This window comes from Pseudomonas sp. Irchel 3A5 (assembly GCF_900187575.1).
In the GTDB taxonomy this organism is placed as follows: domain Bacteria; phylum Pseudomonadota; class Gammaproteobacteria; order Pseudomonadales; family Pseudomonadaceae; genus Aquipseudomonas; species Aquipseudomonas folii.
The window spans coordinates 57672-103261 of record NZ_FYDU01000021.1 but is presented as its reverse complement, the minus strand read 5'-3'; the positions used below and the strand labels follow the sequence as shown (position 1 = coordinate 103261).

The window sequence follows — 45590 nt, the reverse complement described above, 5'->3', positions numbered from 1 at the left end:
CGGTCCTTATGGCCCTCAAAACACGCATGAAGGCGAACGGGAAGGCCCCGAAGGAAATCATATGTGCGGCCATGCGCAAGCTGTTGCATCTGGTGTACGGAGTGCTCAAGTCGGGGAAACCCTATGACCCTGACATCGCGCTTGCTCGATGAGGGTCAAGACGGTATCTACAGGATTGGGGCAGCCAAAAGATGCGATTTTCCGCAGTAGCTCATATCCTCCACTAACCTCAATTGGTGCGTCCCGTAGCGCAAACGCACCGACGGTGTGCAGATCGGTGACGCATGCTGTTACAGCAGGGTTGTACGTGGCGTGATGCGTAGGTTGCTACGTATTTCGCCAGCGGTTGCACCTTTTTATTTTCAGGTTGTACTTCGCTCCGTATAGAGGGTTGCATGCCCTGTGGTCAAAGGCTCTAGCCGGGCTGAACGCAACAATTCCGTGAGTTTCATCAGAATAAAAAACGAATGGCACGCCACTTGCTCAGAGCAACTCCGTAGTTGCAGTGCTAATCAAAAAAATCTCAGGAGCACCACTCATGTCGCAGACGTTTTACAGAAAGGGCTTTCTTGCACTTGCAGTCGCTACTGCATTAGGCGTGTCTTCGTTTGCTCAGGCTGATCTGAAGATCGGTGTCGCGGGGCCAATGACTGGCGCCAACGCATCGTTTGGTCAGCAATACATGAAAGGCGCTCAAGCAGCTGCCGACGCGATCAACAAGGCTGGTGGCGTTAACGGGGAAAAGATCGTATTGACCGCTTATGACGATGCTTGCGAGCCTAAGCAAGCCGTTGCGGTCGCTAACAAAGCGGCTTCAGACAAAGTCGCTGGCGTTGTTGGTCACTTCTGCTCCTCGTCAACGATTCCAGCCTCGGAAGTTTATGACGAAGCCGGCATCATCGCGATTACCCCTGGCTCTACCAACCCGACAGTGACCGAGCGCGGCCTGACCGCCATGTTCCGCATGTGCGGTCGTGACGACCAGCAAGGTATCGTCGCGGGCGACTACATTGTCGATGTTCTGAAAGGCAAGAAAATCGCCGTCATCAATGACAAGGACACCTATGGCAAAGGCCTGGCGGATGCGACCGCCAAGCAGCTCACTGCCCGCGGCGTGAAACCGGTTCTGGAAGAAGGCCTGACCCGTGGCGAGAAAGACTTCAGCGCCCTTGTGACCAAGATTCGTTCTGTCGGCGCGGACGTTGTCTACTTCGGCGGTCTGCACCCGGAAGCCGGTCCTCTGGTTCGTCAGATGCGTGAACAAGGCCTGAAAGACGTCAAGTTCATGTCCGATGACGGTATCGTAACGGATGAGTTGGTGACTACCGCTGGCGGCGCGCAATACGTTGATGGCGTGTACATGACGTTCGGCGCTGATCCACGCGTACTGCCAGACAGCAAAGCCGTTGTGGATGAGTTCCGCAAATCCGGCTACGAGCCTGAAGGCTACACCCTGTATGCCTACGCTTCGGTCCAGGCCTTGGCCGCTGGCTTCAATGGTGCCAAATCCAACAAGGGCGAAGATGCCAGCAAGTGGCTCAAAGCTCACCCTGTTAAAACCGTCATGGGCGAGAAAGCCTGGGACACCAAAGGCGACCTGAAAGTCTCCGACTATGTGGTTTACCAGTGGGACAAAGACGGTAAATACCATCAGCTCGAAAAACAGAAGTAAGCAAAGCGCATAGTCGCGCGAGTACCTCAAAGGTGCTCGCGCGTCTTGTTAGTGGGGGCGCAAGGTCGCGACCCCGAAGTTCTTCTGTCAGCTACTGAATGACGGTCCGCTGTTCCTCACAAGGGAACTTCGGACTGCATCGTTAGCCTTTCAAGTTCGTGAGCGTGCGTGATGGACGGTATTTTCCTGCAGCAAATGATCAACGGTCTGACCCTCGGGTCGGTCTACGGTTTGATCGCCATCGGTTACACGATGGTCTACGGCATCATCGGCATGATCAACTTCGCCCACGGCGATGTGTACATGATCTCCGCGTACCTGGCCGCCATCGGCCTGGCCGTCCTTTCATTTTTTGGTCTGGAGTCTTTCCCTTTCCTCATTCTCGGCACGCTGATCTTCACCATTGTGGTGACCGGCGTTTATGGCTTCGTGATCGAGCGTGTGGCTTACAAACCACTGCGTAACTCGACACGCCTCGCTCCCCTGATCAGCGCCATCGGCATTTCGTTTGTGCTGCAGAACTATGCGCAAATCAGTCAGGGAGCGAAACAGCAAGGTGTGCCCACACTACTCGAAGGCGCTTGGCGCTTTGAGGTCGGCAGCGGCTTTGTGCAGATCACCTACACCAAGTTATTCATCCTGATTGCTGCGTTTGTCGGCATGGGCGTACTGACCTACATCATCAAGTACACCAAGCTGGGCCGGATGTGCCGCGCGACCCAACAGGATCGCAAAATGGCATCCATTCTGGGCATCAATACCGATCGGGTGATTTCCTACGTGTTCATCATCGGCGCAGCCATGGCCGCATTGGCCGGTGTGCTGATCACCATGAACTACGGCACTTTCGACTTTTATGCGGGCTTCGTCATTGGTATCAAGGCGTTCACGGCGGCGGTGCTGGGCGGCATCGGTTCGCTGCCGGGGGCGATGCTGGGCGGGTTGATCCTGGGAGTTGCGGAGTCGCAGTTCTCCGGTTTGATCAACTCTGATTACAAAGACGTGTTCAGCTTCGGCCTGTTGGTACTGATCCTGATTTTCCGTCCTCAAGGCCTGCTGGGTCGCCCACTCGTGGCGAAGGTATAAATATGTCTGCTCCTACTAAACCCGTCAGTTTCAAACAAAGCCTGATCGATGCCGTGATTGCGGGTCTATTGGCGCTGATTGTCTTCGGTCCGATTGTTGGCGTGGTGCTCGATGGTTACAGCTTTAACCTTGAGCCTGCCCGTGTTGCCGTTCTGGTCAGTGTGGTTATGGTCGGTCGTCTGCTGTTAAGCCTGTTCATGCAGACGCCTAAGGGCTTGAGCATCGCCCAGAGCTTCGAGAGCTCCGGTTCTGGTGTTCATGTGCTGCCTCCGGATTACAAATCGCGTCTGCGTTTCATCATCCCGGCGATGATCGTCATCGCGATGGTGTTCCCGGTATTTGCCGACAAATACGTGCTGACGGTCGTCATTCTTGGCCTGATTTACGTACTGCTCGGCCTGGGGCTGAATATCGTGGTGGGCCTGGCCGGTCTTTTGGACTTGGGGTACGTGGCGTTCTATGCCATTGGTGCCTATGGTCTGGCGCTGGGGTATCAATACCTCGGCCTGGGCTTCTGGTCGGCGTTGCCGTTGGCAGCCATCGCTGCGGCGTTGGCCGGTTGCATACTGGGCTTCCCGGTGTTGCGCATGCACGGTGATTATCTGGCCATCGTCACGCTGGGCTTTGGTGAAATCATCCGGCTGGTTCTGAACAACTGGCTGTCTTTCACCGGTGGACCAAACGGCGTTGCAGTTCCTTCGCCGACTTTCTTCGGTCTGGAGTTCGGACGTCGCGCCAAAGACGGCGGGGTGCCCATCCATGAGTATTTCGGTTTCGATTACAACCCCGACCTCAAATTCATCTTCATCTACGCGGTGCTGTTCCTGGTCGTCCTAGCGGTGCTTTACATCAAGCATCGTCTGACCCGCATGCCGATTGGCCGTGCCTGGGAAGCGCTGCGTGAAGACGAGATTGCCTGCCGGTCCATGGGCCTGAACCATGTGCTGGTGAAACTCTCGGCCTTCACCATCGGCGCATCGACTGCGGGCCTGGCAGGGGTGTTTTTCGCCAGCTATCAGGGCTTCATCAACCCGACCTCGTTCACCTTCTTCGAGTCGGCATTGATCCTTGCCATTGTGGTACTGGGCGGGATGGGGTCGACCATGGGCATGGTCATTGCCGCGTTTGTGTTGACGGTCGCCCCTGAGTTACTGCGCAGCTTTGCGGAATACCGTGTGTTGCTGTTCGGGATACTCATGGTGTTGATGATGATCTGGCGGCCGCGCGGCCTGATTCGTGTTTCACGTACCGGGGTTACTCCACGCAAGGGGGTTGCGCCATGAGCAACGACATCGTTCTTTCGGTTGAGCACCTGATGATGCACTTTGGCGGTATCAAGGCGCTCAGCGACGTCAGCATTCAAGTACGACGCAATTCTATTTTTGCCCTGATCGGCCCTAACGGCGCAGGCAAAACCACGGTCTTCAACTGCCTGACCGGGTTCTACAAAGCCACTGGCGGGCGCATCGAATTGCACACCCGTGGCCAGACCACCAACGTGATCAAACTGCTGGGTGAACCGTTCAAAGGCACAGACTTTGTCTCACCGAAAAGCTTCCTCAGTCGCGTCTATTACAAGATGTTCGGCGGTACGCATCTGGTGAACCGGGCAGGGCTGGCGCGGACTTTCCAGAACATTCGCCTGTTCAAGGAAATGTCCGTACTGGAAAACCTGCTGGTCGCTCAGCACATGTGGGTCAACCGTAATCTGCTGGCAGGCATCCTTAATACCAAGGGTTATCGCGAGGCTGAAGAAGTCGCTATCAACACCGCGTTCTACTGGCTCGAAGTGGTGGACCTGGTGGACTGTGCTAACCGTCTGGCGGGCGAGCTTTCCTATGGTCAGCAGCGTCGTCTGGAGATCGCCCGCGCCATGTGCACACGGCCGCAGGTGATTTGCCTGGACGAACCGGCGGCGGGCCTCAACCCGCAGGAAACCGAAGCACTGAGCGGCATGATCCGCCTGCTGCGCGATGAACACGACATGACCATTGTGCTGATCGAGCACGACATGGGCATGGTCATGGGTATTTCCGACGATATTGTGGTGCTCGACCATGGCAACGTGATTGCCACCGGTGGGCCTGAACAGATTCGCAACGATCCGAAGGTGATTGCGGCGTATCTGGGCGCAGATGAAGAGGAACTGGTATGAGTACGCCGATCCTCGAAATGAAAGAGATCGATGTGTTTTACGGGCCGATTCAGGCCCTGAAAAAAGTCTCGTTGCACATCAATGAAGGCGAAACCGTCAGCCTGATCGGCTCCAACGGCGCGGGCAAATCCACGCTGCTGATGTCGATCTTCGGCCAGCCACGGGCGGCGAGTGGGCAGATTATTTATCAGGGCACCGATATCACCCAGAAATCGTCGCACTACATCGCGTCGAACGGCATTGCGCAGTCGCCGGAAGGGCGGCGGGTGTTCCCCGACATGTCAGTCGAGGAGAACCTGATGATGGGCACCATCCCGATTGGCGACAAACATTCGTCTGAAGACATGCAACGCATGTTCGAACTGTTTCCGCGTCTCAAGGAGCGACGTAATCAGCGGGCCATGACCATGTCCGGTGGTGAGCAGCAAATGCTCGCCATCGCACGGGCCTTGATGAGTCGTCCAAAGCTGCTGCTGCTCGATGAGCCGAGCCTGGGTCTGGCACCCATCATCGTCAAACAGATCTTCGCCACCCTGCGCGAACTGGCAGCTACCGGCATGACCATCTTCCTCGTCGAGCAAAACGCCAACCACGCGCTGAAGCTGTCGGACCGGGCGTATGTGATGGTCAACGGCGAGATCCGCCTGAGCGGCACGGGGCAGGAGTTGCTGGTGAATGAAGAGGTACGTAACGCTTATTTAGGTGGGCATTGATAGGCCGGCGTGACGCCTGCGACAACGCAATGCCTGGTAGGAGCGAACTTGTTCGCGAGGCAGCGTGGCCTGGAGAACCGCGTCAGCCTTTCTCGCCAACAAGTTGCCTCCTACCTTTGAGCGCGGTGCGCAATGCGTGGGTAGGAGCGAACTTGTTCGCGAGGCGGCATGCCTGAAGAACCGCGTCAGCCTTTCTCGCCAACAAGTCGCCTCCTACCTTTAAGCGCGGTAAGCCTGCGACTGCGCAATGCCTGGGTAGGAGCGAACTTGTTCGCGAGGCGGCATGTCTGGAGAACCCGTCAGCCTTTCTCGCCAACAAGTTGCCTCCTACCTTTGAGCGCGGTGAGCCTGAGACTGCGCAATGCCTGGTAGGAGCGAACTTGTTCGCGAGGCGGCATGCCTGAAGAACCGCGTCAGCCTCTCTCGTCAACAAGTTGCCTCCTACCTTTGAGCGCGGTGAGCCTGAGACTGCGCAATGCCTGGGTAGGCGCGAACTTGTTCGCGAGGCGGCATGTCTGGAGAACCGCGCCAGCCTTTCTCGCCAACAAGTTGCCTCCTACCTTTGAAGGCGGTGCGATGCCTGAGAGATCGCATTTAATCCCTTCGGCTTTGCACCGTCTCAACTCACAACGGAATCATCGTCGTCGACAACACTGAACGCAGCCCCATGAATGAGCGGATCTGGCGCACGCCTGGCAGGTACAGCAACTGCTCGGCGTGCAGTCGGTTGAAGCTCTGGCTGTCTCGGGTACGCAGCATCATCAGGTAGTCGAATTCCCCCGTCACCACATGCAGCTCCATGCAGCCCGAGATTTTCTGCGCAGCGGTCTCGAACGCCGAGAATGACTCCGGGGTCGAGCGATCCAGCACTACCCCAATGATCACCACCATCCCCGCATCCAGCGCTTCGTAATCCAGCACCGCCACAATCTTCTTGATCAGCCCTGCCTGCTTCAGCCGTTCAACCCGTCGCAAGCACGCAGGAGCGCTGAGCTTGACCTTTTCCGCCAGCGCGACGTTAGAAATCGAGGCATCTTTTTGCAGGGCTTTGAGAATGGCCCGGTCAATTCGGTCGGTAGTGCTGGCGTCTGCGCTGGTAGTCATTTCGGTAGTGATCTTTTATTGCGTGATTAGAATAATCCTAACAATTTAATTAGGCTAAATCTTTAATGGATTAATAAAGAGCCGAAAATAGCCTTCAGTTTGCAACCCGTTTTTTTGCTCGTTTCCTTAACATTAAGTCCATCGCAAGCACTGCAGAACGTGCCTGGATACTCTTAATATCAAGGAGCCCTGTTATGAATCTGAGCAAATTCAAGCGCTACCCTTTGACGTTTGGCCCTTCGCCCATCACGCCTCTCAAACGACTCAGTGCGCATTTGGGTGGCAAGGTCGATCTGTATGCCAAGCGTGAAGACTGCAACAGCGGTCTGGCCTTTGGCGGTAACAAGACCCGCAAGCTTGAGTACCTCATTCCAGAAGCGCTGGAGCAGGGCTGCGACACGCTGGTGTCCATTGGCGGCATTCAATCCAACCAGACGCGTCAGGTGGCTGCCGTGGCTGCTCACCTGGGCATGAAGTGCGTGCTGGTTCAGGAGAACTGGGTCAACTATTCCGATGCGGTGTATGACCGGGTCGGCAACATCGAGATGTCGCGAATCATGGGCGCTGATGTGCGCCTGGACGCAGCCGGATTCGACATCGGCATTCGTCCGAGTTGGGAAAAAGCCATGTCGGACGTTGAGGAAAGCGGCGGGAAGCCTTTCCCGATTCCTGCTGGTTGTTCCGAACATCCTTACGGCGGACTGGGCTTTGTTGGCTTTGCCGAAGAAGTCCGCGAGCAGGAAAAAGAGCTGGGCTTCAAGTTCGATTACATCGTGGTCTGCTCGGTAACCGGCAGCACCCATGCGGGCATGCTGGTGGGATTTGCCGCCGACGGTCGCGCCCGCCGGGTGATCGGTATCGATGCGTCGGCCAAGCCGGAAAAGACCAAGGCGCAGGTTCTGCGTATTGCACAGAACACCGCGAAGCTCGTGGAGCTGGGGCAGGACATCACCGAGGACGACGTCATCCTCGATACGCGTTTCGCTTATCCGGAATATGGTCTGCCGAACGAAGGCACCCTTGAAGCAATCCGCCTGTGCGCTCGAACCGAAGGCGTACTGACTGACCCTGTGTATGAAGGCAAGTCGATGCACGGCATGATCGAAATGGTCCGCAACGGCGAATTCCCGGAAGGCTCGAAAGTGCTCTACGCCCACCTGGGTGGTGTGCCTGCGTTGAGTGCTTACAGCTTCATCTTCCGTAATGGTTGATAGTTTGGCTTCATAGCTTGAATTGGAATGCTGCTTCTTTTGTGGGAGTAGAGCTTGCTCGCGATAAGAGCACCGCGCATTGCAGGTCGATCGCGCCTAGCCTTATCGCGGGCAAGCACCGCTCCCACATGAATAATCCCCTCATCAAACCCCAATAAACCGCTCCTCCAGAATGTTCTTCGCCAACGCGCTGACCTTCGCCAGTATCTCTTCAACCTGCTGATCCATGGCTTCTGTTGAAAAATCTGATTCCCCCAGCCTGACCACATGCAACTTGTGGCCGCACACCGAGCCTAGCCAGGTGAGTTGGGGCGATGGGCTTTCTTCGATATCAAGCAAGTAACAGCCTTTGGACACCGAGCGCAGAAGTTGGCTGGCATGGCAGCGGGTGTCCAGGTTGGGTGCGGCTTGACTCGATTCCGCCTTCAGCCAGTCGTCGAGAAACTCGTTGGGCTCTCTGACGTGCAGATAAGCGACCTGATCCCAATCATCTACCTCACTGCGCAGACGCTCGCTGATGTAACTGGGCAATCCGGCACGCGTAACGATGACGACTCCAACTTCCGGGGAGGGCGCTTTAACCCACACTGCAGATTCCGATATCCCAAGCATGACGGCGCTCCTGGCGGCTTGAAGGTGCACGTTTTTCTGGGTTCTAAACTACTGAAAGTCCGCTGGGGTTTCCTACCTATTAAGGCCCTTGAACCGGAAGGTCTTACCTGTGGAGATAGCCGTACGGATGAACATTCACTCTGAGGTGTTTTTTGCGGGTAGTTGTTCATGTACCGGCACGATTTGCGCATGAATGCCGGTCTGCCCCATTCATTCAAGGAGGTCCCGGACGATGAAAGAGCAGCCTCAAACGCCTGAAGTGACGGTGCAGGAGCGCAAGATCCTGCGGGCGCTGCAGGCCGATGGCCGTATCAGCAATGCAGACCTCGCCAAAAAGGTTGGTTTGAGTACCACTGCGTGCTGGAACCACACGCGGCGGCTTTACGAGAACGGCATCATTAAAAGCGTGCGCGCCCAGATTGACCCCAATGCAGTGCAGCAAGGCACGGTGGTGCTTATCGGTGTGGTGCTGGACCGGTCGACACCCGAAAGCTTTGCCACCTTCGAAGCGGCCGCCCGTGAACTGCAACAAGTGCTGGAATGCTGGCTGGTGGCGGGGGATGTGGATTACTTCATGAAAATCCGGGTTCGGGATCTACCGGCGTTCAACCAGCTACACAATACGAAGATTATTGCGCTGCCAGGCGTGCGGCAGGTGCGGACTTTTTTCGTGCTGAATGAAGTGAAGTCCGATGGTTTGCTGTTGATCTGATGAGTGCCCTCAAACATCACTCGGCGAATTGTGGAAAACAATTTTGAAGAGTCGCCAAACCGCGACATAAAGCCGCTGCAAATGCTTGTTTTGTCACGCTTTTGACTTGTTCAGGATTACTGTGGAACTGCCTGTGAATAACGTGGGAGCATCTGGCTGCAGGCCTCGTAGAACGTGGTCTGTAGGCTTTTGGTTAAAATATGTACAGTGCTTTTTGGGTGTGCTTTGAGGCCATTTGTCAACGTTGCCAGGGCTGGTTTTTCATACAGGTATTTTGCGTCCTCTGCCTGTGGATAAGTCTGTGGGCAAGCGTTGGAAATAGTTCGCAAACCGGCAGCGGATATAGCCTTAAGCTGTTACGAGAGAATTTCGTCTTTGCTGATGTTTCATTGGAGTTACACGGGAAGGAAATGACGTCAAGGGAAAAACCGCTCTGGCGCTCCTTCAGCCCCCGCAATCCGCGGGCTGTGCAGGAGAGAGTTGCCCACGGATATTGTGGGCCTGGCTGTGGATAACGTGGGTAAAACCCCGTTTGACCCCAGCTACGACTGGTCCGGCGGTCTCTGGTTGTTTTTTGTACAAAAAGTACATTGTTTTATCCACAGACTTGCTCCAGACCTCTTTGGGCGGGCATTCTGCTGGGCTTGTTTATTTATCGTTATTAACCGGTCTGCACTCAGGTGCGGCACATCAGGAGAATGAAATGACTTCCACTGTGTTCATTACTGGCGCTACTTCCGGGTTTGGCGAAGCCTGTGCCCGTCGCTTCGCACAAGCGGGCTGGTCGCTGGTGCTGACCGGTCGCCGTGAAGAGCGTCTCAATGCCCTCAGCGCTGAACTGTCCAAGCAGACCAAAGTGCACACGCTGGTGCTGGACGTACGTGATCGCGCCGCCATGGAAGCGGCCATTGAAAGCCTGCCTGCCGAGTTCGCGACCATTCAGGGGTTGATCAACAACGCCGGCCTTGCTCTGGGTATCGATCCTGCGCCCAAGTGCAGCCTGGATGACTGGGACACCATGATCGACACCAACATCAAAGGCCTGGTCTACAGCACTCGTCTGCTGCTCTCGCGCCTGATTGCTCATGGTCGCGGTGCAAGCATCGTGAACGTGGGTTCGGTGGCGGGTAACTATCCGTACCCGGGCGGCAATGTTTACGGCGGCACCAAAGCTTTCGTCGGGCAGTTCTCGCTCAACCTGCGCAACGATTTGATCGGTACGGGTGTGCGCGTTACCAACCTTGAACCAGGCCTGTGCGAAAGTGAGTTCTCACTGGTGCGCTTCGGTGGGGATCAAAGCAAATACGACGCGACTTACGCCGGTGCAGAAGCGATCCAGCCGCAGGACATCGCGGAGACCATCTTCTGGATCATGAACACCCCGGCCCACGTGAATATCAACAGCCTGGAATTGATGCCAGTCAGCCAGACCTGGGCAGGCTTTGCGGTTGATCGTAATCGCGGTTGATTTGAGCGATGCAATGACGTGGGACCGGCTTTAGCCGGGAAGGGGCCAGTGCAGGCAACACATTTGCATTGTCAGCAATGACGCCTTTCCCGGCTAAAGCCGGTCCCACGTCGGGATTTGCATGCTCGTGAGCTTGGGGGCAGACATGAATTCCCGCACCGTGGCCAACCGAGTTGTGGATCAGCCCCCGAAATACTCCGCCAACCCGATGTAACACGTCGCCAGGTGATAAGGCGTAGTCGATGGCATGTCGCTGCGGCTGATCTGACCATTGGCGTCCAGACACTCGTTCCAGCCGCTGGCGTGCAGGAATCGCTTCTGCAATGCCAGTAACTGTTTACCCAGCATCACTTCGCTATCGGGCCGTAACGTCAGCGCCCGCAAATACTCGGCCTGTGCCCAGATACGCTGGGTGCCGTCCTGAATACGCCCATCGCTGGTCAAGGCAGCCGCCACGGCACCGGTCTGCGCGTCGACCCCTTGGGCTTCGGCATGAATGAACGCCGTGCTCAGCGACTGATGCAGCGCGCTACCGCGTAAGTGCGGTGACGACTCCAGCAGGAAGTACCATTCAAACTGATGACCGGGCTCGTACCAGTTATCCACAGCCTCCAGCGGTTTCTCCAGCATCACCCCGTGTTCGCTATCCACGAAGCGCCGTTGCATGGCGGCTGCCAGTTCGTTCAGTGTCGCCAGTGTCGCCTCGTCCTCACGCACCTCAACGGTAGCCAGGAGCGCTTCGGCCAGGTGCATCAATGGATTCTGCAACGGTCCGCTGCCGAGCGCTGTCCAGTCCTCACCAAGCACGGCTTCATAAAGCCCGTCATCATCGGCAAATTGCTCTGCGACGACATCCAGAGCTGCATTGAGCACTGACTCGACCAAGGGTTCGCGAACCCTGGCCCAGTAATGTGCGCACGCAAAAATGATAAAGGCGTGGGTGTAGAGATCCTTGCGACGGTCCAGCGGCACGCCTTGCGGGTCGATGCTGTAGAACCAGCCGCCGTGCTCGGCATCATGGAAGTGCCGTTGCAGTGAGCGAAACAGTGCGGCGGCACGAGTGGCCGCTTCAGGCACTGCGGGGTGATCGATCAGGCTGGAAAACAGAAATAACTGCCGCGCACAGGCCATGGCCCGATAGCGCTGAGGTGGCAGTGGTTGGTGTGCCGCATCGACCGCTTCATAGGGCAGCGCCAGATGTGCATTCCAGCCAGGGCCAAGCCATACCGGCACGATGGTTTGCAGGAAGTGCGCCTGAACGCTGGCGAAAACGGCGTTCAAGTCAGGGTGAAGGGCGGAGCTGGAAACATCTGGCATCGGCAGGCGTCACGGCAGGGGCGAATTGCGCGACATGGTAGCAGCTAGTGCCAGACTGTAGGAGCGCGCTTGTAGCGAGAGGGTTTGACGCGGTGAATCATGTTTGCCATCTCGCGAACAAGTTCGCTCCTACCTTTTGGCGCGATGGCTCAGCCTGGCGCTTTCAAGGTAGGAGGCAACTTGTTGACGAGAGGGTTTGACGCGGTGAATCGGGTTTGCCCTCTCGCGAACAAGTTCGCTCCTACCTTTTGGCGAGGTGGCTCAGCCTGGCGCTTTCAAGGTAGGAGGCAACTTGTTGGCGAAAGGGTTTGACGCGGTGAATCGGGTTTGCCGCCTCGCGAACAAGTTCGCTCCTACCTTTTGGCGCGGTGGCTCAGCCTGGCCCTTTCAAGGTAGGAGGCAACTTGTTGGCGAGAGGGTTGACGCGGTGAATCGGGTTTGCCGTCTCGCGAACAAGTTCGCTCCTACCTTTTGGCGCGGTGGCTCAGCCTGGCGCTTTCAAGGCAGGAGGCAACTTGTTGGCGAGAGGGTTTGACGCGGTGAATCGGGTTTGCCGTCTCGCGAACAAGTTCGCTCCTACCTTTTGGCGCGGTGGCTCAGCCTGGCGCTTTCAAGGTAGGAGGCAACTTGTTGGCGAAAGGGTTTGACGCGGTGAATCGGGTTTGCCATCTCGCGAACAAGTTCGCTCCTACCTTTTGCGCGATGGCTCAGCCTGGCGCTTTCAAGGTAGGAGGCAACTTGTTGACGAGAGAATCTCACGCGGTTCTTCAGGCATGCCGTCTCGCGAACAAGTTCGCTCCTACCTTTTGGCGCGGTGGCTCAGCCTGGTGCTTTCAAGGTAGGAGGCAACTTGTTGGCGAGAGGGTTTGACGCGGTGAATCATGTTTGCCGTCTCGCGAACAAGTTCGCTCCTACCTTTTGGCGCGATGGCTCAGCCTGGCGCTTTCAAGGTAGGAGGCAACTTGTTGGCGAGAGGGTTTGACTCGGTGAATCAAGCAGCCAGCAACCACACACCCGCAGCCGCCGAGGCAGCACCGGCAATCCGCACCAACGGCGCAGCCGCAGTGGGCAGGTAGCGTACGACGGCATAGCCGGCAGCGTGCAGGGCGGCAGTGGCGACTACGAAGCCGATGGCGTAGGCGACCGGGCTGGACATGTCTGGCAGCTCAAGACCGTGTGCAACACCGTGGAACAGCGCGAACAGCGCAGTCGCCCCTACGGCCATGAACAGCGGTGGACGAATCGCCAGTGCCACGGCCAGACCCAAGGCCAGCACCGAAGCCGCGATGCCGCTTTCCAGCGCTGGCAGGTTCAGGCCTTCGAAACCCAGCAAACCACCGATCAGCATGGTGCCGACGAAGGTGCAAGGCAGTGCCCAGCGAGCCGCGCCTTTCTGTTGAGCGGCCCACAGGCCGACGGCCAACATGGCCAACAAGTGATCCAGACCACCAATCGGGTGGCTGATACCGGCGACGAGGCCATTATCGCCATGTCCGGGGTGAGCGAAGGCCAGTGCTGGAACCAGCAGCAGAGCAAGGGTGCCGAGGGCTTGTTTGTAGTTCATGCAAAGCTTCCTTGAGGGAGTGAAAATCAGGCCGCGTTGGTCAACAGACCCTGGCGTTCGATGAAGGCGATGATCTGTTCCAGACCCTGGCCGGTTTTCTGGTTACTGAACACGAAAGGTTTTTCGCCGCGCATTTTCTTCGTGTCGCTATCCATCATTTCCAGGGACGCGCCCACCAGCGGCGCGAGATCGATCTTGTTGATCACCAGCAGGTCGGATTTGCAGATGCCCGGTCCGCCTTTGCGTGGCAGTTTGTCGCCCGCCGAAACGTCGATCACGTAGATGGTCAGGTCTGAGAGCTCCGGGCTGAAGGTGGCTGAAAGGTTGTCACCACCGGACTCGACAATGATCAGGTCCAGCCCTTCAAAGCGGCGATTCAACTGGTCGACTGCTTCGAGGTTGATCGACGCGTCTTCGCGAATGGCCGTGTGCGGGCAGCCACCGGTTTCCACACCAATAATGCGTTCTGGTGCCAGGGCTTCGTTGCGCACCAGAAAGTCAGCGTCTTCACGGGTATAAATATCGTTGGTGACCACCGCGAGGTTGTAACGCTCACGCAGGGCCAGACACAGCGCCAGCGTCAGGGCTGTCTTGCCTGACCCGACCGGACCACCGATGCCGACACGCAGAGGTTGGCTGTTCATTTAGTTCTCCGTTGAGCTCTGGTTCTTAAGCTCTGTTAGTCATCTGTTATGTAGAAGATCAGGACCGAAACAGTCGGCTGTATTGGCGTTCATGGGCCATGCTCGCCAATGACAGACCGAAAGCGGCACTGCCAATATGCTGTGGATCAAGGTCTGTAGCGTGCTGTTGAGCTTGTTGCAGCAACGGCAGCAATTCGCTGGTCAGGCGTTGCGCAGCCTGTTGACCCAGCGGCAGGGTTTTCATCAGGACCGCGAGCTGGTTTTCCAGCCAGCTCCACAACCAGGCGGCCAGAGCGTCCTGCGGGCTGATCTGCCAGGCACGAGCAGCCAAGGCCCAACCCAGAGCCAGATGCGGCTCTTCGGTTTGCGCCAGAAACTCCCGCGCAGGACGATCAAGTTCAGGCAAGCCGATGAGTAACTGCTTCAAGGAGTAGCCCATTTGCCGACTTTCCAGATTCAGCTCGCGGGTTTCCCGACTGGCGCGATGCTCGTCGCTCAGTTGCAGCAACTGACACCAGTCTTCCTCAGCCGCTGCGATGCAATGAGCGAGCAGCAGCGGAGCTTCGAAACGGGCGAGGTTGAGCAGCAATTGGTCGCTGATCCAGCGTGACGCGCTGGCCGGATCAACCACCCGCTGGTTTTCCACTGCCATTTCCAGGCCTTGGGAGTAGCTGTAGCCGCCAATCGGTAATTGCGGACTGGCCAGGCGCAGCAGCGCCCAGGCGCTGTTCATATACGCACGCCAAACTGGTGCAGTTTCGGCGGATAGTTGAAGTCTTCTTCACCCGCTCGGGAGTGATGATGACCGCCGCCATACGCCCCGGTTTCCGGCGAGAAAGGCGCTTCAATCGATTCAGTCGTTGCGCCCAATTGATCGAGCATTGCCTTGAGCACATAGTCGTCGAGCAAACGCAGCCAGCCATCGCCCACTTGCAGTGCGACGTGGCGATTGCCCAAATGGTAGGCAGCACGGGTCAGTTCGAAGGTGCTGCTGCAGGTAACGTGCATCAATTGTTCGGGACGGGCGCAGACGCGGACGATACGGCCGTCTTCAGCCTGTAGAAACTCACCGTCGTGAAGTGGTTGCTGACCACGCTCCAGGAACAGGCCAACATCTTCACCGTCAGCGCTATAGCAACGCAGACGGCTTTTACTGCGCGCCTCGAAATTCAAATGCAGCTCGGCGGCCCATTCGGTTTGAGAGTCGATTCTTTTGTGAATCACCAGCATCGGAAGGCATCCAGCTAATTGCGATGCTTCAAGACAGAGCAAGGGGCTTGCCAACAGTGCAAGGCGTAGGAAAAAGCTGACGGAAAAGGTAGGAATGAAACGCCGGGCGGAATATTTTGCACCTGAATAGTGCTATCCAGATTGACTGCACCAATATGAGTCGTAGAGCTAATCGGTGTTGGGCAGTCCGCGCCAGTGTTTGGCCCCACTGAAAATGAAGCGCAGTTGGTGAGTGATCTTTGCCTGAGGTTTCAGGTGTGCGGGCAGTGCTTCGCTTGGCGGGTCGATCAGTTCAGGAAGCATGGCGAACACGCTTTTCACGACCAGGTCTGCAAGGATCGACAGCGATGCGGCATCCAGATGCTGCCATTTGGGCATGGTGCCCAAGTCTGCCGCCAGGTCCGCACTGATCCCATCGCGAAGTGCGCAAAGCGCTTGCCGCACCTGGCGCGAGCCGCCGTATTGCTCGCGAGCCAGAAACAGGAATTGCGCACGCTTGGCGGCAACGACATCGAGAAAGATACGAACCGACGCTTCGATCAGGCCGCCCATGACGAATTCGTTGTGGCGCACCAGACGCAGGGTTTCACGAAATGTCTGGCCGACCTCACTGACCAGCGCGAGCCCCAACTGATCCATGTCGTCGAAGTGGCGATAGAAACCTGTAGGGACGATGCCCGCGGTGCGCGCTACTTCCCGCAGGCTCAGGCTGCCGAAACCCCGTCCGCTTTCCATCAGGGTATGGGCGGCGTTGAGCAGCGCATGGCGGGTCTGTTGTTTCTGTTCGGCGCGGGGCAGCATGACGGTAGACAAATCCGGGATGACAGGCAGCACTTTAGCAAATGCGCTTTGGATGCGTCGAAGGGGTTTTCGATTCGGGAATGATGGGCATGTGACGTGGGACCGGCTTCAGCCGGGAAGAGGCCGTTACGGTCACTAAAAATGTGTCATCTGAGATACCGCCTTCCCGGCTAAAGCCGGTCCCACGTCATCGGCTTGCAAGCCAGCATAGAATCTCCGGCAATGGATATCCGTCTGATTAAACCCGCTGATATTGCTTGATCAACTGCGCATGGCCGTCCTGCGCAATCGTTTCGTGCACGCGCTGCAGGCTCATCTTCATTTCGGCGCTGGGTTCGCGCTCGGGCGCGGGTACGGCCCAGACGTTAGCGGCCAAAAAGGAAAAGGTCAGGGCGAGCCATACGCGTTTCATGATATTCGCTCCTCTCAAGAGCTTCCGGGGTGGTCTATGGCAGCGATATTACGCCCGGCCTGTCGATTGAGAAGTTCGTATTCCTGATGGTGAAAATCATCAATATTGATTCATTCTCCAGCCCTTGCTGGCTGTGGCTTGCAGGCTTCGCCTCATATAGAGACTTGGGTTTTCAGCCCGATGCTGTAATTTGCACATCCGATCAAACCCTCGGGGGTTTTATCAGTCGAAGTTGAAAGTCGTATGCAACGGGCCAGGGCCGGCCTGTTGTTATCTGGAGAGTCATGCAATGACGCGCAGCCGTAAAATTTTTGCCTGGACCGGTGCCATTCTGTTGTTGGTGCTGGCCGTTCTGGTCGTTGTGATCGCCACTTTTGACTGGAACCGCATCAAGCCGACGCTTAACGAAAAAGTCAGTGAAGCGTTGCATCGTCCTTTCGCGATCAACGGCAACCTGGCGGTGATCTGGGGACGCGAACCCGAGGAGGGCGGCTGGCGGGCATGGGTGCCATGGCCGCGTTTCGTGGCTGAAGACCTGAGCCTGGGTAACCCTGAGTGGTCGAAAACGCCGCAGATGGTCACCCTCAAGCGCGTCGAATTTCGCCTGTCGCCGTTGCCGTTGATCGTGCAACACGTGGTGATTCCGCGCATTGATCTGACCGGGCCCGATGCAAAGCTTGAGCGCCTGGCGGATGGTCGCGCCAACTGGACGTTCGATTTGCCCAAGTCGGACCCTGATGCCGAGCCTTCCAGCTGGGTGTTGGATATCGGTGCAATCAAGTTCGATAAAGGTCTGGTGAGCTTCAACGATCAGACCCTTAACACTCAGGTGGATCTGGTGATCGACCCGCTGGGCAAACCGATTCCGTTCGGCGACATCGTCGGCGGCGGAGAGGCGAAGAAAGCTGAAGAGAAGGGCGTTCGGCCACAGGATTATGCCTTTGGAGTAACGTTCAAAGGCCAATATAAAGGTCAGAAGCTAAACGGCAGCGGCAAGCTCGGTGGGCTGCTGGCGCTCAAGGATGCTGCTCAGCCATTCCCGGTCCAGGTCGATGCACATGTCGGTGATACCAACGCCGCAGTGGCTGGCACCGTGACCGACCCGCAGAACCTGGGCGCACTTGATCTGCGTCTGAAGTTGTCAGGCAGCAGCCTGAGCAATCTTTATCCGCTGACGGGTGTAACACTTCCGGATTCGCCGGCTTACTCCACGGATGGTCGACTGATCGCCAAAATCCATGACCCGGCGGGCGCTAACTTCCGTTACGAAGCCTTCAACGGCAAGATCGGCAACAGCGACATTCATGGCGACCTGGGTTTTGTTGCCAGTCAGCCGAGGCCGAAACTCACCGGTACGTTGGTTTCCAATCAGCTGCTGTTTACCGACCTGGCGCCTTTGATCGGTGCGGACTCCAACGCTGCCCATAAAAAACGTGGCGGGGAAAGCAAGCAGCCATCGGGCAAGGTGTTGCCTGTGGAAGAGTTCCAGACTGACCGTTGGCGTGCCATGGACGCCGATGTCGAGTTCACCGGCAAGCGCATCGTGCAAAGCCCGGACCTGCCGTTTTCTGATCTCTACACCCACGTTGTGCTGAACGACGGCCAACTGAGTCTGCAACCGCTGCGCTTCGGTGTTGCAGGCGGCAAACTGGATGCCGACATTCGTCTGGATGGCCGTAGTAAGCCGATGCAGGGCAGGGCGAAGCTCTCTGCGCGCAATCTCAAGCTCAAGCAGCTATTCCCAACCTTTGAACCGATGAAAACCAGCTTCGGTGAGCTGGCGGGTGACGCCGACATCAGCGGCAAGGGCAACTCGGTTGCTGCGTTGCTGGGCACTTCCAACGGTGACTTGAAAATGCTGGTCAATGACGGCGCGATCAGCCGCAGCCTGATGGAAATCGCCGGGCTCAACGTCGGTAACTATGTGGTGGGCAAGTTGTTCGGCGATCAGGACGTGAAGATTAACTGCGCAGCGTCTGATGTGGGCATCAAGGACGGTCTGGCGACGCCTCGTCTGTTTGTGTTCGATACCGAGAACGCGATTATCTTTATCGACGGCACGGCCAACTTCAAAACCGAGCAACTGGATTTGAGCGTCAAGCCCGAGTCAAAAGGCTTCCGCGTGTTCTCGTTGCGGTCCCCTCTTTATGTGCGCGGGCCGTTCGCAAAACCGAATGCGGGGGTGCAGTCCGGGCCGTTGCTGTTACGCGGAGCGGGGATGGTACTGCTGGGTGCCGCAATCGGCCCGGCTGCAGGTTTGCTGGCTCTTGTGGCTCCGAGCAGCGGCGAAGAGCCCAACCAGTGCGCGCCCTTGCTGGAGCAGATGAGATCAGGCAAAGCACCCAAGACCGTGCGATAACACCAGAGCGCACCGCGCGCTCTTGGTGGGAGATTCTATGTTGGCCAGCAAACTGATTGACGACGTGGGACCGGCTTCAGCCGGGAAGAGGCCGTGACAGACGCTGAATCTTCATCGGCAGAAACACCGCCTTCCCGGCTAAAGCCGGTCCCACGTCATCATTGATTCCTGCGAGAGCTAAGCTTCCTCGCGAAGCAAATCCTTTGAATGCAATGCATGTTCTGTAGAGCTGCCGAAGGCTGCGAAGCATTGATCCTGATGCTCCGCAATAGCAGCTCCTGCAGGTTCAATGTTGCCGTGAGACGGCGAGGTACCCTCGGCACGTCAGCAGGCACAAAAAAGCCAGGACTCAGTCCTGGCTTTTTTGCATCAACACTCACCCATTACAGGTCGTTGAGAATATCCGCCATGTCGTCGGCGTGTTCTTCTTCCTGGGCCAGGATGGTTTCGAAGATACGACGGGTTGTCGGATCGTCTTCGCCGATGTATTTGATGATCTCGCTGTAGCTGTCGATGGCGATACGTTCAGCCACGAGGTCTTCGTAGACCATTTCCTTCAGGGTGGTGCCTGCCACGTATTGGGCGTGGGAATTCTTCGACAGGGTGTCGGGGTTGAATTCCGGCTCGCCGCCCAGCTGTACGATGCGCTCGGCCAGCAGATCCGCGTGTTCGGCTTCCTGCTGCGCGTGCTCAAGAAACTCGGCAGCGGCGACGCTGGCTTTGAGGCCGGTCGCCATATAGTAGTGGCGCTTGTAACGCAGCACGCACACCAGTTCGGTAGCCAGTGATTCGTTCAGCAGGCGCAGTACCGTTTCGCGATCTGCGCTATAACCTTCGGTGACAGCACCGTTCTCGACATTCTGGCGCGCACGTTCGCGCAGGGTGTTCACATCTGACAAATGTTGGGCCTGGTTCATGGTTTATCTCCAAAGCTAATCCGGTATCCGTCTCGCTCTTGATGCGCCAATCCTCTACAGCGTTGAGTGGCGCCCGGCATGATCGGTAACAGGTGTGAGTGCTCGGCTTCGGGAAAAGTTTTATTCTTTTGCATCATTGGTTGATGAACAAAATATTAGGAAACGACTGTTACACGCCGCGGTCCCAACCTTGAGACGAAAATATATGGAGATACACAATGCTCAAGTTCCTCGGCAGCACCATCGGCATCATCTTTCTGATCGGCCTGGTTGTGGTCATCGCTTTGTTCAAACTGGTTTTTTAAGCGCGAACGGCTTCACGTGTAAAAGCGCCGCCCAATAAAAAGCCCGATGCATCTGCATCGGGCTTTTGCGTATCAACGAGCGGCTTACATAGCGCGTTCGTTGTCTTCACGTTGCTCGCAGGTCATGAAACCCTTGTTATCCACGCGACCGTTGGCGTTGAAGCTGACGTGATAAACCTGCTCGTGGCCGTCTTTATTCATCACGTAGTTGTTGCAAACACCTGGGTGAACCTTGCGCTGTACGCGAGTAGACGGCGTACCGCCGATGGTCAGTACTTGCTGCTCGGTCATGCCGTTTTCGACTTGCTTGACCAGCGGCTCGTTGCGATAGGTCACGTAATCCACCGGATTCTGCACGGTGGTGTTGGCGCAACCGCTGACTGCGGCAATAACGAACGCTGCTGCGAGGCTCTTCTTGATCATGTAATCCCACTCCAATGACAGAGCCATTGTTGGCCCGTTGCAGCTTGGAGCTTTGGAGGTTCGCAAGAGTTCGATTATTTGATGGCCTTTGAATACTACGTACGTCGCACGGTGATTTCGTTACCTGACAGCCAGGCATCCGGCTGCAATCGTAACCGCCCGTATGGCAGCCGCCTGACTTGATGAAAATTGCTCGCACGTTCAGAAAACAGCGCGGTCAATGTGATGGCATGGTCGGGAGATTAGCTTCTCATCTGGGTCCCTTCATGGGTGACTATTACCCTCGACCATCGCTAACCCTGTGAAATTGTGTGTTGAGCACGCCGCGCGCCTCAAGGCTGCGGGCCTTTAGCTATCCCAGCTGTTGTTCGTGGTTTGCCGCCCGGTCGGGTCGGCATTGGAGTGATGCAATGAGCGATAAAGAACACTATGCAATCGAGTACACCCTGGCGGGTGAGCACCACGTGGACGTGATCGAGAATCTGGATGTGCCGATCATCGATGTGGTTCATGAGTTGGCGCAGAAGCATCACGTCGTACTGGATGACGACGTGCAAAGTTTTATCGCCGTGGATGAGGCAACGGCCCACGCATCGGGCATCACCGATGTGTCGATTCACAGCATCGAACAAGAGGACTTGCAGCTCGACACGCGCAACGTCGGGTAGGCCTGAGCTGGACGGGTCGCGCCGCATATTCTTTGGCTACACTCCAGAGCAGGCCACGCTGGTCGGCATGGCCACTGTGGAGTGGATAACCATGAAAATGCTGCGCGTCCCTTTGTTGTTGGTGAGTCTGTTGATGTGTGCCCAGAGTTATGCGGCCACTGCGCAACAGAACAAGATGACCACCTGTAATGCCGATGCTACAGCTCAGTCCTTGAAGGGTGATGAGCGCAAGACGTTCATGAGCACCTGCCTTAAAGCCTCACCGCCGCAAACCCAGCAACAAAAGATGACCAGCTGTAACGCAACCGCTACAACTCAGGCACTCAAGGGCGATGCCCGAAAGGCCTTTATGAGTGACTGTCTCAAGAAGAAATAATTTTCCAGTGAGCGTTCAGGCGCTGGAAATGGTGCTGTTCAGCGTCCTGAAACCTTTAATTCCGGCGTCTGGTGCAGGCTGCTTAATCCTCGGTCTGTCAGTCGTTTCCGATGGGGTCGTCTGATCACTGGTCCTTAGCTCAGAACGCTGGCAGACTGCCTGCCTCTTAGCGCCGTTCGTCCTGAGGCTATATGCCAACGTTTTCCTCGCGACAAGTGTTGTTGGCCAGCTGGATTCTGATATTCGGCGGTCTGTTGATGGTTTTGCCGTTCAAACTGCTGCCGAGTCTGTTGGCCGGGTTACTGGTCTACGAACTGGTCAACATGCTGACGCCCAAGCTGCAAAGGCTGATCGCCGGGGAGCGTGCTCGCTGGCTCGCGGTGGCGTTGCTAGGCACGTTGGTGGTCAGTGTGCTGGCGTTGATCTTCGCCGGGGCGTTCAGCTTCGTGCTGCATGAGGCGGAAAACCCTGGCGCTTCGCTGGATAAATTCATGATCCTGGTGGATCGCGCTCGTGGTCAGCTTCCACCGTTCATCGACGCGTATTTGCCAGCCAGCGCTGCCGAGTTCCGGATATCTCTGGGCGAATGGATTCAGAAGCACGTCGGCGAACTGCAATTGATCGGCAAGGGTGCGGCGCACATGTTTGTCACCATGCTGATCGGCATGGTGCTGGGGGCAATCATTGCCTTGCAGCGAATCTCCGATGTGCATACCCGCAAGCCGCTGGCGGCTGCGCTGTTTGAGCGTCTTAGCCTGTTGAGCAAAGCGTTCCGCAACATCGTTTTCGCTCAGATCAAAATCTCGCTGCTGAACACTGCGTTCACGTCGGTGTTTCTGGTCATTGTGCTGCCGTTGTGTGGCATTCACCTGCCGTTGACCAAAACCCTGATCATCATGACCTTCCTGCTCGGCCTGCTGCCGGTGGTCGGTAACCTGATGTCCAATACGCTGATCTTCATCGTGGGAATGTCGATCTCGATCTGGGTGGCACTGGCGGCGCTGGGCTACCTGATCGTGATCCACAAAGTCGAATACTTCCTCAACGCGCGGATCGTTGGCGGGCAAATCAATGCCAAGTCGTGGGAATTGCTGCTGGCGATGCTGATATTCGAAGCCGCATTCGGCCTGCCGGGTGTAGTGGCGGGGCCGATTTACTATGCCTATCTGAAAAGCGAGTTGCAGCGGGAAGGGTTGGTGTAAGAGAGCAGCTGCAAGCTTCAAGCTGTAAGCTTCAAGAGGCGCACGGCCCTGCTTTTACCTTGTAGCTTGAGGCTTGCAGCTTGTAGCTCCCCTTAGCCGTACCGCTTCTTCGCCTCAATCGCCAACCCGCTGCCGATGCTGCCAAAGATATTCCCTTCGACGTGACGGGCATTGGGCAGCATGGCCGAAACGCTGTTGCGCAGTGCCGGGATGCCGCTTGAGCCACCGGTGAAGAACACGGTGTTGACCTGATCAACGCCCGCACCCGCCTTGAGCAGCAATTCGCTCACGCTGTTACGTACGCGCTCCAGCTGCGAATCGATAGCGGCTTCGAACATCACCCGGCTCAAGTCCACACTCAGCCCTGGCTCGATGCGGTCCATTGGCAAATGGCGGCTTTCGCTGTGGGTCAGCTGAATCTTGGTTTCTTCCACTTCCATCGCCAGCCAGTGCCCGGCGCGCTGTTCAATCAGTTTGAACAGGCGGTCGATGCCTTGGGTGTCTTCAATGTCGTAACGCATGCTGCCCAGCGCCAACTGAGACTTCTGCGAGTACACCGAGTTGATGGTGTGCCAGGTCGCCAGGTTCATGTGATGGCTGGTCGGCATGTACGCCTGGCTTTTCATCCGGCTGCCGTAGCCGAACAGCGGCATGACGCCTTGAATGCTCAGTTGTTTGTCGAAGTCGGTTCCGCCGATATGCACGCCACCGGTGGCCAGGATGTCTTCGTGACGGTCATCGTAGAAGCGACGGTCAGGTGACAAACGCACCAGGGAGAAGTCCGAAGTACCACCGCCGATGTCGACAATCAGCACCAGTTCCTCCCTGGTGATCGTGGATTCATAGTCGAATGCGGCAGCGATAGGCTCGTACTGGAACGACACGTCCTTGAAGCCGATCTTGCGGGCAACTTCGGCCAGAGTGTCTTCTGCTTCCTGATCAGCGGTAATGTCGTCATCGACGAAATGCACCGGACGGCCCAGCACCACTTCTTCGAATTCACGACCGGCATTGGCCTCGGCACGTTTCTTCAGCTCGCCGATGAACAACGCCAGCAGGTCCTTGAAGGGCATCGCCGTGCCCAGCACGCTGGTGTCGTGCTTGATCAGCTTGGAGCCCAGCAGGCTCTTGAGTGAGCGCATCAGACGGCCTTCGTAGCCTTCCAGGTATTCGTGCAGCGCCAGACGGCCGTAGACCGGGCGGCGTTCTTCCATGTTGAAGAACACCACCGACGGCAGGGTAATCTTGTCGTCCTCCAGCGCGATCAACGATTCCATGCCGGGGCGCAGCCAGCCGACGGTGGAATTGGACGTGCCGAAATCGATACCGCAGGCACGGGCCGGGGATTGGTCATTCATGTCTTTTACGTTCCAGTCAAAAAACGGCCGCGCAGTGTATGCCAGTGCACGACGGATGCGTAGGGCGAAACATCGGTTAAATGTAGATAACTGTATTTGTATGCCTGACTTGAACTGGCCGACCTGACCCCCAATCTTCAAGGAATTGTCTTCACATCAGGCCGTCGAACGTCTCAAGCATCAAGCTGGCGGGGCGCGCGGCCGATACAACTCAACGAATTGGATTCAGAGACCTCAAAATAGAGGATGCTGTGCGCAGTATTCAGCGCTGCACGGCGTAACCGGGGAAAGCATTAGATGGACTTCAAAGACTATTACAAGATTCTTGCGGTAGATCCGACTGCGGATGAGAAAGCGATCAAGGTCGCTTACCGCAAGTTGGCGCGCAAGTATCACCCGGACGTCAGCAAAGAGGCTGGCGCGGAAGAAAAATTCAAAGAAGCGAACGAAGCGTACGAGGTGCTGAGCAGCCCTGAAAAGCGCGCCGAATACGACGACTTGCGCAAATACGGTCGGCAGGGCCAACCCTTCCAGGCGCCGCCGGGCTGGCAGAGCCGGGCGGGTGCGGGCGGTTTTGGCGGTGCTGATAACGGCGACTTCTCCGATTTTTTCAGCTCGATCTTTGGTGGTCGTCCGCAGCAGGGCGGTCGCTCACGCAATCCAGGCCGTCGAGGACAAGACGTGGAAATGGAACTGGCTATCTTCCTTGAGGAGACACTGTCGGCCGAGTCCAAACAGGTCAGCTTCAAGGTGCCGCAACACAACGCTGGCGGTCAGCGCGTGGCGGATATCACCAAAACCCTGAACGTGAAAATCCCGGCCGGTGTCACCGACGGCGAGCGTATCCGTCTCAAAGGCCAGGGCGCGCCCGGCGTAGCCGGTGGTGAAAACGGCGATCTGTACCTGATCATCCGCCTCGCGCCGCATCCCAAGTTCGAAGTCGAAGGCCACGACCTGATCATCACCGTGCCGGTGGCCCCTTGGGAAGCTGCGCTTGGCGCCAAGGTCGCGGTGCCGACGCTGACTGGCAGGATCAATCTGACGATTCGTCCCGATAGCCAGAACGGCCAGCGATTGCGCATCAAGGGCAATGGTCTGCTGAACAAACAGGGCCAGCGTGGCGACCTGTTGGCACAGATCAAGGTGGTGATGCCTAGGTCCAGCGACGAAGCCACTCAGGAGCTGTGGAAAAAACTGGCTGACAAGGCCGCGTTTGACCCGCGGGCGCAGTGGTGAGGTAAAAAGCCGGTCGTGCGCTACTGCGATGATGACTGTGACGTGGGACCGGCTTTAGCCGGGAAGGGGGCGATAAAGTCAGTGAAAGTGGGGCGTTTGAAATACCGCTTTCCCGGCTAAAGCCGGTCCCACGTCGTCACATCATTTTGCGCGTAAATCTGGGTATCCCCGCTAAGACCGCCTTCTTTCCAGTCGGTTAAACCCGCTTGGGCAACACCACTGTAAACGTCGTGCCATCCCCGACATTCGAGGTCACGGTAATACTGCCGCCGTGGGCATTGACCACTTCCTTGACGATGAACAGTCCCAGGCCCAGGCTGGTTGACCGACCGCTGGGCGTGGAGCCTTCGCTGATGGCGCGTACCAATGGATCAAAGATGCTGCTGAGGGCGTCTTCGGAAATCGGGTCGCCCAGGTTGTGCACGATCAACTGCACATGATCCTGCTCACCGCTGACTTTGACGCTGACCTCTTCCTTGCCCGTGCCATGCTGCAGCGCGTTGCCGATCAGGTTCTGCAGCAACTGGTCGATACGTCCGCGGTCCCAGTGACCGACGGTGTCGCCTTCCACTTCCAGATTCGGGTGTGAGTCGGGGCGACCCGCACAGGCTTCGTCGACGGCCTCACGGCAGGCGCTCCCCATGTCCATGCTATGGCGTTCAACTGGCAGGCTGGCACCAAGGCGACTGCGCACGAATTCCAATAGATCGCTGACCATCGCCCCCATGTGCCGGGTGCTGCTTTTGATCCGTGACACATAGCCCTGGGATTTGGCATCCAGATCCTGCCTGTGCGCCAGCAGGTCGGCGGACATGCTCACTGCTTGCAGAGGCGCGCGCAAGTCATGGCCCAGAATGGCAAGGAAGATGTCTCGCGAACGTGCGACCTGATCGGCATACGCCGCCGTGGATTCGGCCAACGCTTCATCAATGGCTTCGTTGAAGCGAATCATGTCAGTGAAATACGCCAGATCCGGATTTTGCAAACTCTCGACCCACAGTCGAATGACACTGGCGCGCAGATGACGAAACTCCGAGGTCATCTGCACCAGATCGAAGCCAACCATATGGCGCAGTTCGCCGTGGCTGGCGGCGGCCTGGTCCAGGCTCGGGGTCTTTTGCAGGTCCGCACCCTTGGACTTGGCGGCTTGCTCGCTTTTGGTCTGCGAGGTGTTCATGTCCCGTGCGGCAGCCAGCAGAATCGCTTTGGCGTGATCGCGAAGCTCCACGCTATTCATGGCGTCGGCGGCAGGCTTGATGGTTTTGGCGAAGTTTTCCCACTCGTCGACGATACGATCCACATGGGTAACGATGAAGTCCGAGAGGCGCATGGCCGGTTACCTTGCTGCGGGAGCTGTAATGAGGATGGCGCATCTTACAGCCTTTACCCTTCAGGTATCGAGACAACGACCGGAGACCGCTGTCATTTCCGGCAACAGACGCAGGCAACGACTAGGCTTGATCGATACCAAGGACTGTCTGGCAGGAGCGCCGTCATGATCACCACCCCTTTCACAACGTTTGTCGAAGAACAGATCAAACTGGCTGAACAAAAGCTCCATACCGGCAAGAGTCCCAGACTAGACGATGTGACATACGGAAAGCTGGGTTTTTACCTCGCGCTGCGGCGGGTACTTGAGGGGACCAGTACGTCTGAGGATCTGGGGCTGATCGAGGCGGTCAATGACACGCTGCAAGCCTTGAGGCTGCTCGACGGCGACGAGACGTTTCTGTCCGGCATCAAGCAGGAAATTGCCGGGAAACAACGAAGGCAGCCATAGCTGCCTTCTTTTGCAAACATAAACGTCAATCAGAACAGAAAGTACCGCTGCGCCATGGGCAACACATCTGCGGGCTCGCACCACAACAACACGCCATCGGCTTTGACTTGATAGGTCTGTGGGTCAACGTCGATTTTCGGCAGGTAGTCGTTGTGGATCAGGTCTTTCTTCTGCACGGACCGGCAGCCTTTGACGACGCTGATCACCTTTTTCAGCCCCAGTGATTCCGGCACGCCGGCATCGAACGCCGCCTGGCTGATGAAGGTCAGGCTGGTGGCGTGCAACGAACTGCCGTAGCTGGCGAACATCGGGCGATAGTGCACAGGCTGAGGTGTTGGAATCGACGCGTTGGCGTCACCCATAAGGCTTGCGGCAATCGCTCCGCCCTTGAGAATCAGGGTCGGTTTGACGCCGAAAAAAGCAGGGCGCCACAGCACCAGATCGGCCCATTTACCCACTTCTACCGAGCCGACTTCATGGCTGATGCCGTGGGTGATCGCCGGATTGATGGTGTATTTGGCGATGTAACGTTTGGCGCGGAAGTTATCGTTGCCTTCACCATCGCCGGGCAATGGTCCGCGTTGGCGCTTCATTTTGTCGGCGGTTTGCCAGGTGCGCATGATCACTTCGCCGACCCGGCCCATGGCCTGACTGTCGGAGCTGAGCATCGAGAAAGCACCCAGGTCGTGCAGGATGTCTTCGGCAGCAATGGTTTCCCGGCGGATGCGGCTTTCGGCGAAGGCCACGTCTTCGGCGATGCTTGGGTCCAGGTGATGGCAGACCATCAGCATGTCCAGGTGCTCGTCGATGGTGTTACGGGTGAACGGCCGGGTGGGGTTGGTCGAGCTGGGCAACACGTTGGGAAAGCCGCAGGCCTTGATGATGTCCGGCGCGTGACCGCCGCCCGCACCTTCGGTGTGATAGGTGTGAATGGTTCGATTCTTGAACGCTGCCAACGTCGTTTCAACGAAGCCTGATTCATTCAGGGTGTCGGTGTGAATCGCGACCTGCACGTCGTACTCGTCTGCGACGCTCAGGCAGTTATCAATGGCGGCGGGCGTGGTGCCCCAGTCTTCGTGCAGCTTCAGGCCAATGGCACCGGCTTTGACTTGCTCAACCAGCGGGCCGGGCAGGCTGACGTTGCCTTTGCCGGTAAAGCCAATGTTCATCGGGAACGAGTCGGCCGCCTGAAGCATGCGCGCCATGTGCCACGGGCCGGGTGTGACGGTGGTCGCGTTGGTGCCGGTTGCCGGGCCGGTGCCGCCGCCGATCATGGTGGTCACGCCACTCATCAAGGCTTCTTCAATCTGCTGCGGGCAGATGAAGTGAATATGCGTATCGACACCGCCTGCGGTGAGGATCATGCCTTCACCGGCAATGATTTCGGTGGAAGCACCAATGGCGATGGTCACGTCCGGCTGAATGTCCGGGTTGCCTGCTTTGCCGATGGCCGCGATGCGACCGTTCTTGAGGCCGACGTCGGCTTTGACGATGCCCCAATGGTCGACGATCAACGCGTTGGTGATCAGCGTGTCGACCACTTCGGCGGCCAGCAACTGGCCTTGGCCCATGCCGTCACGAATGACCTTGCCGCCACCGAATTTCACTTCTTCGCCGTACGTCGTGAAGTCTTTCTCGACCTCAATCCACAGCTCGGTGTCGGCCAACCGTACCCGGTCACCGACGGTGGGGCCGAACATGTCGGCGTAGGCTTGTCGGCTAATCTTCATCTCTCGTGCCTCGGATTCAGAGCTGCGAGCTTCAAGCTGCAAGCCTCAAGTAAAAACGGATCACAAGCGCCGCCGAATGCTGTTTCTTGCAGCTTGTGGCTTGCCGCTTGTAGCTGGATCTGGCGTTGGGGTGCAATCAAATTTAAAGATCGCCCATGACTCTTCCCGCAAACCCAAAAACTCGTCTCAAACCCGCCAGATCCACCAATTCCACATCCCTCGACTGCCCCGGCTCGAAGCGCACCGCGGTGCCGGCCGGGATGTTCAGGCGCATGCCGCGGCTGGCGGCACGGTCGAAGGTCAGGGCGTCGTTGGTTTCAAAAAAATGGAAATGCGAGCCGACCTGAATCGGCCGGTCGCCGCTGTTGGCGACGTTCAGGCTGATGGTTCGACGCCCGGCATTGAGTTCGATTTCGCCGGGTTGAATCTGGTATTGGCCAGGAATCATGCGGGTTGTCCCAAGGTCTTGAAGTAGATAGCGGTCGGCGCATAACGGCCGTCCGGGCTTTGGCAATAGTTGGGCAGTTCGCCGACGCGGGTGTAGTCCAGCGAGCGATAGAACGCTTCGGCGGGCGAACCGGCTTCTGTGTCCAGAAACAACAAACCGCGCTTGAGCTGACGCGCCGCTTGCTCTAGGGCTTGCATCAATTGCTGACCCAGCCCGCGCCGCCGCGCCTCCTTGAGCACCAGCAGTTTTTGCACCTCGGCGCGGTTCAGGCCATTGGCTTTCTGGCACAGCGCGAGCTGTGTGCTGGCCAGTACCTGTTCATCCTGAACCACCACCCACAGCAGCAGATTGCCGTTGGCAACGTCTTCCCGGAGCCCGTCGCACCAGGCGTATGCTTCTTCGAGTGTCACGTCAGCCATGAAACCCACCGATGCGCCGTTGTTCACAGCGTCCAGCAGTAAGGTCGCCAGTCCATGGCGGTAGTGTGCAAAACTTTCATCCGTGACGCGGCGTAGCTGGGCAGGATTCATGATCGCCTCTCAGTTGGATACGGGAGCTTGTGAAGGTGGAGCCGATGCGCCGGGTGACAAATCCAGTTGCATAAAGGTCAGGTCCAGCCAGCGTCCAAATTTGGTGCCGACCTGTGGCATCTGGCCGGTGATGATGAAGCCCAGGCGTTCATGCAGGCTGATGGAGGCGGCATTACCGCTTTCAATCGCAGCGACCATGACGTGTTTATCGCACAGGCGAGCGCGGTCGATCAGGGCTGTCATCAGCTTTGGGCCCAGGCCTTTGCCGCGCTGATCGGCGCGCACATAGACTGAATGCTCCACCGTGCAGCGGTAGCCTTCAAAAGGACGCCAGTCGCCAAACGACGCATAACCCGTGACCTGGTCTTCATCATCCACAGCGACCAGAATCGGATAACCCTGAGTCTGGCGCGCATCGAACCAGGCCTGACGATTGGCCAGGTCTACCGGTTGCTCGTTCCAGATCGCAGTCGTGTTGAAAAGGGCGTCCGTGTAAATCGCCAGGATGCCTGGCAGATCGGATGGCTTTGCGTCGCGAATCGAATTGCTCATGATCAGTTCCAGAGTCTTGTTCGGAATCAGGCGATTGGCTGATGCACAGTGACCAGCTTGGTGCCATCCGGGAATGTTGCTTCCACCTGAATTTCAGGGATCATTTCCGGGATGCCTTCCATGACCTGTTCACGAGTCAGCAGGGTGGTGCCGTAATGCATCAGATCCGCCACGGTCTGCCCATCCCGCGCGCCTTCAAGCAACGCCGCCGAGATGTAAGCCATGGCTTCCGGATAGTTGAGCTTCACGCCACGGGCCAGACGCCTTTCGGCAACCAGGCCAGCGGTGAAAATCAGCATCTTGTCTTTTTCGCGTGGGGTGAGATCCATGTTTAGTCCGTTGTAATTTTTTTGGTTGTTAGCAATCCCTGTGGGAGCGAGGCTTGCCCGCGATAAGGCTGGACGCGGTTCACTTTAGATCGCGTCGCTCTTATCGCGTGCAAGCCTCGCTCCCACAGGATCAAGTACTCCAGATCCTCGGCGCCACCGCCTCACGGCCTAACAGCGCCGGGCGCAGCAGTTTCCACAGTTCGATCATCCAGGCCCGGGCATGCAGCGCCTCGTCAGCCAGGCAACGGGCAACCAGCAAACCGGGCAGTTGGGTCAAATCACCGCGTACCAGATTGGGCACCGCGCGGCAGGCCTCAAGCAATTCGCTGTCAATGTTGCCGGTGACCAGCAACGTGCCAAATACGGTTTTGCCATCCAGACCAATCGGTGAGTCGAGCAAGCCGTCGCCACCGATGATGCGTTGCCGTTCATGCCACAGCAACTTGCCGTCGCGCCGCACATCCAGATGCGCCTGAAAATGCCCGGTCTTGAAGCGCTCACCGCTCGCCGGTCTGCCCAGCGCCACGACGTCCCAGTAAAGCAGTCGCGCATCGCCTTGCAGATTGATGCGCGTGGTCAGTTCGGCCTGTGCGGCACTGAACACGATGGTTTCCTGGGGCAGCCATTCCAGTGTCGCTCCCGGCGCAACGCTCAGATCAAGTTGCTGATAAGCCGGACCTGCCGCGCGATACCACTTGGCTGCGCCGGGGCTGGTCAGTTGTGCCCAGGCATCGGGGCCGACGCTGGCGCTGATGTCCAGTCGGTCACCACCGGCTATTCCGCCGGGCGGATGAACAATAATGTGCTGACAAACTTGCGGACCTTCGGCGTAAAGGTGTTTTTGCACCCGCAGGGGGCCTTTGTGGCGGCGCTGCGTGGGGCGCGTGCTGTCGCCAAAACGCCCATAGCCCAGCTCCAGCTCGGCATGCCAGCTGGGCGTGAACAATGCGGTGTGGGCGGGAAGATTCATTGGCTCGCTGTCGTTCTGTTCAAAGTTTGCACCTTAACGGATACCACTCAGATGGTCACCAGACCACGCACGCCTTCGGCTTCCATATTCTCGCCACGGCCTTGCTGAACAATCTCGCCACGGGACATCACTAGATACTGATCGGCCAGTTCGGCGGCAAAGTCGTAAAACTGCTCAACCAGCAGGATAGCCATGTCGCCTCGTTCCGCGAGCTTCTTGATCACCACGCCGATTTCCTTGATCACCGAAGGCTGAATACCTTCGGTGGGTTCGTCGAGAATCAGCAAGCGTGGACGGCTGGCCAACGCACGACCAATCGCCAGTTGCTGCTGTTGACCACCGGACAGATCGCCGCCGCGCCGATGTTTCATCTGTAGCAATACCGGGAACAGCTCATAAATGAATGCCGGGACTTCCTTGGCTTCAGAGCCGGGGAATCGAGACAGACCCATCAGCAGATTTTCTTCCACGGTCAACCGGCCGAAGATTTCCCGGCCCTGTGGCACGTAAGCGATCCCGGCGTGCACCCGTTGATGCGGCTTGAAGCCGGTGATGGCCTTGCCTTCCCACTGCACGGCGCCTTCTTTGGCTGGAAGCAGGCCCATGAGCACCTTGAGCAACGTGGTCTTGCCCACGCCGTTGCGTCCCAGCAGGCACGTCACTTCGCCGACCTTCACATCAAAGGATAGCCCGCGCAGGATGTGGCTACCGCCGTAGTACTGATGGAGCTTTTCAACTTGAAGCATGTTCGTTTCCCAAGCAAATGGATAACGGTAGGAGCGAACTTGTTCGCGAGGCGTCAGACCAGACAACGACTGTGGATCTGAAATCACCTCGCGAACAAGTTCGCTCCTACCGAGGGAGCTAGCGGCCCAAATACACTTCGATGACTCGTTCATCCGCCTGCACATCCGTCAGCGAGCCTTCGGCCAATACGCTGCCCTGATGCAAAACGGTGACGTGGTCGGCAATCGAGCCTACGAAGCCCATGTCATGTTCCACCACCATCAACGAATGCTTGACCGCCAGGCTCTTGAACAGCTCGGCGGTGAATTCGGTTTCAGCATCGGTCATGCCTGCCACAGGCTCGTCGAGCAGCAGCAGTTGCGGGTCCTGGACCAGCAGCATGCCGATCTCCAGAAACTGTTTTTGACCATGCGAAAGCAGACCGGCCGGGCGTTGCATGGACGACGTGAGGCGTATGGTTTCCAGCACTTCATCGATGCGGTCGCGCTGTTCGCCACTGAGTTTTGCTCGCAGGCTGGCCCACACCGACTTGTCGGTCTTCTGCGCCAATTCCAGATTTTCGAACACGCTCAAGGCTTCGAATACCGTGGGCTTCTGAAACTTGCGGCCGATGCCCGCCTGAGCAATTTCCACTTCGCTCATCTGCGTCAGGTCCAGGGTTTCGCCAAACCAGGCTTTGCCGTGACTCGGGCGGGTCTTGCCGGTGATCACGTCCATCAGCGTGGTTTTACCCGCGCCGTTGGGGCCGATGATGCAGCGAAGTTCGCCGACGCTGATGTAAAGATTCAAGTCGTTGAGCGCCTTGAAACCATCGAAACTGACGCTGATGTCTTCCAGCGTAAGGATGGTGCCGTGGCGAGTGTTCAGTCCTTTGCCGACGCTTTGACCGAGGCCAATGGCATCACGGCTGGTGCCAGCATCAGCGTTGGGATCAAGGATGGGTTCGAGCATGAACGCTGGTGTCGGAGTGGTTTTCATTGTTCGCTCCTCTTCTTGAGCAAACCGATCACGCCCTTAGGCAGATACAGCGTGACGATGATGAACAGTGCGCCGAGGAAGAACAGCCAGTATTCCGGGAAGGCCACGGTGAACCAGCTTTTCATGCCGTTGACCAGACCGGCACCCAGCAACGGGCCAATCAGCGTGCCGCGACCACCTAGGGCAACCCAGACGGCGGCTTCAATGGAGTTGGTCGGTGACATTTCGCTCGGGTTGATGATGCCGACTTGCGGCACATACAACGCACCAGCCATGCCACAGAGCACCGCGCTCAGCACCCAGACGAACAGCTTGAAGCCGCGTGGGTCGTAACCGCAGAACATCAGCCGGTTCTCGGCATCGCGCAAGGCGGTCAGCACTCGGCCGAACTTGCTTTGCGCCAGACGCCAGCCCACATACAGGCTCGCCACCAGCAGAATCACCGTCGCCAGAAACAGCGTGGCGCGGGTGCCTTGTGAGCTGATGCTGAAACCCAGAATGCTGCGGAAATTGGTGAAGCCGTTGTTGCCGCCAAAACCGGTTTCGTTGCGGAAGAACAGCAACATGCCTGCGAAGGTCAGGGCCTGGGTCATGATCGAGAAATACACGCCTTTGATCCGCGAGCGGAAGGCGAAGAAACCGAACACCAGCGCCAGCAAACCCGGCGCCAACACCACAAGACACAGGGCCCACAAGAAGTTATCGGTGCCCGCCCAATACCACGGCAGTTCGGTCCACGACAGAAACGTCATGAATGCGGGCAAGCCATCGCCTGCGGCTTCGCGCATCAGGTACATGCCCATGGCGTACCCACCCAGGGCGAAGAACAGACCGTGCCCGAGGGACAGCAAACCGGCGTATCCCCAGACCAGATCCAGCGCCAGCGCTACGATGGCGTAGCAGAGAATCTTGCCCACCAGCGTCAGGGTGTAGGCCGAGACCTGAAAGCTGTTATCGGCGGGCAGCAAGGACAAAAGGGGCATTGCCAGCAGAATGGCGAGCACGACGAGGCCAACCGCCACAGTACCCTTGGGGCCGACTTTTTGTGCGGCCGTGACCATCAATGGTTGGTTCATTAGTCGATCACCCGTCCTTTCAATGCGAAGAGGCCTTGCGGACGTTTCTGGATAAACAGAATGATCAGCGCCAGGATCAGGATCTTGCCCAATACGGCACCGATTTGCGGTTCGAGAATCTTGTTGGCGATGCCCAGACCGAAGGCCGCCATGACGCTACCGGCCAGTTGCCCGACGCCGCCGAGCACCACCACCAGGAACGAGTCGATGATGTAGCTCTGGCCCAAATCCGGGCCGACGTTGCCGATCTGACTCAGGGCGACGCCGCCCAGCCCGGCAATGCCTGAGCCAAGCCCGAAAGCCATCATGTCGATGCGTCCGGTCGGCACGCCGCAGCAGGCGGCCATATTGCGGTTCTGGGTCACAGCGCGCACGTTCAGGCCCAGGCGGGTCTTATTCAGCAACAGCCAGGTCAGCACCACCACAAACAGCGCAAACGCGATGATCACGATGCGGTTGTAGGGCAGCACCAGATTGGGCAGGACCTGAAACCCGCCAGACAGCCATTCCGGGTTGGCGACTTCAACGTTCTGCGCACCGAAGGCCAGACGCACCGCCTGGATCAGCATCAGGCTGATGCCCCAAGTGGCGAGCAGGGTTTCCAGTGGGCGGCCATACAGGTGACGGATCACCGTGCGCTCCAATGCCATGCCGATGGCCGCCGTGACGAAAAACGCCACTGGCAGGGCAATCAGCGGGTAATACTCGATAGCGCCCGGCGCGTAACGCTGAAACATCAGTTGCACGACATACGTGGAGTAAGCCCCGAGCATCAGCATTTCGCCGTGGGCCATGTTGATGACCCCCAGCAAGCCGAAGGTGATTGCCAGACCGAGCGCCGCGAGCAGCAGGATCGAGCCCAGCGACATGCCGCTGAATGCCTGACCGAGAATTTCGCCGATCATCAGTTTGCGCTTCACTTGCGCCAGGCTGGTTTCGGCTGCGATACGCACGCTGGTATCGGTTTCCACGCCCGGCGCCAGTAAGGTTTCCAGACGCGTACGGGCCAACGGCTCACCGGTTTCGCCCAGCAAGCGCACAGCCGCCAGACGCACCGTCGGACTGGTGTCGACCAGTTGCAGATTAGCCAGTGCCAGTGTCAGTGCGTCGTGTACGTCATCGTCTTTTTCATCGGCGAGCCGTACGCTCAGGAACGGCAGCTGCGCGGGACGGGCGCTTTTTTGCAATTGCTGCGCGGCAGCCAGACGTACGTTCGCATCGCCGGCCAACAGTTGATGGCTGGCCAGTGCGGTTTCTATCAAGCCACGCAGGCGGTTATTCAGGCGCAGTTTGCGCGGTTCATCGGTTGTCGGGGTATCAGCATCGACCGCGACGTAGTTGTCGCCGGTTTCGATAAAGGCGCGTTTGTTGCCATCGGCAGCGACGCGACCTTCCTGCAAGGCTTTGATCAGTTCGATGCGCCCCGCAACAGGCTGGGCAGCCCAGCTCTCAAGGAGTTCGGCTTGTTGTGCGGAACTGGCCGCTACGAAATCACCTGCATCGCTGGCCTGTGCTGCCATGGGCAGCAGCAGTGCGAGGGTGAAGATGAGGCGGTACAGAATGTTGTGCATGGCAGGTGTCCTGAAAGGCGTCCAGATCGGGTGGATCTGGTGATCCCTGTAGGAGCTGCCGAAGGCTGCGATTGCGGTGTGTCAGGGGAACCCTATCGCAGCCTTCGGCAGCTCCTACAGAAGATGTGTTCGACCGCACCATAGCGGCGGTCGAACATCCAGCGTGTTAGTTACTCTTCACCGCATGATCCGGCTTCTTGTCGTTACCCGGGATGTACGGGCTCCATGGCTGGGCGCGGATCGGCTCTTTGGTCTGCCAGACGACGTTGAACTGACCGTTGTCCTCGACTTCGCCGATCATCACGGGTTTGTGCAGGTGATGGTTGGTCTTGTCCATGGTCAGGGTGAAGCCTGATGGGGCGGCGAAGGTCTGACCGGCCATGGCTTCGCGGACTTTATCCACATCGGTGGACTTGGCTTTCTCCACCGCTTGCGCCCACATGTGGATGCCCACGTAAGTGGCTTCCATCGGGTCGTTGGTCACCGCCTTGTCTGCGCCCGGCAGGTTTTTCTTCTTGGCGTAGGCTTTCCAGTCAGCGACGAACTTGGTGTTGACCGGGTTCTCTACCGACTGGAAGTAGTTCCAGGCAGCCAGGTGACCCACCAGCGGTTTGGTGTCGATACCGCGCAGTTCTTCTTCGCCCACGGAGAAGGCCACAACCGGTACGTCGGTAGCCTTCAGGCCCTGGTTGGCCAGCTCTTTGTAGAACGGCACGTTGGAGTCGCCGTTGACGGTAGAGATCACAGCCGTCTTGCCGCCCGCAGAGAACTTCTTGATGTTGGCAACGATGGTTTGGTAATCAGCATGACCGAACGGGGTGTAGACCTCTTCGATGTCCTTGTCCGCTACACCTTTGGAGTGCAGGAACGAGCGCAGAATCTTGTTGGTGGTGCGCGGGTAAACGTAGTCGGTACCCAGCAGGAAGTAACGCTTGGCAGCGCCGCCGTCCTCGCTCATCAGGTACTCGACTGCGGGAATCGCCTGCTGGTTAGGCGCTGCGCCGGTATAAAACACGTTGGGCGACATTTCTTCGCCTTCGTACTGAACCGGGTAGAACAGCAAGCCGTTGAGCTCTTCGAATACTGGCAGAACGGATTTGCGTGACACCGAGGTCCAGCAGCCGAATACCACGGCAACCTTGTCCTGAGTCAGCAACTGACGGCCCTTTTCCGCGAACAACGGCCAGTTGGACGCCGGGTCGACGACCACGGCTTCCAGCATTTTGCCGTTGACGCCGCCCTTGGCGTTGATTTCGTCGATGGTCATCAACGCCATGTCTTTGAGCGATGTTTCGGAGATAGCCATGGTGCCCGACAGCGAATGCAGAATGCCGACCTTGATGGTCTCGGCGGCCTGGACGGTCCATGTGAGCCCCATCGCAGCGATGGATGCGGAAAGGGTAAAGGCTTTTATCAGACTGCGACGCTTCATTGGGCTAGCTCCGTTATTGGTATTCGATGGGGCGCAAGAGATAACGCATATCTGATTGCTGTTTAGCAAAGGCTGGGCCAAGGCACGAAATAGCCCACCCGAACAGGAAACTGTCCGGGTGGGCAGGAAATGAACGCACCAGCGTGGAACCTATTTGCCGGGCTGGTGCGCGGAGCTGCGCTTAAATGGTGCTCATGCTTTACAGCATCAGCTCAGTGTTGCCGGAGTAGAGATCGAACAATTTATCCGGAAGGGCAGTTGGGCTTTTGAAGTAGACGTAGAACCGTTTGCCTACCAGTCGGCTTGCCACCAGTTGCAGCGGCGTGGATGGGGCAATCGCTACGTGGTCTCCCAGGAAGCTGGTGAACAGGTTTTTCTTTGGTACCGACTCGTTGAATATGACGAATACAGTGCTGTCCTCACTGCTTGCCGACTGACGAATGAACCCGTCCCGGCTCCACTGCTCGCTGCTCCAGCGGCTGACTGACGCAGACTGCACGCCGTTATCGATGAACACTTGCCCGATCTCGCTGGTCAGTTTTCGCAGTCCTGCGGCACTGACCAATACGGCCCGATAAGCCCGCCCCTGATATTCGTTGAGACGATAGAACTCGCTCAGAAAACGGACGGTCAGCGGCGTATGCATGCGTGCGCGCAACAACGTGTTGATGGGTTGCGAGCCGCCCTCACAGTAATCAAGTATTTCCGGCATTTCATCGGCATTAGAGGTTTGTGCCAGACGCAGATAGTTGCGATTGAACGCCAGTCTGGACACGTTGCTGACGTTGTCCGCCGAATCCGGCCAATTCTGCACCACGTCCCCCAACTCCTGATCTGACTGCTTCAGCAGCAGGCTGCTGATTCTGGTGCGCAGTGTTTCTATTCTGCTCCAGACACCGGGCCTGGACTCCAACGCGTAGGCGGGCTCTTTAATCAGCAAGTCAGGATTAGTGACGTCTACGCGATAGAGCTGGCAGTGACCAAACAGCCAGGGCTGGCGTTTGATGAAGTACTGTCTGTCGCCTATCTGTACGGCATGAAACTGATTGGCGTCGTACGGCACAACGGCATCCAGATCGGTGTGTTGCGGGGTGGGGGTGGAGGACTCCAGATAACCGATCTGCTCCTCACCCTCGGCGCCGGTGCGCTGGACCAGTGGCGAAGCAGGGCGCAGATTTTCCAGTGCGGTGAAGGGCTCGCGATTCATCACCCATCGACCCAGCGCAGCAGCGCCAAGGTAACCAACCGCGCACAACAATTCGAAGGCGGCGCCATTGTAATCGCCTTCTCTGAGATGCTGGAAAGCCTCCCAGAGCTTGAACAGACCGACACCGGCCGCCAACGCGATGAGCACCGGTGAGGGAATGAACAGCATGGCAATATTCAGCGCGATGCTTCCAAACAACGAACCGTGTTTCTTGATCACCTCGGGCCTGAAGTGAAGTGCCTGTCGGCGGGCATGCTTCAGGTCGTGATGGGTCATGAGGTAGTCCTCGCCCTCATCAACGTAATCAGGTTCGCCAAAAATAAAGCTGGGCAGCCTGGCAGGCGTCTGCAGATGCTTGAACGTTTCTCTTGCACGAAAATGCTTGAGCCATTGCTCGTACTCGTCGGCGCTGCATTCCACTGGCCGGCTTTCCTCGGGCAATTGGCGCAGCAGGTATCGGGTGAAGTCGGGATTCTCCAGAAATTCCTCACGCATGGTTTCCTCATCGGGAAACCAGCGAAATACCCGACTGTCCGGTGCGTTCAGGGTGCAGAGCAACAACGGCTGCCTGGGTGTTGAGCCTTGCGGAGCAATACGCATGACATCAGGGAGCGGGTGTTGCTCAAGGATCATGAAATCGAGGTTGATGGTTTTGCCATCGACCTTCTGCCGCTGCTCGACGCAGGGGCTATCGATAATGACCTTCATCCAGTCTCTGGCCACGTCCGGCAGCCGCTCGGTCTGAGCCTGTACCTGATCCATGCGCAGTTGGGAGATGGCAAGGCTTTTTACGTTTTCGAACCACGCTGTCTGATGAGCTCCCTGGGGTTGCGGGCCGTCAGGCATGTTCGTGCACAGGTGATGCAACTGCATGATGGATTTGCTGTAATCCTGCGCCGCGGCGACCCAGTGCTGCTGGTGCTCGCGACTTACGTTCTGCCACCAGTGCGGCATGTTACTGGCGATCAGACGATGATCGTTACGATCAAGCATGAGCGCATTGTCCAGGTGCGCAGCCTTGGCCAGTTGCAGGGGCAAGGTCCGCGCAAACTCATCCGCGTTGATCTTCGCTGTCCTTGCCTGGCGAAGCAGGTAGCTGAAGTCGGCTTGTTGCCTGGCCACTTGCTGATCGAACAATGTTTGCAGCACATCGCCGCTCAGCAGCGATAAACGCCATGCAGGAACGGCTGGCATCAGTTTGAGGATTTTCTCTCGTGAATCGGCGCTGAGGTTCTGGAGTAAAACCTGCTTTTGTATGGCGTCGTTAAAGCGCATCCCCAAGGAATGGATCATCGCTGCGATGTTCTCGAAACCTTCCAGCCCCTGATGTTCGGTACGAAGCAGTACCTCCCCCAGATTGGTGTCAGTCAGCGCCGGTGGTTGCAGGCTTTGGGTATGAGTCAGTACAAACGCGCCGGGTAAAATCTGCGCTTCGCCTTGCCCATCCACCAGCGCCAATTGAAAGGCACCATATTTCTGTACGGTGTTGTTGTCAGCAAGACGCGGCCTGTTCAGTTGCTCTTCAAGCATGGCGTGCTGGGTGGTCGTGAGCAGGCTTTGCTCCACTGCCGCTTCGGATTCCAGCAGCAAGGCCTTTTTTCGTTCAGCGATAAACCGCTCACGGCGGCTGATGCCATTGTGGAGGTAGGTCCAGTAGTCGGCCAGTTGCTGGCGATAGACCGGTTCAAGCGCACTGTTGAAGTGTGTGTAAAGGTCCAGGATTTGCTGGCATTCGAGATGCGCGACCTCGTCGGATTCCGCCACTGTGTTCGCGGCCCTGTAGAAGCCTGCATGGACGGACGGATCAAAGCTCGACCGTTCCAGAAAGTGACTGAGCAAAGTATCGCGCACGGGTTCCGAGTGCAGCAACTGACGCAACGAGCGTTCAATGGTTGGGTGGCTTTCCTCGGGGAGTTGGGTGAAGGGTGGGATCGTCAGGGTCTTCAGCGTGTAGGACGTCAGCCAGGTGCGACCGATGTCGATGCTTGCTCGCGGATTATCACGTTGCAGGAGGCGCAGAAACTCCTGTTCAGCGACGGTGCGCAAATCGGGTGGATACGCTGCGCTGCTGGCAGCGGGTGAAGCAGATTGAGTAGGCATGATTCCGTTTCGTTTTATGAAAGATGCAGCTCACGAAATCGGATTTGGGAGAGGGTGTCTGTAGGTGCTAGCGCCGTTGGTTGTCGAGGCAATTCCGCAAGTGTTGTAGGCGTATAACCTGACGTAGGACCGGCTTTAGCCGGGAAGGGGCCGTTACATTCACAGCATTTGCGTCGTCCGGAATGCAGCCCTCCCGGCTAAAGCCGGTCCTACAAAACTCGATCAAGGGCCCGGTATCAATGACTGTGCTTGGAAGCCCCAGGCGGCTGTTTCAGCACTTCAACCTCTACCGTGACCTCACCTGACTTCTCGAAGTGCAGGGTCAACGGGAAGGTTTTGCCTTCCGTCAGCGCAGCCTTGTCTTTCAGGTCCAGCAGCATCACGTGATAGCCCATTGGCGCGAACACTGCGTCGCCACCGGCCGGGACTTCCACGTTCGGCACCTGTTGCATTTTCATCAGGCCATTGGCGTGAACATGCTCGTGAAGCTGAGCGGTGCCTGCGATGGGCGTGTCTACGCTGAGCAGGCGGTCTGCGTTCTGGCCATTGTTGTGAATGACAAAATAGGCCGCGACATTGGGCGCATTCGGCGGCAGCTCCATGGACCAAGGGGCGGCAATATTCAGCTCGGCGGCGTGATAGTCATTGGCGTTGGCGTAACTCACTGGCAGCAACAACGCTGTCAGCATGAGCAGGTGTTTCAACATTAAAGAGACTCCTGTCGATTGGACTTTCATTTAGCCTGAACAGCCCGGCGATGTAAAAATCCACGCGCAATCCCGGTGGGAGTTGCCCACGTCTCGCTGACACCACGCTGTCGCGAAGCAAGCAAAGACCTGTAGGAGTGCACGAGCACCGCGAGGCCGCGATGGCGGTGTATCAGACAGGACGCCATCGCTGCCTCGCGGTGCTCGTGAGCTCCTACAGAAAAGCATTCCAAGTCATGTAATTGCATTTTTTGATAGGAGCGTCTCCGTCGTCCAGATGCCGCGCTTTCGCGCAGCAAGCATAGACCTGAGTGAGCTTGCTCGCGATAACGGTAGACCTGCTGAGAAATTACCTTAGTACCACCTTCCCGAATAAATTCGTTCCCACGGAATCGGCATCAGAGCTGATACTGATCCAGCGCCTCAAGCAACGCTCTCGCAGACCCAAATTCCCGATCCACCTCCGGCAACTCCGGGCGTTTGAGTATCAATACCGGCAACTTCAGTTCACGCGCCACTTCCAGCTTGGCCTCGGTTGCATCGCCGCCGCTGTTCTTGCTGATCAGCACATCAATGGCACGTTGCTGAAAGAGGGCGCGTTCGTCCTCCAGCAGAAACGGCCCGCGTGCGCCGATGACCTCGCAGCGCTCGTGCTGCGGCACGCGGCGCAGGGTGTTTTCGAGGGCGCGTAACGTCCAGAACTGATGGGCGGGGATCTCGTCCAGATGCTGCAAAGGCTCGCGACCCAAGGTGAACAATGGGCGCTGAAAGGATTGCAAAGCCTTGACCAGTTCGGCCCAGTCCGCCACTTCGCGCCAATCGTCGTTCGGACCGGCCTGCCAGGCGGGTCGACGCAGAGCCCAGCACGGTACGTTGGCGAGCCCGGCGGCGCGGGCTGCGTTTTGGCTGATTTGTGCCGCATAAGGATGGGTCGCGTCGACCAGTAAATCGATGCCTTGCGCGGTCATGAATTGCGCCAGCCCTTCAGCGCCACCGTAACCGCCGACGCGCACTTCGCAGACAAGATCAGTCGGCACCCGGCCTACGCCTGCGAGGCTGTAGATATGCTGCGGGCCGAGGGTGCGGGCGATGGCCAGGGCGTCAGTCACACCACCAAGCAATAACACGCGTTTCAAGCGCTGACTCCCGCTGTTCCGACGATGCCGCCCTGGCGATCAATCGCGAAGACTTCCACTTCAACCTGCGATGGCACCACGCTGCGGGCGAAGTCCAGCGCGTGCTGGCAAACGATGTCGCCCAGCGGCACGCCTGCTGCCGCGCACATCGCCAGAGCCTGCTGGCTGGTATTGGCTTCGAGAATGGCCTGCTGCAGTGCTTCATCGGCTCCGCCATCCTCCGCCCAGCGCGCCAGTTGCGGCAGGTCGATGCTGGAATGACGGCTGTGCAGGTCCATGTGCCGGGCCGCCAGCTTGCTGATTTTGCCGAAGCCGCCGCAAATACTCAGTTTGGCCACAGGCACTTTGCGCAGGTGCTTGAGCACGGCACCGACGAAATCGCCCATCTCGATCAGGGCGATGTCCGGCATCTGATAGAAGCGACGCATGGTGTCTTCGCTGGCGTTGCCTGTACAGGCCGCGATGTGTTGATAACCGTTGGTTTTGGCGACGTCGATGCCTTGGTGGATCGAGGCGATGTAGGCCGCGCACGAGAACGGCCTGACAATCCCGCTGGTGCCCAGAATAGAAAGGCCGCCGACAATCCCGAGGCGCGGATTCATGGTCTTCAACGCCAGGGCTTCGCCGCCCTCGACGTTCACCGTGATTTCAAAGCCACCGGTGTAACCCAGCTCATTTGCCAGCGCTTGCAGGTGTTCAATGATCATCATCCGTGGCACCGGATTGATCGCGGGCTCACCCACTTTCAGCACCAGACCCGGTCGCGTTACGGTGCCAACGCCCTGGCCCGCGATAAAAATTACTGTCGCAACATCCAGCAGCCGCACCCTGGAAAAAACCAGTGCGCCATGGGTGACGTCCGGGTCGTCACCGGCATCCTTGATCGTACCGGCCTCCGCACCGTCCGCCACCAATCGGCAGAACTCCAGCCGCATCTGCACGTGCTTGCCCTTGGGCAAAACGATTTCCACCGCATCGTTGACTTCCCCGCCCAACAACAGTCGCGCCGCCGCCAGACTGGTTGCGGTGGCGCAACTGCCGGTGGTCAGGCCGCTACGCAGGGGGGCGGGTTGTTCAGCGGTTTCATTGCGCATCAGGGTTTGACCACATCCAGCAGAGTGATAGGCAGTGCCTGACGCCACGTATCGAATTCGCCCAGCGGTCTGGCGTGGGCGATGTGGATGCGGGTCAGTTCACCGCCATGTAGATCGCGCCAGGCCATCAACGTTGCTTCGCTTTGCAACGTTACGGCATTGGCGACCAGACGGCCGCCAGGGCGCAGTTGCTGCCAGCAAGTATCCAGCACGCCGGGACGGGTCACGCCGCCGCCGATAAAAATCGCGTCGGGACGCTCAAGCCCGGCCAGTGCCTGAGGCGCATTGCCGCGCACCAGTTGCAGGCCTGGCACCCCCAGCGCATCGCGGTTGAATTCGATCAGTTGCTGGCGGCCTTCATCGGCTTCAATGGCCAGCGTTCGGCAGGTGGGATGGGCTCGCATCCATTCGATACCGATGGAGCCACAGCCCGCCCCGACGTCCCATAGCAACTCGCCCGGCAGCGGGGCCAGACGCGCCAGCGTGATCGCCCGCACATCGCGTTTGGTCAGTTGGCCGTCATGCTCGAAGGCTTCGTCGGGCAAACCGGCCAGCGGCGACAACCGCAAGGCGCTGGCGTCGGCACGGCAGTCGATCGCCACTACGTTCAGCGCGGCGATTTCGGGATTGGCCCATTCACTGGCCAGACCGTCCACCCGGCGTTCGGCCGGACCGCCCAGATGCTCCAGCACGGTCATGTGGCTCGGGCCGAAACCACGTTCACGCAACAAACCGGCAATCGCCGCCGGGCTAGTGCCGTCGTTGCTCAGCACCAGCAGGCGCACGCCGTGATGGAATCGGGCATTCAGCGCGGCCAGTGGTCGGGCCACCACGGACAGCGTGACCACGTCCTGCAACGGCCAGCCCAAACGGGCCGCCGCCAGGGAATAGGAGGAGGGCGCAGGCAGGATCAGCATTTCCTCGACGGCAACGACACGCGTCAGGCTGGCGCCTACCCCGAACAGCATCGGATCGCCGCTGGCCAGCACGCACACTTCAGCGCCGCGTTGCTCAAGCACTGGATTCAGAGAGAAAGGGCTGGGCCAGGCGCGGCGCTCGGCTTTGATGCAAGGCGGCAGCAACTCCAGCTGGCGCGGCCCGCCGAACACCTGATCGGCGCGCAGTAGAGCGTGCCGGGCGTTCTTGCCCAGGCCTTTGTAGCCATCTTCACCAATTCCCACGACCGTCAGCCAGGGCGACATTTGCGTACCTCAATCCGATCTTCCGACAGAGCGGCTTTTCATGCCTGCGGACAAAGCAGGCATAATACCGCGCCTGATAGGCACAAGTGCCTATTCAAACCAATTGATGGTGATCCATTGACCGAGCCGAAGTCCGCTCGCACGCCTTTGAAGTCCTTACGCCCCTCGGCTTGCCCGGGGTTGCTGCGTATCGTCCCGGCACTGGATGGCGGTATCTGCCGGATCAAACTGGCAGGCGGCTCCATCAGCGCGGCCCAGGCTCACGCCGTCGCACTGGCGGCGCAGACCTACGCCCATGGCGTAATCGAAGCCACCAACCGGGCCAACCTGCAGATTCGCGGCATTGGTGATCAACAGGCAGAACTGATCGACACGCTGCTGGCAGCCGGGCTTGGCCCGACCAACCCTGGCAGCGATGATGTGCGCAACCTGATGCTCAGCCCTGTGGCAGGTCTT

The 45590-nt window shown here is 57.9% G+C and carries 44 protein-coding genes and 1 pseudogene (1 of these 45 only partly in view); 16 read left to right on the top strand and 29 right to left on the bottom strand.

Going from position 1 to position 45590, the window contains the following annotated elements; all coding sequences use genetic code 11:
- Positions 1 to 538 precede the first annotated feature (538 nt).
- The 5 genes from CKW31_RS27310 to CKW31_RS27290 all read left to right on the top strand — a co-directional run bounded on the left by CKW31_RS27310 (position 539) and on the right by CKW31_RS27290 (position 5626).
- Positions 539 to 1672, top strand: a complete 1134-nt coding sequence (locus tag CKW31_RS27310) for a branched-chain amino acid ABC transporter substrate-binding protein (protein ID WP_095101920.1) — start codon at positions 539 to 541, stop codon at positions 1670 to 1672.
- Positions 1673 to 1843: 171 nt separating this feature from the next.
- Positions 1844 to 2758, top strand: a complete 915-nt coding sequence (locus CKW31_RS27305) for a branched-chain amino acid ABC transporter permease LivH (RefSeq protein ID WP_095101918.1) — start codon at positions 1844 to 1846, stop codon at positions 2756 to 2758.
- Between the two features lie 2 nt (positions 2759 to 2760).
- The gene (gene livM, locus CKW31_RS27300) at positions 2761 to 4041 is read left to right on the top strand and encodes a high-affinity branched-chain amino acid ABC transporter permease LivM (protein ID WP_095101916.1); all 1281 of its coding nucleotides are present in this window, start codon (positions 2761 to 2763) and stop codon (positions 4039 to 4041) included.
- Complete coding sequence (locus CKW31_RS27295; RefSeq protein WP_095101914.1) at positions 4038 to 4913, top strand: ABC transporter ATP-binding protein; 876 nt, start codon at positions 4038 to 4040, stop codon at positions 4911 to 4913. Before livM ends, CKW31_RS27295 begins: the two co-directional genes overlap by 4 nt.
- Positions 4910 to 5626, top strand: coding sequence for an ABC transporter ATP-binding protein (locus tag CKW31_RS27290; protein WP_095101911.1), 717 nt, complete (start codon positions 4910 to 4912; stop codon positions 5624 to 5626). Before CKW31_RS27295 ends, CKW31_RS27290 begins: the two co-directional genes overlap by 4 nt.
- Before the next feature lie 624 nt (positions 5627 to 6250).
- Here the strand turns inward: CKW31_RS27290 and CKW31_RS27285 are convergent.
- Positions 6251 to 6730, bottom strand: a complete 480-nt coding sequence (locus CKW31_RS27285; protein WP_095101909.1) for an Lrp/AsnC family transcriptional regulator — start codon at positions 6728 to 6730, stop codon at positions 6251 to 6253.
- 194 nt (positions 6731 to 6924) lie between these two features.
- On the opposite strand from CKW31_RS27285, the gene CKW31_RS27280 reads away from it, so the two are divergent.
- Positions 6925 to 7941: a 1-aminocyclopropane-1-carboxylate deaminase gene (locus CKW31_RS27280; RefSeq protein WP_027899734.1), complete on the top strand. Its 1017-nt coding sequence runs from the start codon at positions 6925 to 6927 to the stop codon at positions 7939 to 7941.
- 144 nt (positions 7942 to 8085) lie between these two features.
- Here CKW31_RS27280 and CKW31_RS27275 read toward each other — a convergent pair whose 3' ends face one another.
- Positions 8086 to 8553, bottom strand: coding sequence for a transketolase (locus tag CKW31_RS27275; RefSeq protein ID WP_095101907.1), 468 nt, complete (start codon positions 8551 to 8553; stop codon positions 8086 to 8088).
- A gap of 232 nt (positions 8554 to 8785) precedes the next feature.
- On the opposite strand from CKW31_RS27275, the gene CKW31_RS27270 reads away from it, so the two are divergent.
- The gene (locus CKW31_RS27270) at positions 8786 to 9265 is read left to right on the top strand and encodes an Lrp/AsnC family transcriptional regulator (RefSeq protein WP_095101905.1); all 480 of its coding nucleotides are present in this window, start codon (positions 8786 to 8788) and stop codon (positions 9263 to 9265) included.
- 703 nt (positions 9266 to 9968) lie between these two features.
- Positions 9969 to 10733 carry an SDR family oxidoreductase gene (locus CKW31_RS27265; RefSeq protein ID WP_095101903.1) on the top strand — a complete coding sequence of 255 codons (765 nt, stop codon included), beginning with the start codon at positions 9969 to 9971 and terminating at the stop codon, positions 10731 to 10733.
- A 180-nt stretch (positions 10734 to 10913) separates the two neighbouring features.
- Here CKW31_RS27265 and CKW31_RS27260 read toward each other — a convergent pair whose 3' ends face one another.
- The 7 genes from CKW31_RS27260 to CKW31_RS29945 form a co-directional block, all read right to left on the bottom strand.
- Entirely contained in the window at positions 10914 to 12050 is a 1137-nt protein-coding gene (locus CKW31_RS27260; protein ID WP_095101901.1) for an AGE family epimerase/isomerase, read from the bottom strand.
- A gap of 991 nt (positions 12051 to 13041) precedes the next feature.
- Positions 13042 to 13614 carry a HupE/UreJ family protein gene (locus CKW31_RS27255; RefSeq protein WP_095101899.1) on the bottom strand — a complete coding sequence of 191 codons (573 nt, stop codon included), beginning with the start codon at positions 13612 to 13614 and terminating at the stop codon, positions 13042 to 13044.
- 26 nt (positions 13615 to 13640) lie between these two features.
- Positions 13641 to 14258, bottom strand: a complete 618-nt coding sequence (gene ureG / locus CKW31_RS27250; protein WP_095101897.1) for an urease accessory protein UreG — start codon at positions 14256 to 14258, stop codon at positions 13641 to 13643.
- 58 nt (positions 14259 to 14316) lie between these two features.
- Complete coding sequence (locus CKW31_RS27245; RefSeq protein WP_095101896.1) at positions 14317 to 14991, bottom strand: urease accessory protein UreF; 675 nt, start codon at positions 14989 to 14991, stop codon at positions 14317 to 14319.
- The gene (gene ureE, locus CKW31_RS27240; RefSeq protein ID WP_027902250.1) at positions 14988 to 15488 is read right to left on the bottom strand and encodes an urease accessory protein UreE; all 501 of its coding nucleotides are present in this window, start codon (positions 15486 to 15488) and stop codon (positions 14988 to 14990) included. The genes CKW31_RS27245 and ureE overlap by 4 nt, the downstream gene beginning before the upstream one ends.
- 168 nt (positions 15489 to 15656) lie before the next feature.
- Positions 15657 to 16289, bottom strand: coding sequence for a TetR family transcriptional regulator (locus CKW31_RS27235; RefSeq protein ID WP_095101895.1), 633 nt, complete (start codon positions 16287 to 16289; stop codon positions 15657 to 15659).
- A 238-nt stretch (positions 16290 to 16527) separates the two neighbouring features.
- Positions 16528 to 16701 carry a hypothetical protein gene (locus CKW31_RS29945; RefSeq protein ID WP_176469998.1) on the bottom strand — a complete coding sequence of 58 codons (174 nt, stop codon included), beginning with the start codon at positions 16699 to 16701 and terminating at the stop codon, positions 16528 to 16530.
- Between the two features lie 289 nt (positions 16702 to 16990).
- Here CKW31_RS29945 and CKW31_RS27225 point away from each other — a divergent pair, with 289 nt between their 5' ends.
- The gene (locus tag CKW31_RS27225) at positions 16991 to 19060 is read left to right on the top strand and encodes an AsmA family protein (protein ID WP_095101892.1); all 2070 of its coding nucleotides are present in this window, start codon (positions 16991 to 16993) and stop codon (positions 19058 to 19060) included.
- A gap of 383 nt (positions 19061 to 19443) precedes the next feature.
- Here CKW31_RS27225 and CKW31_RS27220 read toward each other — a convergent pair whose 3' ends face one another.
- The gene (locus tag CKW31_RS27220; RefSeq protein WP_095101890.1) at positions 19444 to 19977 is read right to left on the bottom strand and encodes a bacterioferritin; all 534 of its coding nucleotides are present in this window, start codon (positions 19975 to 19977) and stop codon (positions 19444 to 19446) included.
- Between the two features lie 389 nt (positions 19978 to 20366).
- Positions 20367 to 20705, bottom strand: coding sequence for an osmotically-inducible lipoprotein OsmE (osmE, locus tag CKW31_RS27210; RefSeq protein ID WP_095101888.1), 339 nt, complete (start codon positions 20703 to 20705; stop codon positions 20367 to 20369).
- Positions 20706 to 20896: 191 nt separating this feature from the next.
- On the opposite strand from osmE, the pseudogene CKW31_RS30180 reads away from it, so the two are divergent.
- From CKW31_RS30180 to CKW31_RS27190, 4 genes and pseudogenes are all read left to right on the top strand, one after another.
- A pseudogene (locus CKW31_RS30180) lies at positions 20897 to 21057 on the top strand (triacylglycerol lipase); the annotation flags it as partial.
- A 58-nt stretch (positions 21058 to 21115) separates the two neighbouring features.
- On the top strand, positions 21116 to 21373 hold the full coding sequence (locus tag CKW31_RS27200) for a hypothetical protein (RefSeq protein ID WP_095101886.1): 258 nt from the start codon (positions 21116 to 21118) through the stop codon (positions 21371 to 21373).
- 91 nt (positions 21374 to 21464) lie between these two features.
- Positions 21465 to 21749, top strand: coding sequence for a PsiF family protein (locus CKW31_RS27195; protein WP_095101884.1), 285 nt, complete (start codon positions 21465 to 21467; stop codon positions 21747 to 21749).
- A 191-nt stretch (positions 21750 to 21940) separates the two neighbouring features.
- Positions 21941 to 22951: an AI-2E family transporter gene (locus CKW31_RS27190; RefSeq protein WP_095101882.1), complete on the top strand. Its 1011-nt coding sequence runs from the start codon at positions 21941 to 21943 to the stop codon at positions 22949 to 22951.
- A 92-nt stretch (positions 22952 to 23043) separates the two neighbouring features.
- Here the strand turns inward: CKW31_RS27190 and CKW31_RS27185 are convergent, their stop codons facing one another.
- Positions 23044 to 24309 carry an Hsp70 family protein gene (locus tag CKW31_RS27185; RefSeq protein ID WP_095101880.1) on the bottom strand — a complete coding sequence of 422 codons (1266 nt, stop codon included), beginning with the start codon at positions 24307 to 24309 and terminating at the stop codon, positions 23044 to 23046.
- Between the two features lie 297 nt (positions 24310 to 24606).
- On the opposite strand from CKW31_RS27185, the gene cbpA reads away from it, so the two are divergent.
- Positions 24607 to 25545 carry a curved DNA-binding protein gene (cbpA, locus tag CKW31_RS27180; RefSeq protein ID WP_095101878.1) on the top strand — a complete coding sequence of 313 codons (939 nt, stop codon included), beginning with the start codon at positions 24607 to 24609 and terminating at the stop codon, positions 25543 to 25545.
- A gap of 196 nt (positions 25546 to 25741) precedes the next feature.
- Here the strand turns inward: cbpA and CKW31_RS27175 are convergent, their stop codons facing one another.
- Positions 25742 to 26875 carry a sensor histidine kinase KdpD gene (locus CKW31_RS27175; RefSeq protein ID WP_095101876.1) on the bottom strand — a complete coding sequence of 378 codons (1134 nt, stop codon included), beginning with the start codon at positions 26873 to 26875 and terminating at the stop codon, positions 25742 to 25744.
- 165 nt (positions 26876 to 27040) lie between these two features.
- On the opposite strand from CKW31_RS27175, the gene CKW31_RS27170 reads away from it, so the two are divergent.
- A complete protein-coding gene (locus CKW31_RS27170; RefSeq protein ID WP_095101874.1) occupies positions 27041 to 27325 on the top strand; it encodes a hypothetical protein in 285 nt (94 codons plus the stop codon).
- Between the two features lie 29 nt (positions 27326 to 27354).
- On the opposite strand, the gene ureC is transcribed toward CKW31_RS27170, so the two are convergent.
- The 16 genes from ureC to cbiE form a co-directional block, all read right to left on the bottom strand.
- A complete protein-coding gene (gene ureC, locus CKW31_RS27165) occupies positions 27355 to 29055 on the bottom strand; it encodes an urease subunit alpha (RefSeq protein ID WP_027902529.1) in 1701 nt (566 codons plus the stop codon).
- A 142-nt stretch (positions 29056 to 29197) separates the two neighbouring features.
- Positions 29198 to 29503, bottom strand: a complete 306-nt coding sequence (locus CKW31_RS27160; RefSeq protein WP_087269742.1) for an urease subunit beta — start codon at positions 29501 to 29503, stop codon at positions 29198 to 29200.
- Positions 29500 to 30033, bottom strand: a complete 534-nt coding sequence (locus tag CKW31_RS27155) for an N-acetyltransferase (protein ID WP_095101872.1) — start codon at positions 30031 to 30033, stop codon at positions 29500 to 29502. Before CKW31_RS27155 ends, CKW31_RS27160 begins: the two co-directional genes overlap by 4 nt.
- A gap of 9 nt (positions 30034 to 30042) precedes the next feature.
- Complete coding sequence (locus CKW31_RS27150) at positions 30043 to 30585, bottom strand: GNAT family N-acetyltransferase (protein WP_095101870.1); 543 nt, start codon at positions 30583 to 30585, stop codon at positions 30043 to 30045.
- A gap of 26 nt (positions 30586 to 30611) precedes the next feature.
- Complete coding sequence (locus CKW31_RS27145) at positions 30612 to 30914, bottom strand: urease subunit gamma (protein ID WP_027902525.1); 303 nt, start codon at positions 30912 to 30914, stop codon at positions 30612 to 30614.
- A 130-nt stretch (positions 30915 to 31044) separates the two neighbouring features.
- Positions 31045 to 31884, bottom strand: a complete 840-nt coding sequence (locus tag CKW31_RS27140; RefSeq protein ID WP_095101868.1) for an urease accessory protein UreD — start codon at positions 31882 to 31884, stop codon at positions 31045 to 31047.
- A gap of 47 nt (positions 31885 to 31931) precedes the next feature.
- The gene (gene urtE / locus CKW31_RS27135) at positions 31932 to 32630 is read right to left on the bottom strand and encodes an urea ABC transporter ATP-binding subunit UrtE (protein ID WP_027901342.1); all 699 of its coding nucleotides are present in this window, start codon (positions 32628 to 32630) and stop codon (positions 31932 to 31934) included.
- 118 nt (positions 32631 to 32748) lie between these two features.
- The gene (gene urtD, locus CKW31_RS27130; RefSeq protein ID WP_095101866.1) at positions 32749 to 33609 is read right to left on the bottom strand and encodes an urea ABC transporter ATP-binding protein UrtD; all 861 of its coding nucleotides are present in this window, start codon (positions 33607 to 33609) and stop codon (positions 32749 to 32751) included.
- Entirely contained in the window at positions 33606 to 34685 is a 1080-nt protein-coding gene (gene urtC, locus CKW31_RS27125; RefSeq protein ID WP_095101864.1) for an urea ABC transporter permease subunit UrtC, read from the bottom strand. The genes urtD and urtC overlap by 4 nt, the downstream gene beginning before the upstream one ends.
- A complete protein-coding gene (gene urtB, locus CKW31_RS27120) occupies positions 34685 to 36256 on the bottom strand; it encodes an urea ABC transporter permease subunit UrtB (protein ID WP_095101862.1) in 1572 nt (523 codons plus the stop codon). Before urtB ends, urtC begins: the two co-directional genes overlap by 1 nt.
- Positions 36257 to 36422: 166 nt before the next feature.
- A complete protein-coding gene (gene urtA, locus CKW31_RS27115) occupies positions 36423 to 37688 on the bottom strand; it encodes an urea ABC transporter substrate-binding protein (RefSeq protein ID WP_027901346.1) in 1266 nt (421 codons plus the stop codon).
- A gap of 199 nt (positions 37689 to 37887) precedes the next feature.
- A complete protein-coding gene (locus CKW31_RS27110) occupies positions 37888 to 40995 on the bottom strand; it encodes a hypothetical protein (RefSeq protein WP_095101860.1) in 3108 nt (1035 codons plus the stop codon).
- 236 nt (positions 40996 to 41231) lie between these two features.
- Entirely contained in the window at positions 41232 to 41702 is a 471-nt protein-coding gene (locus CKW31_RS27105; protein WP_095101858.1) for a copper chaperone PCu(A)C, read from the bottom strand.
- 398 nt (positions 41703 to 42100) lie between these two features.
- Entirely contained in the window at positions 42101 to 42838 is a 738-nt protein-coding gene (locus tag CKW31_RS27100; RefSeq protein WP_095101856.1) for a cobalt-precorrin-6A reductase, read from the bottom strand.
- On the bottom strand, positions 42835 to 43932 hold the full coding sequence (locus tag CKW31_RS27095) for a cobalt-precorrin-5B (C(1))-methyltransferase (protein ID WP_095101854.1): 1098 nt from the start codon (positions 43930 to 43932) through the stop codon (positions 42835 to 42837). Before CKW31_RS27095 ends, CKW31_RS27100 begins: the two co-directional genes overlap by 4 nt.
- Positions 43932 to 45134 carry a precorrin-6y C5,15-methyltransferase (decarboxylating) subunit CbiE gene (gene cbiE / locus CKW31_RS27090; RefSeq protein ID WP_095101852.1) on the bottom strand — a complete coding sequence of 401 codons (1203 nt, stop codon included), beginning with the start codon at positions 45132 to 45134 and terminating at the stop codon, positions 43932 to 43934. Before cbiE ends, CKW31_RS27095 begins: the two co-directional genes overlap by 1 nt.
- A gap of 117 nt (positions 45135 to 45251) precedes the next feature.
- On the opposite strand from cbiE, the gene cobG reads away from it, so the two are divergent.
- Positions 45252 to 45590: the 5' end (the start) of a precorrin-3B synthase gene (gene cobG, locus CKW31_RS27085; protein ID WP_095101850.1), read on the top strand. 1014 nt of this gene lie beyond the right edge of the window; the window shows 339 of its 1353 coding nt (coding positions 1–339); its start codon is at positions 45252 to 45254; its stop codon lies off the right edge, out of view.

Bases quoted from the DNA above. Each gene is read 5' to 3' on its own strand.
- CKW31_RS27310 (WP_095101920.1), top strand. From the start codon at position 539: ATGTCGCAGACGTTTTACAGAAAGGGCTTTCTTGCACTTGCAGTCGCT.
- CKW31_RS27305 (WP_095101918.1), top strand. From the start codon at position 1,844: ATGGACGGTATTTTCCTGCAGCAAATGATCAACGGTCTGACCCTCGGG.
- livM (WP_095101916.1), top strand. From the start codon at position 2,761: ATGTCTGCTCCTACTAAACCCGTCAGTTTCAAACAAAGCCTGATCGAT.
- CKW31_RS27295 (WP_095101914.1), top strand. From the start codon at position 4,038: ATGAGCAACGACATCGTTCTTTCGGTTGAGCACCTGATGATGCACTTT.
- CKW31_RS27290 (WP_095101911.1), top strand. From the start codon at position 4,910: ATGAGTACGCCGATCCTCGAAATGAAAGAGATCGATGTGTTTTACGGG.
- CKW31_RS27285 (WP_095101909.1), bottom strand. From the start codon at position 6,730: ATGACTACCAGCGCAGACGCCAGCACTACCGACCGAATTGACCGGGCC.
- CKW31_RS27280 (WP_027899734.1), top strand. From the start codon at position 6,925: ATGAATCTGAGCAAATTCAAGCGCTACCCTTTGACGTTTGGCCCTTCG.
- CKW31_RS27275 (WP_095101907.1), bottom strand. From the start codon at position 8,553: ATGCTTGGGATATCGGAATCTGCAGTGTGGGTTAAAGCGCCCTCCCCG.
- CKW31_RS27270 (WP_095101905.1), top strand. From the start codon at position 8,786: ATGAAAGAGCAGCCTCAAACGCCTGAAGTGACGGTGCAGGAGCGCAAG.
- CKW31_RS27265 (WP_095101903.1), top strand. From the start codon at position 9,969: ATGACTTCCACTGTGTTCATTACTGGCGCTACTTCCGGGTTTGGCGAA.
- CKW31_RS27260 (WP_095101901.1), bottom strand. From the start codon at position 12,050: ATGCCAGATGTTTCCAGCTCCGCCCTTCACCCTGACTTGAACGCCGTT.
- CKW31_RS27255 (WP_095101899.1), bottom strand. From the start codon at position 13,614: ATGAACTACAAACAAGCCCTCGGCACCCTTGCTCTGCTGCTGGTTCCA.
- ureG (WP_095101897.1), bottom strand. From the start codon at position 14,258: ATGAACAGCCAACCTCTGCGTGTCGGCATCGGTGGTCCGGTCGGGTCA.
- CKW31_RS27245 (WP_095101896.1), bottom strand. From the start codon at position 14,991: ATGAACAGCGCCTGGGCGCTGCTGCGCCTGGCCAGTCCGCAATTACCG.
- ureE (WP_027902250.1), bottom strand. From the start codon at position 15,488: ATGCTGGTGATTCACAAAAGAATCGACTCTCAAACCGAATGGGCCGCC.
- CKW31_RS27235 (WP_095101895.1), bottom strand. From the start codon at position 16,289: ATGCTGCCCCGCGCCGAACAGAAACAACAGACCCGCCATGCGCTGCTC.
- CKW31_RS29945 (WP_176469998.1), bottom strand. From the start codon at position 16,701: ATGAAACGCGTATGGCTCGCCCTGACCTTTTCCTTTTTGGCCGCTAAC.
- CKW31_RS27225 (WP_095101892.1), top strand. From the start codon at position 16,991: ATGACGCGCAGCCGTAAAATTTTTGCCTGGACCGGTGCCATTCTGTTG.
- CKW31_RS27220 (WP_095101890.1), bottom strand. From the start codon at position 19,977: ATGAACCAGGCCCAACATTTGTCAGATGTGAACACCCTGCGCGAACGT.
- osmE (WP_095101888.1), bottom strand. From the start codon at position 20,705: ATGATCAAGAAGAGCCTCGCAGCAGCGTTCGTTATTGCCGCAGTCAGC.
- CKW31_RS27200 (WP_095101886.1), top strand. From the start codon at position 21,116: ATGAGCGATAAAGAACACTATGCAATCGAGTACACCCTGGCGGGTGAG.
- CKW31_RS27195 (WP_095101884.1), top strand. From the start codon at position 21,465: ATGAAAATGCTGCGCGTCCCTTTGTTGTTGGTGAGTCTGTTGATGTGT.
- CKW31_RS27190 (WP_095101882.1), top strand. From the start codon at position 21,941: ATGCCAACGTTTTCCTCGCGACAAGTGTTGTTGGCCAGCTGGATTCTG.
- CKW31_RS27185 (WP_095101880.1), bottom strand. From the start codon at position 24,309: ATGAATGACCAATCCCCGGCCCGTGCCTGCGGTATCGATTTCGGCACG.
- cbpA (WP_095101878.1), top strand. From the start codon at position 24,607: ATGGACTTCAAAGACTATTACAAGATTCTTGCGGTAGATCCGACTGCG.
- CKW31_RS27175 (WP_095101876.1), bottom strand. From the start codon at position 26,875: ATGCGCCTCTCGGACTTCATCGTTACCCATGTGGATCGTATCGTCGAC.
- CKW31_RS27170 (WP_095101874.1), top strand. From the start codon at position 27,041: ATGATCACCACCCCTTTCACAACGTTTGTCGAAGAACAGATCAAACTG.
- ureC (WP_027902529.1), bottom strand. From the start codon at position 29,055: ATGAAGATTAGCCGACAAGCCTACGCCGACATGTTCGGCCCCACCGTC.
- CKW31_RS27160 (WP_087269742.1), bottom strand. From the start codon at position 29,503: ATGATTCCTGGCCAATACCAGATTCAACCCGGCGAAATCGAACTCAAT.
- CKW31_RS27155 (WP_095101872.1), bottom strand. From the start codon at position 30,033: ATGAATCCTGCCCAGCTACGCCGCGTCACGGATGAAAGTTTTGCACAC.
- CKW31_RS27150 (WP_095101870.1), bottom strand. From the start codon at position 30,585: ATGAGCAATTCGATTCGCGACGCAAAGCCATCCGATCTGCCAGGCATC.
- CKW31_RS27145 (WP_027902525.1), bottom strand. From the start codon at position 30,914: ATGGATCTCACCCCACGCGAAAAAGACAAGATGCTGATTTTCACCGCT.
- CKW31_RS27140 (WP_095101868.1), bottom strand. From the start codon at position 31,884: ATGAATCTTCCCGCCCACACCGCATTGTTCACGCCCAGCTGGCATGCC.
- urtE (WP_027901342.1), bottom strand. From the start codon at position 32,630: ATGCTTCAAGTTGAAAAGCTCCATCAGTACTACGGCGGTAGCCACATC.
- urtD (WP_095101866.1), bottom strand. From the start codon at position 33,609: ATGAAAACCACTCCGACACCAGCGTTCATGCTCGAACCCATCCTTGAT.
- urtC (WP_095101864.1), bottom strand. From the start codon at position 34,685: ATGAACCAACCATTGATGGTCACGGCCGCACAAAAAGTCGGCCCCAAG.
- urtB (WP_095101862.1), bottom strand. From the start codon at position 36,256: ATGCACAACATTCTGTACCGCCTCATCTTCACCCTCGCACTGCTGCTG.
- urtA (WP_027901346.1), bottom strand. From the start codon at position 37,688: ATGAAGCGTCGCAGTCTGATAAAAGCCTTTACCCTTTCCGCATCCATC.
- CKW31_RS27110 (WP_095101860.1), bottom strand. From the start codon at position 40,995: ATGCCTACTCAATCTGCTTCACCCGCTGCCAGCAGCGCAGCGTATCCA.
- CKW31_RS27105 (WP_095101858.1), bottom strand. From the start codon at position 41,702: ATGTTGAAACACCTGCTCATGCTGACAGCGTTGTTGCTGCCAGTGAGT.
- CKW31_RS27095 (WP_095101854.1), bottom strand. From the start codon at position 43,932: ATGCGCAATGAAACCGCTGAACAACCCGCCCCCCTGCGTAGCGGCCTG.
- cbiE (WP_095101852.1), bottom strand. From the start codon at position 45,134: ATGTCGCCCTGGCTGACGGTCGTGGGAATTGGTGAAGATGGCTACAAA.